Annotated in this window: 63 protein-coding genes and 1 pseudogene (2 of these 64 running past the window's edge); 39 read left to right on the forward strand and 25 right to left on the reverse strand. The window is 62.2% G+C overall.

Annotated elements, in window-relative coordinates; translation table 11 throughout:
• The 5 genes from L1277_RS01920 to L1277_RS01940 form a co-directional block, all read left to right on the forward strand.
• Positions 1–27 carry the 3' portion of an isoprenyl transferase gene (locus L1277_RS01920; protein ID WP_253375261.1) on the forward strand. Its footprint begins 756 nt before the window's first position, so only the last 27 of its 783 coding nucleotides appear in the window; its start codon lies off the left edge, out of view; the stop codon is at positions 25–27.
• Between the two features lie 9 nt (positions 28–36).
• Positions 37–1,158, forward strand: a complete 1,122-nt coding sequence (locus L1277_RS01925) for an aminotransferase class V-fold PLP-dependent enzyme (protein WP_253374661.1) — start codon at positions 37–39, stop codon at positions 1,156–1,158.
• Positions 1,159–1,353: 195 nt separating this feature from the next.
• Complete coding sequence (locus L1277_RS01930) at positions 1,354–2,727, forward strand: PhoH family protein (protein ID WP_253374662.1); 1,374 nt, start codon at positions 1,354–1,356, stop codon at positions 2,725–2,727.
• Between the two features lie 70 nt (positions 2,728–2,797).
• Positions 2,798–3,394 (forward strand): prepilin peptidase, encoded by a 597-nt coding sequence (locus L1277_RS01935; protein ID WP_253374663.1) that lies wholly within the window; start codon positions 2,798–2,800, stop codon positions 3,392–3,394.
• A gap of 9 nt (positions 3,395–3,403) precedes the next feature.
• The gene (locus L1277_RS01940) at positions 3,404–4,387 is read left to right on the forward strand and encodes an aldo/keto reductase (RefSeq protein ID WP_253374664.1); all 984 of its coding nucleotides are present in this window, start codon (positions 3,404–3,406) and stop codon (positions 4,385–4,387) included.
• Positions 4,388–4,473: 86 nt separating this feature from the next.
• Here L1277_RS01940 and L1277_RS01945 read toward each other — a convergent pair whose 3' ends face one another.
• From L1277_RS01945 to xseA, 5 genes are read right to left on the reverse strand one after another with little or no spacing between them, the layout of a single operon-like run.
• The gene (locus tag L1277_RS01945) at positions 4,474–5,871 is read right to left on the reverse strand and encodes a class II fumarate hydratase (RefSeq protein WP_308215069.1); all 1,398 of its coding nucleotides are present in this window, start codon (positions 5,869–5,871) and stop codon (positions 4,474–4,476) included.
• A gap of 31 nt (positions 5,872–5,902) precedes the next feature.
• Positions 5,903–6,568, reverse strand: coding sequence for a carbonic anhydrase (locus tag L1277_RS01950; protein WP_253374665.1), 666 nt, complete (start codon positions 6,566–6,568; stop codon positions 5,903–5,905).
• A complete protein-coding gene (locus L1277_RS01955) occupies positions 6,568–7,221 on the reverse strand; it encodes a DUF4245 domain-containing protein (RefSeq protein WP_253374666.1) in 654 nt (217 codons plus the stop codon). Before L1277_RS01955 ends, L1277_RS01950 begins: the two co-directional genes overlap by 1 nt.
• The gene (locus L1277_RS01960) at positions 7,218–7,448 is read right to left on the reverse strand and encodes an exodeoxyribonuclease VII small subunit (RefSeq protein WP_253374667.1); all 231 of its coding nucleotides are present in this window, start codon (positions 7,446–7,448) and stop codon (positions 7,218–7,220) included. Before L1277_RS01960 ends, L1277_RS01955 begins: the two co-directional genes overlap by 4 nt.
• Before the next feature lie 25 nt (positions 7,449–7,473).
• Positions 7,474–8,697: an exodeoxyribonuclease VII large subunit gene (xseA, locus tag L1277_RS01965; protein ID WP_253374668.1), complete on the reverse strand. Its 1,224-nt coding sequence runs from the start codon at positions 8,695–8,697 to the stop codon at positions 7,474–7,476.
• A gap of 87 nt (positions 8,698–8,784) precedes the next feature.
• On the opposite strand from xseA, the gene L1277_RS01970 reads away from it, so the two are divergent.
• Together L1277_RS01970 and L1277_RS01975 are read left to right on the forward strand one after the other, a co-directional pair.
• The gene (locus L1277_RS01970; protein WP_253375263.1) at positions 8,785–9,816 is read left to right on the forward strand and encodes a 4-hydroxy-3-methylbut-2-enyl diphosphate reductase; all 1,032 of its coding nucleotides are present in this window, start codon (positions 8,785–8,787) and stop codon (positions 9,814–9,816) included.
• Positions 9,816–10,355, forward strand: a complete 540-nt coding sequence (locus L1277_RS01975; RefSeq protein ID WP_253374669.1) for a DUF6264 family protein — start codon at positions 9,816–9,818, stop codon at positions 10,353–10,355. Before L1277_RS01970 ends, L1277_RS01975 begins: the two co-directional genes overlap by 1 nt.
• 97 nt (positions 10,356–10,452) lie before the next feature.
• Here L1277_RS01975 and L1277_RS01980 read toward each other — a convergent pair whose 3' ends face one another.
• Together L1277_RS01980 and L1277_RS01985 are read right to left on the reverse strand one after the other, a co-directional pair.
• Positions 10,453–10,830, reverse strand: a complete 378-nt coding sequence (locus tag L1277_RS01980; protein ID WP_253374670.1) for a hypothetical protein — start codon at positions 10,828–10,830, stop codon at positions 10,453–10,455.
• Positions 10,831–10,840: 10 nt separating this feature from the next.
• Positions 10,841–11,191 (reverse strand): hypothetical protein, encoded by a 351-nt coding sequence (locus tag L1277_RS01985; protein WP_253374671.1) that lies wholly within the window; start codon positions 11,189–11,191, stop codon positions 10,841–10,843.
• Positions 11,192–11,387: 196 nt separating this feature from the next.
• Here L1277_RS01985 and L1277_RS01990 point away from each other — a divergent pair, with 196 nt between their 5' ends.
• On the forward strand, positions 11,388–12,173 hold the full coding sequence (locus L1277_RS01990) for a hypothetical protein (RefSeq protein ID WP_253374672.1): 786 nt from the start codon (positions 11,388–11,390) through the stop codon (positions 12,171–12,173).
• A 115-nt stretch (positions 12,174–12,288) separates the two neighbouring features.
• Here L1277_RS01990 and fbaA read toward each other — a convergent pair whose 3' ends face one another.
• Positions 12,289–13,314, reverse strand: a complete 1,026-nt coding sequence (gene fbaA / locus L1277_RS01995) for a class II fructose-bisphosphate aldolase (RefSeq protein WP_253374673.1) — start codon at positions 13,312–13,314, stop codon at positions 12,289–12,291.
• Between the two features lie 84 nt (positions 13,315–13,398).
• Between fbaA and L1277_RS02000 the strand changes: the two genes are divergently transcribed.
• Positions 13,399–14,376 (forward strand): fructose-bisphosphatase class II family protein, encoded by a 978-nt coding sequence (locus L1277_RS02000; protein WP_253374674.1) that lies wholly within the window; start codon positions 13,399–13,401, stop codon positions 14,374–14,376.
• Positions 14,377–14,508: 132 nt separating this feature from the next.
• Positions 14,509–15,501, forward strand: coding sequence for a class II fructose-bisphosphatase (glpX, locus tag L1277_RS02005; RefSeq protein ID WP_253374675.1), 993 nt, complete (start codon positions 14,509–14,511; stop codon positions 15,499–15,501).
• Between the two features lie 80 nt (positions 15,502–15,581).
• Here the strand turns inward: glpX and rmuC are convergent, their stop codons facing one another.
• Entirely contained in the window at positions 15,582–16,946 is a 1,365-nt protein-coding gene (gene rmuC / locus L1277_RS02010; RefSeq protein WP_253374676.1) for a DNA recombination protein RmuC, read from the reverse strand.
• Positions 16,947–17,016: 70 nt separating this feature from the next.
• Here rmuC and L1277_RS02015 point away from each other — a divergent pair, with 70 nt between their 5' ends.
• From L1277_RS02015 to L1277_RS02035, 5 genes are all read left to right on the forward strand, one after another.
• Positions 17,017–17,907 (forward strand): DMT family transporter, encoded by an 891-nt coding sequence (locus L1277_RS02015; RefSeq protein ID WP_253374677.1) that lies wholly within the window; start codon positions 17,017–17,019, stop codon positions 17,905–17,907.
• Between the two features lie 121 nt (positions 17,908–18,028).
• The gene (locus L1277_RS02020; protein WP_253374678.1) at positions 18,029–18,790 is read left to right on the forward strand and encodes a class I SAM-dependent methyltransferase; all 762 of its coding nucleotides are present in this window, start codon (positions 18,029–18,031) and stop codon (positions 18,788–18,790) included.
• Between the two features lie 6 nt (positions 18,791–18,796).
• Positions 18,797–19,870, forward strand: coding sequence for a redox-regulated ATPase YchF (gene ychF, locus L1277_RS02025; RefSeq protein WP_253374679.1), 1,074 nt, complete (start codon positions 18,797–18,799; stop codon positions 19,868–19,870).
• A 295-nt stretch (positions 19,871–20,165) separates the two neighbouring features.
• Complete coding sequence (locus tag L1277_RS02030; protein ID WP_253374680.1) at positions 20,166–20,699, forward strand: hypothetical protein; 534 nt, start codon at positions 20,166–20,168, stop codon at positions 20,697–20,699.
• Positions 20,700–20,830: 131 nt separating this feature from the next.
• Positions 20,831–21,877, forward strand: a complete 1,047-nt coding sequence (locus L1277_RS02035) for a DUF4238 domain-containing protein (protein ID WP_253374681.1) — start codon at positions 20,831–20,833, stop codon at positions 21,875–21,877.
• Between the two features lie 121 nt (positions 21,878–21,998).
• Here L1277_RS02035 and L1277_RS02040 read toward each other — a convergent pair whose 3' ends face one another.
• Entirely contained in the window at positions 21,999–22,688 is a 690-nt protein-coding gene (locus L1277_RS02040) for a hypothetical protein (protein ID WP_253374682.1), read from the reverse strand.
• A gap of 187 nt (positions 22,689–22,875) precedes the next feature.
• Here L1277_RS02040 and L1277_RS02045 point away from each other — a divergent pair, with 187 nt between their 5' ends.
• The 5 genes from L1277_RS02045 to L1277_RS02065 all read left to right on the forward strand — a co-directional run bounded on the left by L1277_RS02045 (position 22,876) and on the right by L1277_RS02065 (position 27,399).
• Positions 22,876–23,622 carry a TIGR02391 family protein gene (locus L1277_RS02045; RefSeq protein ID WP_253374683.1) on the forward strand — a complete coding sequence of 249 codons (747 nt, stop codon included), beginning with the start codon at positions 22,876–22,878 and terminating at the stop codon, positions 23,620–23,622.
• 364 nt (positions 23,623–23,986) lie between these two features.
• On the forward strand, positions 23,987–24,721 hold the full coding sequence (locus L1277_RS02050; RefSeq protein WP_253374684.1) for a hypothetical protein: 735 nt from the start codon (positions 23,987–23,989) through the stop codon (positions 24,719–24,721).
• Positions 24,722–24,895: 174 nt separating this feature from the next.
• Entirely contained in the window at positions 24,896–25,300 is a 405-nt protein-coding gene (locus tag L1277_RS02055) for a hypothetical protein (protein WP_253374685.1), read from the forward strand.
• Positions 25,301–25,330: 30 nt separating this feature from the next.
• Positions 25,331–26,674 (forward strand): nucleoside 2-deoxyribosyltransferase, encoded by a 1,344-nt coding sequence (locus tag L1277_RS02060; RefSeq protein WP_253374686.1) that lies wholly within the window; start codon positions 25,331–25,333, stop codon positions 26,672–26,674.
• 146 nt (positions 26,675–26,820) lie between these two features.
• On the forward strand, positions 26,821–27,399 hold the full coding sequence (locus tag L1277_RS02065) for a hypothetical protein (protein WP_253374687.1): 579 nt from the start codon (positions 26,821–26,823) through the stop codon (positions 27,397–27,399).
• Positions 27,400–27,449: 50 nt separating this feature from the next.
• Here L1277_RS02065 and L1277_RS02070 read toward each other — a convergent pair whose 3' ends face one another.
• Positions 27,450–27,776: a hypothetical protein gene (locus tag L1277_RS02070; protein ID WP_253374688.1), complete on the reverse strand. Its 327-nt coding sequence runs from the start codon at positions 27,774–27,776 to the stop codon at positions 27,450–27,452.
• Between the two features lie 164 nt (positions 27,777–27,940).
• Here L1277_RS02070 and L1277_RS02075 point away from each other — a divergent pair, with 164 nt between their 5' ends.
• A complete protein-coding gene (locus L1277_RS02075) occupies positions 27,941–28,420 on the forward strand; it encodes a hypothetical protein (RefSeq protein WP_253374689.1) in 480 nt (159 codons plus the stop codon).
• Between the two features lie 148 nt (positions 28,421–28,568).
• On the opposite strand, the gene L1277_RS02080 is transcribed toward L1277_RS02075, so the two are convergent.
• The gene (locus L1277_RS02080; RefSeq protein ID WP_253374690.1) at positions 28,569–29,993 is read right to left on the reverse strand and encodes a PD-(D/E)XK nuclease family protein; all 1,425 of its coding nucleotides are present in this window, start codon (positions 29,991–29,993) and stop codon (positions 28,569–28,571) included.
• A gap of 173 nt (positions 29,994–30,166) precedes the next feature.
• Between L1277_RS02080 and L1277_RS02085 the strand changes: the two genes are divergently transcribed.
• Positions 30,167–30,628: a hypothetical protein gene (locus tag L1277_RS02085; protein WP_253374691.1), complete on the forward strand. Its 462-nt coding sequence runs from the start codon at positions 30,167–30,169 to the stop codon at positions 30,626–30,628.
• Between the two features lie 171 nt (positions 30,629–30,799).
• Complete coding sequence (locus tag L1277_RS02090) at positions 30,800–31,057, forward strand: hypothetical protein (protein WP_253374692.1); 258 nt, start codon at positions 30,800–30,802, stop codon at positions 31,055–31,057.
• 208 nt (positions 31,058–31,265) lie between these two features.
• Here L1277_RS02090 and L1277_RS02095 read toward each other — a convergent pair whose 3' ends face one another.
• Positions 31,266–31,718, reverse strand: a complete 453-nt coding sequence (locus tag L1277_RS02095; RefSeq protein ID WP_253374693.1) for a hypothetical protein — start codon at positions 31,716–31,718, stop codon at positions 31,266–31,268.
• 188 nt (positions 31,719–31,906) lie between these two features.
• On the opposite strand from L1277_RS02095, the gene L1277_RS02100 reads away from it, so the two are divergent.
• The 5 genes from L1277_RS02100 to L1277_RS02120 all read left to right on the forward strand — a co-directional run bounded on the left by L1277_RS02100 (position 31,907) and on the right by L1277_RS02120 (position 35,573).
• A complete protein-coding gene (locus L1277_RS02100; protein ID WP_253374694.1) occupies positions 31,907–32,470 on the forward strand; it encodes an RNA polymerase sigma factor in 564 nt (187 codons plus the stop codon).
• Positions 32,470–33,438 (forward strand): hypothetical protein, encoded by a 969-nt coding sequence (locus tag L1277_RS02105; protein WP_253374695.1) that lies wholly within the window; start codon positions 32,470–32,472, stop codon positions 33,436–33,438. The genes L1277_RS02100 and L1277_RS02105 overlap by 1 nt, the downstream gene beginning before the upstream one ends.
• Positions 33,439–33,598: 160 nt before the next feature.
• A complete protein-coding gene (locus tag L1277_RS02110) occupies positions 33,599–34,159 on the forward strand; it encodes a hypothetical protein (RefSeq protein WP_253374696.1) in 561 nt (186 codons plus the stop codon).
• Complete coding sequence (locus tag L1277_RS02115; RefSeq protein ID WP_253374697.1) at positions 34,156–34,707, forward strand: RNA polymerase sigma factor; 552 nt, start codon at positions 34,156–34,158, stop codon at positions 34,705–34,707. The genes L1277_RS02110 and L1277_RS02115 overlap by 4 nt, the downstream gene beginning before the upstream one ends.
• A 71-nt stretch (positions 34,708–34,778) precedes the next feature.
• Positions 34,779–35,573, forward strand: coding sequence for an alpha/beta fold hydrolase (locus tag L1277_RS02120; RefSeq protein ID WP_253374698.1), 795 nt, complete (start codon positions 34,779–34,781; stop codon positions 35,571–35,573).
• 63 nt (positions 35,574–35,636) lie between these two features.
• Here L1277_RS02120 and L1277_RS02125 read toward each other — a convergent pair whose 3' ends face one another.
• On the reverse strand, positions 35,637–36,221 hold the full coding sequence (locus tag L1277_RS02125; protein ID WP_253375264.1) for a recombinase family protein: 585 nt from the start codon (positions 36,219–36,221) through the stop codon (positions 35,637–35,639).
• A 126-nt stretch (positions 36,222–36,347) separates the two neighbouring features.
• Between L1277_RS02125 and L1277_RS02130 the strand changes: the two genes are divergently transcribed.
• The 4 genes and pseudogenes from L1277_RS02130 to L1277_RS02145 all read left to right on the forward strand — a co-directional run bounded on the left by L1277_RS02130 (position 36,348) and on the right by L1277_RS02145 (position 38,700).
• A complete protein-coding gene (locus L1277_RS02130) occupies positions 36,348–36,509 on the forward strand; it encodes a hypothetical protein (protein WP_253374699.1) in 162 nt (53 codons plus the stop codon).
• A 409-nt stretch (positions 36,510–36,918) separates the two neighbouring features.
• Positions 36,919–37,686 carry an SRPBCC family protein gene (locus tag L1277_RS02135; protein WP_253374700.1) on the forward strand — a complete coding sequence of 256 codons (768 nt, stop codon included), beginning with the start codon at positions 36,919–36,921 and terminating at the stop codon, positions 37,684–37,686.
• 88 nt (positions 37,687–37,774) lie between these two features.
• On the forward strand, positions 37,775–38,344 hold the full coding sequence (locus L1277_RS02140) for a DapH/DapD/GlmU-related protein (RefSeq protein ID WP_253375265.1): 570 nt from the start codon (positions 37,775–37,777) through the stop codon (positions 38,342–38,344).
• Between the two features lie 129 nt (positions 38,345–38,473).
• Positions 38,474–38,700: pseudogene (locus L1277_RS02145) on the forward strand (RNA-binding S4 domain-containing protein).
• A 1,204-nt stretch (positions 38,701–39,904) separates the two neighbouring features.
• Here the strand turns inward: L1277_RS02145 and L1277_RS02150 are convergent.
• The 4 genes from L1277_RS02150 to ligD all read right to left on the reverse strand — a co-directional run bounded on the left by L1277_RS02150 (position 39,905) and on the right by ligD (position 45,258).
• Complete coding sequence (locus L1277_RS02150) at positions 39,905–41,752, reverse strand: thiamine pyrophosphate-requiring protein (protein WP_253374701.1); 1,848 nt, start codon at positions 41,750–41,752, stop codon at positions 39,905–39,907.
• A gap of 249 nt (positions 41,753–42,001) precedes the next feature.
• Positions 42,002–43,441, reverse strand: coding sequence for an LssY C-terminal domain-containing protein (locus tag L1277_RS02155; protein WP_253374702.1), 1,440 nt, complete (start codon positions 43,439–43,441; stop codon positions 42,002–42,004).
• 74 nt (positions 43,442–43,515) lie between these two features.
• A complete protein-coding gene (locus L1277_RS02160) occupies positions 43,516–43,920 on the reverse strand; it encodes a VOC family protein (RefSeq protein WP_253374703.1) in 405 nt (134 codons plus the stop codon).
• Positions 43,921–44,034: 114 nt separating this feature from the next.
• A complete protein-coding gene (ligD, locus tag L1277_RS02165; protein WP_253374704.1) occupies positions 44,035–45,258 on the reverse strand; it encodes a non-homologous end-joining DNA ligase in 1,224 nt (407 codons plus the stop codon).
• A 136-nt stretch (positions 45,259–45,394) separates the two neighbouring features.
• Between ligD and L1277_RS02170 the strand changes: the two genes are divergently transcribed.
• The 4 genes from L1277_RS02170 (at position 45,395) to L1277_RS02185 (ending at position 48,245) form a co-directional block, all read left to right on the forward strand.
• Positions 45,395–45,874, forward strand: a complete 480-nt coding sequence (locus L1277_RS02170; RefSeq protein WP_253374705.1) for a DUF2975 domain-containing protein — start codon at positions 45,395–45,397, stop codon at positions 45,872–45,874.
• Positions 45,874–46,083, forward strand: a complete 210-nt coding sequence (locus L1277_RS02175; RefSeq protein WP_253374706.1) for a helix-turn-helix transcriptional regulator — start codon at positions 45,874–45,876, stop codon at positions 46,081–46,083. The genes L1277_RS02170 and L1277_RS02175 overlap by 1 nt, the downstream gene beginning before the upstream one ends.
• 58 nt (positions 46,084–46,141) lie before the next feature.
• A complete protein-coding gene (locus tag L1277_RS02180; protein WP_253374707.1) occupies positions 46,142–46,528 on the forward strand; it encodes a PLD nuclease N-terminal domain-containing protein in 387 nt (128 codons plus the stop codon).
• Between the two features lie 469 nt (positions 46,529–46,997).
• Positions 46,998–48,245, forward strand: coding sequence for an endo-1,4-beta-xylanase (locus L1277_RS02185; protein ID WP_253374708.1), 1,248 nt, complete (start codon positions 46,998–47,000; stop codon positions 48,243–48,245).
• A 56-nt stretch (positions 48,246–48,301) separates the two neighbouring features.
• Here the strand turns inward: L1277_RS02185 and L1277_RS02190 are convergent, their stop codons facing one another.
• Entirely contained in the window at positions 48,302–48,841 is a 540-nt protein-coding gene (locus tag L1277_RS02190; protein WP_253374709.1) for a CarD family transcriptional regulator, read from the reverse strand.
• Positions 48,842–49,105: 264 nt separating this feature from the next.
• Complete coding sequence (locus tag L1277_RS02195; RefSeq protein WP_253374710.1) at positions 49,106–49,684, reverse strand: GNAT family N-acetyltransferase; 579 nt, start codon at positions 49,682–49,684, stop codon at positions 49,106–49,108.
• 154 nt (positions 49,685–49,838) lie between these two features.
• Here L1277_RS02195 and L1277_RS02200 point away from each other — a divergent pair, with 154 nt between their 5' ends.
• The 3 genes from L1277_RS02200 to L1277_RS02210 are packed head-to-tail and all read left to right on the forward strand — an operon-like array spanning position 49,839 to position 52,688.
• Positions 49,839–51,428, forward strand: a complete 1,590-nt coding sequence (locus L1277_RS02200) for an ABC-F family ATP-binding cassette domain-containing protein (protein ID WP_253374711.1) — start codon at positions 49,839–49,841, stop codon at positions 51,426–51,428.
• Between the two features lie 51 nt (positions 51,429–51,479).
• Complete coding sequence (locus L1277_RS02205) at positions 51,480–52,052, forward strand: GIY-YIG nuclease family protein (protein WP_253374712.1); 573 nt, start codon at positions 51,480–51,482, stop codon at positions 52,050–52,052.
• Between the two features lie 60 nt (positions 52,053–52,112).
• Positions 52,113–52,688, forward strand: coding sequence for an HhH-GPD-type base excision DNA repair protein (locus tag L1277_RS02210; RefSeq protein ID WP_253374713.1), 576 nt, complete (start codon positions 52,113–52,115; stop codon positions 52,686–52,688).
• Positions 52,689–52,691: 3 nt separating this feature from the next.
• Here L1277_RS02210 and L1277_RS02215 read toward each other — a convergent pair whose 3' ends face one another.
• The 5 genes from L1277_RS02215 to L1277_RS02235 all read right to left on the reverse strand — a co-directional run.
• On the reverse strand, positions 52,692–53,351 hold the full coding sequence (locus L1277_RS02215) for an alpha/beta family hydrolase (protein WP_253374714.1): 660 nt from the start codon (positions 53,349–53,351) through the stop codon (positions 52,692–52,694).
• Between the two features lie 33 nt (positions 53,352–53,384).
• A complete protein-coding gene (locus L1277_RS02220; RefSeq protein WP_253374715.1) occupies positions 53,385–53,852 on the reverse strand; it encodes a hypothetical protein in 468 nt (155 codons plus the stop codon).
• Positions 53,852–54,199 (reverse strand): LysR family transcriptional regulator, encoded by a 348-nt coding sequence (locus L1277_RS02225; RefSeq protein WP_253374716.1) that lies wholly within the window; start codon positions 54,197–54,199, stop codon positions 53,852–53,854. Before L1277_RS02225 ends, L1277_RS02220 begins: the two co-directional genes overlap by 1 nt.
• Positions 54,200–54,280: 81 nt before the next feature.
• On the reverse strand, positions 54,281–54,463 hold the full coding sequence (locus L1277_RS02230; protein WP_253374717.1) for a hypothetical protein: 183 nt from the start codon (positions 54,461–54,463) through the stop codon (positions 54,281–54,283).
• A 71-nt stretch (positions 54,464–54,534) separates the two neighbouring features.
• Positions 54,535–54,905: the 3' portion of a GNAT family N-acetyltransferase gene (locus L1277_RS02235; protein ID WP_253374718.1), read on the reverse strand. It continues 157 nt past the right edge of the window; 371 of the gene's 528 nt are visible here — the last part of the coding sequence; its start codon lies off the right edge, out of view; the stop codon is at positions 54,535–54,537.

The following is a 54,905-nucleotide window of genomic DNA, read 5'->3' on the forward strand; positions in this document are numbered from 1 at the left end:
CGACGCCAACGCCGCTTCGGCGGATAGGAGTACCCCGTGGCTGAGCTCTCAGACTTTCTCGCCGACTTCGACAGCGACCCCGGTTACCTCGACTACGCGAGCATCGGGCCGTTGTCGGTGGCCGCCCAGGCAGAACAGCGGGTATCGCTCGAACTGCTGGGGCGCGCCCGCTTCGGCGGACTCGGCGCATTCGCGGCGCAGGACGAACGGATGCGCACCGCCGTTGCGGCGGTGACCGGATTTAGCCCGTCGCAGGTTGTCGCCCAGCCGAACACGAGCATGGGACTCATGCACGCCATGTTCGGCATGACCGGGAGTGTGCTCATCTCCGCGGCCGATTTCCCGAGCCTTCCGTTCGCTGCGGTGCGGGCCGCTGAATCGATGCACGTGCTGACTCCCGTGTGGCTCGATACGGATGGCGGCCGCGTGACTCCTCACGCCATCAAAGAGCAACTCACACCGAGCATCACGGCGGTGGCCGTGAGCCTCGTCGATTCGCGCACCGGTTACCTCGCGGACATTGAGGGTATCCGGCAGGTCATCGGCGATCGGCTGCTGATTGTCGATGCCATCCAGGGCTTCACGATTGTGGATGCTCCGTTCGAGGCCGCCGATGTGGTGGTCTCCGGCGGGCGGAAGTGGGCACGTGCCGGCTGGGGAACGGGCTTTATGGCGCTGAGCGATCGTGCGCTGGAACACCTGGTTCCCGTGGTCAGCGGCTATACCGGGACGGATGAGGACTGGCCGTGGGATTCCGTGCCCCCGCCCACCTCGGGCGCTGCGGCGTATTCGGTGTCGCGCCCGGACCCGACAGCCGAAGCGCGGTTCGCAGCTTCGCTGGAGCTTGTGGCATCCGTGGGAATATCGGTGATCTCTGAGGCCGTGACGTCTCGCGTCAGCGACGTGATTGAGCTGGCTGACGAATTCGGCGTCGCGGTCGCATCGTCTCGCGCGGAGAACGAACGTGCCGGCATTGTCGTGCTCGACCCGCCGGACGAGCAGGTCAGCCTGCTGGTCGCGTCGCTGCACAATCACGGGGTCACAGCGACGGCCAGGCAGAACAAGATCCGGCTGTCGGTGCACGCGGGGACGAGCGAGGAGACGCTCGGAATGCTGCGGGACGCGCTCGTGTCGTTCCAGACCGCCGTCGCATACTGACACTCGGTGTGGGGGCAGTGTTCACCGCGCCGCAACCTGGGCTTCAGCGTGTCGTTCGGTTCTCGCCCGCCCGGCGTCGTAGCGTTCCAGTTATCAGGTACGGCACCTGATCGAGACGGCCACATAAGTTCGACTCGAAACTGGTAGTGGCTGCTCGTGTGAGAGAACCGGACCCCGGTCCGGCTGGGAGTGGCTATGACCGCGACACGAACCTCAGCACCATCACAACGACAGGAAAGGACCGAGCACCGCACAGCTGCAGAGCAATCGTCAAAGCAAACCGAGCGTACCTATGTATTGGATACCTCGGTTTTGTTGTCTGACCCGAAGGCGTTCTTTCGGTTCGCCGAACACGCAATCGTCATTCCGGTGGTGGTGATCTCCGAGCTTGAGGGCAAGCGGAACGACCCGGAGATCGGTTACTTCGCCCGCCAGGCGCTGCGGATTCTCGACGAGCTGAGGATCGAGCACGAGCGACTGGACTTCCCGGTGCCGGTGGGGGAGGGCGGCTCACTGCGGGTCGAGCTCAATCACTCGAATATGGCGGTGCTGCCGAGCGGACTGCAGCTCGGCGATAACGACTCGCGGATCCTCGCTGTGGCGCTCAACCTCGCGAACGACGGCCTCGCGGTCACCGTGGTGTCAAAGGACCTGCCGCTTCGCGTGAAGGCAGCGTCGATCGGGCTCAGCGCCGAAGAGTATCTCGCCGAACAGGCCGTCGACTCGGGCTGGACCGGGATGACGGACATTCGGGTGTCGCCTGAGGAGATGAGTGACCTGTACGAGAGTGAGGTCGGGTTGTCGAAGGCCGTGGAGAGCCTCCCAGTCAACACCGGGCTCATCATTCACTCCGACCGCGGGTCTGCGCTCGGGCGAGTGACCGGGAAGCGCGAGTTCAAGCTCGTTCGCGGCGACCGTGACGTGTTCGGGCTGCACGGCCGAAGCGCTGAGCAGCGGCTCGCCATTGACCTGTTGCTCGACCCTGAGGTCGGCATTGTGTCGTTGGGAGGTCGAGCCGGGACGGGGAAGTCTGCACTCGCCCTCTGCGCGGGACTTGAAGCCGTTCTCGAGCGACAGCAGCACCGGAAAATCATGGTGTTCCGCCCGCTCTACGCTGTCGGCGGCCAGGAGCTCGGTTACCTGCCCGGTGACCAGGGCGACAAGATGAGTCCCTGGGGCCAGGCGGTGTTCGACACCCTGGGTTCGGTAGTCTCGCAGAACGTGCTCGATGAGGTGATCGAACGAGACCTGCTGGAGGTGCTGCCGCTCACGCACATTCGCGGTCGCTCGCTGCACGACGCCTACGTGATCGTTGACGAGGCACAGTCGCTCGAGCGCAATGTGCTCCTCACTGTGCTGTCGCGGATCGGACAGAACTCACGGGTCATCCTCACGCACGATGTCGCCCAACGCGACAACTTGCGGGTGGGGCGGCACGACGGTGTCGCATCCGTTATCGAAGCGCTCAAGGGACACGACCTGTTCGGACACATCACCCTTACCCGGTCGGAACGGAGCTCGATCGCAGCCCTCGTCACCGAACTGCTGGAGGGCAACGAACTGGCCTGACCCGCCGTCACGCGCAGCCGGGCTGTGGATAACCCGCACGCGGGTGTCGCAGCCCGGCTAGCGTGAGGCCATGATTCTCGCGGGAGATCGAGACACAGCGCGGAGCACTCGTGCCCGTGACCTGGTCGCGCTCCTCGCGATGGCGGGTGTCCTCGGTGCCATTGGTGTTCTGGCCGTCGGTGTGCGCCCGCTCGCGATCGCCGTGGTCGCGATTGCCGCCGTCACCGAGACACTCGTGCGCGGAGACATCGAGCGGCACCGGCTGCCGAATCGCCTCGTGCTTCCGCTCTACCCGATCGTTGCGCTGAGTGTCGGAGCAGACGCGGTCGTGCTCGGCCGTGAACCGCTCAGCGCGCTCACTGCCGGCGCCGGCTGGTTCGCCTTTCTCCTGGTGCTTTGCGTTGCCGGCGGCCTGGGCATGGGCGACGTGAAGCTCGGCGGCGTGCTCGGGCTCTGCCTCGGGAGCCTCGGGCTTGCCGCAGCCGGTGCTGGACTCGTGATCGCTTTTGGCACCGGAGCGATCGCCGGGCTGATCGTGCTCGTGCGACCGGGAGGTGGGGTGGCGGACGCGAGACGACGGCGCCGGATCCCGTTCGGTCCGTTCCTCCTGGCCGGCTTCTGGATCACGGTGGTGTGCTTCCCGGTGCTGACAGGGAGCACGGCTTAGTCTGGGGGAATGGAACAACGCACTCTCGGACGCACCGGTCGTCCTGTCTCAATTGTCGGCCTCGGTACCTGGCAGCTCGGAGCGGACTGGGGTGAGGTGTCGGAGAACGACGCGCTCGCCGTCCTCGACGCCTCGGTGGACGCCGGCGTCACCTTCTTCGACACCGCCGACGTCTATGGGGATGGCCGGAGCGAAACGGTCATTGGCCGGTACCTCGCGGCTCACCCGGATGTCAACGTTACGGTCGCCACCAAGATGGGGCGGCGCGAAGCGCAGGACCCCGCGAACTTCACACTCGCGAAGTTCCGGGAGTGGACCGACCGGTCACGCCGCAACCTCGGTGTTGACCGGCTCGACCTCGTGCAGTTGCACTGCCCGCCGACTCCGGTGTTCTCCTCGGATGAGGTCTACGACGCCCTGGACACGCTCGTCGCAGACGGAGCGATCGCGAACTACGGTGTGAGCGTCGAGACCACCGAGGAAGCGCTGGCTGCGATTGCACGGCCGGGAACGGCATCCGTTCAAATAATCTTCAATGCGTTCCGCCTCAAGCCCCTCGACGAGGTGTTGCCGGCGGCTCGCGAAGCCGGTGTGGGCATCATCGCGCGAGTGCCCCTGGCGTCGGGGCTGCTGAGCGGTCGGTACACGACAGACACTGAGTTCGCCGAGAACGACCACCGCACCTTCAACCGCGATGGCAGCGCTTTCGACGTGGGCGAAACCTTCTCGGGAGTGGACTTCGCGACCGGAGTTCGCGCGGCGACCGAGCTGTCGGCATTCGTTCCGGAAGGGCTCACGCCGGCCCAGGCCGCCATCGCCTGGGTGACCCAGCAGCTCGGCGTTTCGACGGTCATTCCGGGAGCCCGGTCCATCGCCCAGGCGACCTCGAACGCGACGGCCGGCACCACCGGCGCTTTGCCGCAGGAGTACCTCGACGCCGTGCGCTCGATTTACGACACCAACTTCCGGGCCGCGATCCACGACCGCTGGTAGTCAAAGACGGAAAAACCGGCTGTGCGGGTCAGACCCGCACAGCCGGTTTTTTCTTGTCGTGAAGCTTCGTGACGCTTGGTGAAGCCCTAGCCCGGGTGGGTCATCGAGAGCAGGTCGAGCGCTGAATCCAACTGCTCCTCGGTGATGTCGCCGCGCTCAACGAAGCCCAGCGCGACAACGGCCTCGCGAACCGTGATTCCTTCGGCAACGGAGTGCTTGGCGATCTTCGCGGCCTTCTCGTAGCCGATGATCTTGTTCAGCGGGGTCACAATCGACGGGCTCATGCCGGCGAGGGCAGCGGCACGCTCGGTGTTCGCCTCGAGACCGTCGATGGTTTTGTCGGCCAGCACCCGGCTCGCGTTGGAGAGCAGGCGGATCGACTCGAGCAGGGCCGTTCCCATGACGGGGATCTGCACGTTGAGTTCGAATGATCCCGATGCGCCGCTCCACGCAATGGTGGCGTCGTTTCCGATGACACGCGAGGCGACCATGAGAACGGCTTCGGGGATGACGGGGTTGACCTTGCCCGGCATGATCGAGGAACCCGGCTGCAGGTCCGGAATGTGTAGTTCACCGAGTCCGGTATTGGGGCCGGAGCCCATCCAGCGCAGGTCGTTGCAGATCTTAGTGATGCTCACCGCAATCGTGCGAAGAGCACCGGATGCCTCGACGAGACCATCGCGGTTCGCTTGCGCCTCGAAGTGGTCGGCTGCTTCGGTGATCGGAAGTTCGGTGTCTTCCTGGAGCAACTGGATGACGAGCTGCGGGAAGCCCTGCGGGGTGTTGATGCCGGTTCCGACGGCTGTTCCGCCGAGGGGAACTTCGGCAACGCGGGGGAGTGCGGTGCGAACACGCTCGATGCCGAGGCGGATCTGGCGCGCATAGCCGCCGAATTCCTGGCCCAGGGTGACGGGCGTTGCGTCCATCAGGTGGGTGCGGCCTGACTTGACCGCGTCCTTCCACAGTTCGGCCTTGGCCTCGAGCGAGACGGCGAGGTGGTCAAGGGCCGGGATGAGGTCGTCGATGAGTGCGCTGGTGACGGCGATGTGCACGGAGGTCGGAAAAACGTCGTTCGACGACTGTGAGCAGTTCACGTGGTCATTCGGGTGCACCGGGGAACCGAGTCGGGTGGAGGCGAGGCTCGCCAGCACCTCGTTCATGTTCATGTTGGAGGAGGTTCCTGAGCCGGTCTGGTAGACGTCGATCGGGAACTGGCTGTCGTGGCTGCCGGCAATAACCTCGTCTGCCGCGCTGCCGATGGCCTCGGCGATGGCTGAGTCAAGAACGCCGAGCCTGGCGTTGGCCGCAGCGGCGGCCTTCTTGATTCGGGCGAGCGCGGCGATCTGCGCCGACTCGAGTCCCGAGCCTGAGATCGGGAAGTTCTCGACGGCGCGCTGGGTCTGGGCGCTGTAGAGCGCCGAGCGGGGAACCCGCACTTCACCCATCGTGTCGTGCTCGATGCGGTAGTCGGTTGTGTCTGACACTGTCTGTGGTCTCCTCGTGGTTGGTCCGACGCTACTTTGCGGCGGAGTCGGTAGTGATGTCGGCGGGTGAAATGTTTCCGACGATGATGTCGGCAACGGCAGTGCCCTCGTGCAGCTTGTAGTTCGCTCCAACGATGCCAAGCACTCCGCGGGCGACCGCGTCGCTCACGAGCTCGGATCGCTCGAGCAGTTCGGCGACCGTGTCACGCAGGTGCTCGCGGCCGACCTCGCTGGCGTCGACGCTGGCGGGGTCGTGCCCGTTTCCGCCGGACACACGGCGGACTGCCGGAACGATCTGCTGGATGAGTCCATCGATGTACGGAGACACCGACTCGGCCTCAGGCGCGATGGAGTCGATCGCCGCACGAACCGCACCGCATTCGTCGTGCCCCAGGACGACGATGAGCGGAACCTCAAGAACCCCGACCGCGTACTCGATCGATCCGATCACCGAGTCGGAGATGACCTGACCGGCGTTTCGAACGACGAAAAGATCGCCAAGTCCCTTGTCGAAGATGATCTCGGCGGCCAGCCGAGAGTCTGAGCAGCCGAAGAGCACGACGTCAGGTTTCTGCACGTGGGCGAGTGACTCGCGGCGTTCAATATCCTGACGCGGATGCCGTGGCTCCCCGGCAACGAATCGCGCGTTGCCCCGCATCATGACTTCCCACGCCTTGGTTGGTCTGGTTGTTGGCATCAGCGGTTCCCCATTTCCAGATTGGCAGCGACGTCGTCGGAGATCGACTGGGCAACCGTGACAAACTCGGCATCCTTCGCGGTGCCATACACCAAAAAGGTGCTGTCCCCGGCGACGGTCGCGAGCGCGTAGTGCACGTTGCCGTATCGGTCCGCCTTGTCGCGGTTGTCGTAAACGGTCCACTCGAGCCCATCGATGGTGACCGTCGATGACGCGAGTGATTTCTTGAGCTGCTGCGCCATCCAGGTTTCGTTGGCATCGATGCCCTGGGTGATACCGATGAACTGGTCAGACGGAGTGATCAGGCCGATGTTCCAGGTCTGTACGCCGTCGGTCTTGTTCACATCCGCGCGGTTGGCCGACCAAGACCCGGGAAGGTCAGGATTGGCCAGCGGCTGCGGATAAGCCTCCTGCGCGGAGGCCTGGACTGCGGAGTAATCGACGCTTTCCAACATCGAGGAGTCTGTGCGCGGAACAGCGAGCACGATGATGACGACGAGTGCCACCGTGACGAGCAGCGAATAGACGAGGTTGTTGACCGTCTTCGCACCGCGATACTTGCGGGAGTTCTCTGCCTTACGTGCGGCGGTTTCCTCGGGAGTTTCGGGTCGGCCGAGCTCGGCGACAACCCGGGGTGGGCGCTGGCGGCTCATTCTGTGGGCTGTCCCGATGTCTGGGTGGCGGCGCGAGCCGCGTCGAGTCGTGCTTTCGCTCCAATGAGCCAGTCTTCGCAACGCTGAGCGAGGGCCTCTCCCCGCTCCCAGAGAGCGAGCGACTGTTCGAGAGTGGATGCACCCTGTTCCAGTTCAGCGACGACTCGCATCAATTCATCGCGCGCCTGCTCGTAGCTGAGGCTTGAAACCTCGGGGTTTTCTTGCATGAAGCCATCCTATCCGCGGCGGAACTTACTGTTTTCCGGCGAGGGCTCCCTCGCTCGATGCCGCGAGGACGCCTTCCGCGAGGGTGAGGTGGAACGTGGTGCCCTGCGGGGCGTCGGCGGCCGAGCGGAGCACGTGACCGTCGGGTCCCTGGGCGATGGAGTAGCCGCGATCAAGGGTGCGCTGGGGGGACAGCGCCCGAACATGGGCCCGCAGCTCAGCGGTGGTTCGCAGTTCGTGGTCGATCGCGCGTTCGACCAGTTCTGTGCCGCGCGCAACGTACCGGGTGAGTTCCTGCGACCGGGAGTCCACGATCCAGGTCGACGAAGCGAGAGCCGGGCGCGAGCGGATCGAGTCCAGCCGAGCTGTTTCGTTGCTGAGGAAACCGGTCAGTCGCATAGTGAGGCGAGTGCGTGCCTGCTGAACCCGAGACAGTTCTTCGGTGACGTCCGGAACGACGCGTTTGGCGGCATCCGTCGGTGTCGATGCGCGTAAATCGGCAACCTCATCGATGAGGGGGCGATCGGCCTCGTGGCCGATGGCGCTGACGAGCGGCGTGGAGCACTCCGCCGCAGCGCGAACGACGCGCTCATCGCTGAAGCCCAGAAGGTTTTGGAAGTCGCCGCCGCCGCGAGCGACGATGATGACGTCAACGCGCGGATCTGCATCGAGGGTGCGGATCGCGGAGATCACCTCGGGGACCGTGCGGTCGCCCTGGACAGCCGCGTGCAGGACGCGGAAATCGACGGCCGGCCATCGCAGCTGGGCGTTGCGGAGAACATCTTTCTCAGCGTCGGAGTCTTTGCCGGTGATCAGACCGATGCAGTGCGGAAGGAACGGGAGCCGCTTCTTCTTCATCGGATCGAAGAGCCCCTCACTCGCCAGCTGTCGCCGCAGTCGTTCCAACCGCTCAAGCATGTCGCCGAGACCGACATGCTTCATCTGGAACACCTGCATGGTGAGGCTGCCGCCCTTGACCCAGTAGTTGGGTTTGATCAGGGCGATGACACGGTCACCATGCTTGAGGTCGTCGGGAAGCTTGGCTTTGACCGATGACCAGATGGTGAAGCTCACCGTTGCGTCGCCGTCGACGTCTTTCAGCTTGCCGTAGACGTTGCCACCGGAGAGGCCCCACTGGGTAATTTCACCTTCGACCCAGACGGTTCCGAGCCGGTCGATGTACTCGCGGATCTTCGAACTGAGCAGCCCGACCGGCCACGGTTTTTCTGCCGTTGCCGGTTCCGTTGCCATTCGTTCGCTCCCTCAGCGTCATCCAGCCTCCGCACAGTGGGGGCCGCCTACAATTGAGTCGTGAGTAACGTTACTGTCAGCCTGCCCATGCCGAGGATCCCCGGCGTGCGTTCGAGGCTCAAGGATACCCCGGTCGTCGGACACAAGAGGGTGTTGCTCGCCGCCCCCCGCGGCTACTGCGCTGGCGTCGACCGCGCCGTGATTGCGGTGGAGAAGGCGCTCGAGCACTACGGAGCGCCGGTTTATGTGCGCAAACAGATTGTGCACAACGTTCACGTCGTGTCGACTCTGGAGGAACAGGGCGCGATCTTCGTGGAAGAAGTCGACGAAGTGCCCGAGGGCGCCCACATCGTCTTCAGCGCGCACGGTGTTTCACCCGCCGTGGTCAACGCTGCCGCTGACCGTGGACTCCGCGCGATCGATGCAACCTGCCCGCTGGTCACCAAGGTGCACCGCGAAGCTGTGCGGTTCGCGCGAGACGACTTCGAAATCCTGCTGATCGGCCACGAAGGACACGAAGAGGTCGAAGGCACCGCGGGCGAGGCTCCCGAACACACCACTCTCGTCGGCAGTCCTGACGAAGCAGACACCGTTGAGGTGCGCGACCCCGACAAGGTTGTCTGGCTGTCACAGACCACGTTGAGCGTCGACGAAACCATGGAAACGGTCCGCCGTCTCCGGGCTCGATTCCCAAACCTGCAAGACCCGCCCAGCGACGACATTTGCTACGCCACCCAGAACCGCCAGGTGGCCATCAAGAAGGTCGCTGAAAACGCTGACCTCGTGATCGTCGTCGGCTCGGCCAACTCGTCGAACTCGGTGCGTCTGGTCGAGGTCGCGCTCGAGTACGGTGCCAAGGCTGCGTACCGCGTCGATTACGCCAGCGAGATTCGCCAGGAATGGCTCGACGGTGTCGAAACCGTCGGAGTCACCAGCGGCGCATCGGTGCCTGAGGTTCTCGTCGACGAGGTTCTCGCCGACCTGTCTGGCGCGGGATACCGTGACGTTGAGGAAGTGAAGACCGCGGAGGAAGACCTCATGTTCTCTCTGCCCAAGGAGCTTCGCACGAACCTTAAAGGCGCACGCGAGGAGCGGGCCCTCGGCGGGCGCACGCGCTAATGGCCGACAACGAGCGGCCGCGGCCGCAGTTCGGTGAGTACGCCACTCCCGACCAGCAGCGCGACGCCATTAAGGTTCCGCTGACGGAACACGAGTCGATTCCGGTCGAGTCGCAGGTGTCGCCAACCAGCCACATCAGCGTGCAGGGCACACCCCACCGGGCTCCGTCGGCGGGCGATCGCTTCGCGACCGTCGTCTTGCTCGGCATCGGGCTCATCACCGTCCTGATGACGATCCCGGCGCTTACCGATCTTCCGACAGCCATTTCGTCGGCGTTCACCCAGCTGGACGTAGGTGCATTCACATCCGACCAGCTTGCGCGGTCTCTGGGCTGGGGTGCACTGATCGCGGAGAGCGTCCTCTGGCTGGTGGCTTTCTGGCTCTCCACCCGGGCGCTGCGCCGCGGCAAGAAGGCGTGGTGGATTCCGTTGGTGTTCGGTGTCATCGCGAACATCGTTGTCTTCGCGATCATCGCGGTCGCCATGACGTCTGACCCCGCGTTCACCGAATACGTGAATCGAATGAGCACAGCCGGATAACTACGGCGGAGCGGGTTGGTCTGGAGACCAGTCGTCGATTACCTGTACTGGATAGGCGTCGATGATTCAACGCTCGCCCGGCAAGATCTGCGCGAGCTCAGTCCATCGGCGGGATCGGTGGTGGTTGCGGCGTCGCATTCCCGTAGAGGGTAAGGGCGGTGTAGCCCACGACCAGGGTCACAATTGTGCCGAGTACTGCAAGACCGATATGACGCGCCGCAGGCTTGCCTGTGAGCAGCGACACGCCGATTCCGAGGAACCCGGTGACCAGCAGCCACAACATCGACAGCCCAACCGAAAAGGTGACGCCGATGCGCGCTTCACCGGGGTCAGATGACGAGTCACCAATGATGTAAAACGGCAGCGACAGGGCCCAAAATATTGCCGGAACAAGCGAGAACAGAGCGGAGCCTAAATAGTAAGCGGCGGGGACAATCCGCACGGTGACCCGGGATGTCAGCCCATTCGTGCTCACAGGATTATCCTCAAAGCAGGTCGAGCCGCTGCAGCAGCACATCGCTGGCGCCCGCGATGATCGACACAGCACCAACAATCACGGCTACAGCTATCGCCGCATAGGTGATGATCTCGGAAGGCCGACTTCGAGTCACGATGCGCGACACGAACAAACCGACAACTGTGACTATCGCGATCGTCTGACCCGCGACAGCCGCGAAGGCCATCCGCACGAACGCGGCATCATCTGGTGCGGAGAAACTATTGAACAGCAGTGCGAGCAGGGCGGGGATCGCAATGACGCCCATGATCATCAGGGTTGGCGCACTCCACTGTCCAAGCAGACCGGTCTTGGGGTGTTCGGTTTCCGTGCTCGTCATGCGCTCAACCTATCGGCTGGGTGACAGTTTGTCTCAGAATCCCTGTGGCTGGGCGGTCTTTTACCGGCGCGGGTTTCACGCGCATTCTGGCAAGTCTTCACTACATGTGGTTGAAGCCGTGATCGGAAGGGGGCGCGACTGCTCTAGACCGAAGCAGGTCTCCCTGCTAGCTTGACCATGCACCCAGAAAGGGTGCGTGACGGGGGGAAATGTGCGTCGATCGAAGGCTGCATGGGCAGCGGTAACGGTTTTGTCGACCGGCGTTCTGCTCGCCGTAGTGGGCTGCACTGCACAGAAAGGTTCGAGCAACGCGGAACCGCTGGCACCGGCCGCCGCGGCGGCTGTTGATAGCGCGACGGACCCAGCGTGGCCTGTCATCGGGTTCGGTGGTTCGGGCGTACTGAGTGAAAGCACGGCGGTGCCCAAGGGAGCGAACTCGCTCATAATCACCGTCGTCTGCACCGACGGAGGATTCCTCATCAGCACGGGCGGCGACATGTCCAAGGACCGCCGCGGAGGTTGTGGCGGGGCGCAAACTTATACCTTCTCAGTAACCAACTCCGCGGACCTCGTCGTCACAACAACGATGTTCAAGGAAGACGCTACTTTCGCACTGACCGGTGAGTTCAGCCGGGACAAGACAGAACCGGACGTCGACACGGCCTCTGACTGCGAAGTGATCTCGGCGATTCACAGCGCCGTGTACAACGCCAAAGAAGGCTTCAAGATAGGCGACATCGATGGCGGAGACTGGTTGACGGTGCTTGCGGAGACCCGTGCAGATCTCGAGAAGCTCGGCACGAACCCGAGTGGGCTGATCGGCCAGCAAGTCATGGTGCTGACGGAAGCCCTGGCGGCCGATCACGCCACCCCCGACTCACTCGCCGAGAGCAAGCAGTTCGTGACCACGTCAGACCTCATTGGCCAGGCGTGCGACGCCAACGGAACGCCACTCATCATCATGGCCGAGTACGGCGGTTAAGTGATTTCTTGGCGAATCGACTGTCTGGGAGCCCCGGATTCCGTTGAAACTGCCCCCTCCTTAACGAAAGATGCCCCGACCACGTGGTCGGGGCATCCGTTCGTTAAGAATCGATTTAGCGGATGGAGTTTCCGGCAGAACCGAGCTGACGGGTCGACTCGCCAACACGAGCGGCGAGGGCGCTCTCGGCAGCCTTGCCCCAGGCGCGCGGGTCGTACAGCTTCTTGTTGCCGACTTCGCCGTCGATCTTGAGCACGCCGTCGTAGTTCTTCAGCATGTAGTCGGCGATCGAGCGGGTGAAGGCGTACTGCGTGTCGGTGTCGATGTTCATCTTCACGACACCGTTGGCAACGGCTTCAGCGATCTCGGCATCGGTCGATCCGGATCCGCCGTGGAAGACGAGGTCGAGCGGCTTGGCTGCGGTGCCGTACTTGGCGGCGAGGCCGTCCTGGATCTCCTTGAGGAGCTCAGGCTTGAGCTTGACGTTGCCCGGCTTGTAGACGCCGTGCACGTTGCCAAAGGTCAGTGCGGCCATGTAGCGGCCCTGGTCGCCGAGGCCGAGAGCCTCAACGGTGGCGATCGCGTCGTCGAGCGTTGTGTAGAGGTGCTCGTTGATGTCGTGGCTGACACCGTCTTCCTCTCCGCCGACGACACCGATCTCGACCTCGAGAATGGCGTTGATCGCGCGGGTGCGCTTGATCATGTCCTGAGCGATCTCGAGGTTCTCGTCGAGGGGAACCGCGGAGCCGTCCCACATGTGCGACTGGAAGAGCGGGTTGCGTCCGGCCTTCACTTCTTCTTCTGACGCAGCAATGAGCGGCATCACGAAGCTGTCGAGAGCGTTCTTCGGGCAGTGGTCGGTGTGCAGCGCGACGGTGATCGGGTAGTTCTTGGCGACCTCGGTGGCGAACTTCGCGAAGGCGATGGCGCCAGCGGCACGGTTCTTCACCGTGTGACCAGCGAAATAGTCCGCTCCGCCGGTGGTGACCTGGATGATGCCGTCAGATCCGGCTTCGGTCAGGCCCTGCAGTACGGCGTTGATGGTCTGTGAGCTGGACACGTTGAATGCGGGGAAGGCGAAGCCTTTCGCCTTAGCGGTGTCGAGCATCTCGGCGTACTGCTCTGGGGTTGCGACGGGCATAACTGCTCCTTGAGAGAGGGGTTGTCTTCGTCGCTAGCTTACTGACGACCGGGCAGGACGACGCAGACAAGGCAGGATGGACGAATGAGCGAACGATTCACGCCCCCCGAGCGGGTGCTGTCAGAAGAGGTCGTGACGGGGTTTCACCTCGCCACGGTGAGGGCAGCGCAGGCAACCATTGATCTCCTCGGCTCCGGCAACAAGTACGAGGTCGACCGTGTCGCCGTCGTCGCATTGCGGGAGGCTCTCAACGGAGTGAACGTCGACGGACTGGTTCTCGTCGGGGAGGGGGAGAAGGACGAAGCCCCCATGCTCCATATCGGCGAAACCTTCGGGACCGGTTCCGGACCGAGCGTCGACATCGCGGTCGACCCGGTGGACGGCACGCGACTTGCCGGAGAAAACCTGCCCGGTTCTGTTGCGGTGCTCGCGGTCGCCGAACGAGGAGCGCTTTTCGACATCGGACCGGCGCACTACATGGAGAAGCTGGTCACCGGCAAGGCAGGCTCAGAGTTGTCACTGGACCTGTCGCTGACGGAAAACCTGAGCCGGCTGGCCTCCGCGCTCAGCAAGCCGATATCGGACATCGTGGTTGCCGTGCAGGACCGTCCACGAAACGCCCGGTACATCAGCGAAGCGCTCGCGGCAGGGGCGAGAGTCGACAGGTTCGCGGACGGCGACGTCGAGCGGTGTCTTCGGGCGGCGCGGCCCAATTCAGACATCGACCTGCTCGTTGGCATCGGCGGAGCTCCCGAAGGGATCCTGACGGCGGCCGCGGTTCGAGCTCTCGGCGGTGTGATGCAGGGACGGCTTGTTCCTCAGAGCCGGCGAGAGGCGGGGCGCGTGCGTGACGCGGGCCTCGACACCGGTCGGGCGTTGGCGCTCGAGGAACTCTGCTCTCGGGACTCCTGGTTGTTCCTCACCGCCATCACTGACTGCCGGGTCGGTGGCGAAGGGATTCTGCGCGGTGTCCACCGCGACGGCGATGTGATCGTGACAACGTCATGGATAGTCGGCGCCGGCATCCACCCGCTCATTCTGGTGAAGCGGAACACCCCGTAGCTCCCGGTCTGGCCTGCACATTTGGCCGCAATGGGTTCGGGGAGCGTGCTCTGGCGAGTCGTCGCGGATAGGGTGGAAGGGTCAACGCGAGCCCGCCATCGCAACCACCGTCGTTTTCGATAAAGGACCATCGTGACCAGTACAGATACCGCTTCGCTCTTTCTTCACCCCGACCGCAACCTTGCTCTTGAGCTGGTTCGCGCAACAGAGGCAGCGGCCATTCGCGCTGTCCCGTACATCGGACGCGGAGACAAGCTGGCCGCAGACGGTGCCGCCGTGGATGCGATGCGGGCGTTCCTCGGCACAGTCAACTTCGACGGCGTCGTCGTCATCGGTGAGGGCGAGAAGGACGAAGCTCCGATGCTCTTCAACGGCGAGCACGTGGGCAACGGCCGTGGTCCCGCCTGCGATATCGCCGTAGACCCCATCGATGGAACAAGCCTGACCGCCGCTGGTCGCCAGAACGCTCTCTCCGTGATCGCGGTGTCAGACCGCGGCACGATGCTGGATGCCTCAAGCGTGTTCTACATGGACAAGATCGTGACCGGACCGGAGGGTATCGGTGTCGTGGACATCCGTAAGCCCATCGGAGAAAACATTCGGGCACTCGCGAAAGCGAAGGGCAAGGACGTTGGTGACATCACGGTCGCCGTGCTTGACCGTCCCCGCCACGCTCAACTCATCGAGGAAATTCGGGCGGCGGGCGCCGGCACCCGACTCATGCTCGACGGTGACGTCGCTGGCGGCATCAACGCCGCACGCTACGAAACCCGGATCGACATGTGCGCGGGTATCGGCGGTAGTCCCGAAGGCATCGTCACGGCATGCGCGGTCAAGGCCATCGGCGGACTGATCCAGGGAGTCATGGCTCCCAAGGATGACCTCGAGCGCCAGAAGGGCATCGACGCCGGGCTCAAAATGGATTATGTCTACGAGGCCAACGAACTCGTGAACAGTGACAACACGTTCTTCGTGGCGACCGGTGTGACGGATGGTGGACTCGTGGACGGCGTGCGACGGATGGGCCCGATCATCCGCACTCACAGCGTGGTCCTGCGGTCGAAATCCGGAACGATCCGCCGGATCAGTGCTGATCACCTCGCCGCAAAGTGGCTGGAGGAGTAGGTCGCACACGCGTACCTCCCGTTGTAACGAAACCGGTCAGACCGAATGTCTGACCGGTTTCGTGCGCTTCGACTGAACCGCTAGTGTTCGTCCGGAGCAGCTGGCAGGGGTTCAGCGGCAGCGCGATCGCGGATCTCTCGTGAGATCTCCGCTTTGTCGAGCTCGGCGAGCAGTTCGAACGCGGTGAGGTCTCGAGGCGCATCCTCGACCTCGGTCAGCGGAGCAATTGCTTTGGAATCGTCGAGAACAGTGAGCTTGCGTGCCGAGGGGAGAACCTGGCGTTCGAGTGAGCCGACGAAGCGGTTGTAGTCGTTCACCGTTGCCCGCACCGACCGGCCGAGCTTGTCGATGTGGCCGGCCATGGTGGCCAGTCGGCTGTACAGTTCGCGGCTTGAGTCGAAGAGCGTCTTGGCTTCCTGGGTGACGACGTCTTGCTGCCAGCTGAACGCAACGGTTTTGAGCACCGACCACAGCGTGACCGGTGACGACAGTGCGACCCGCTTGCTGAAAGCAAACTCCATGATTGTGGGGTCGGCCTCCAGCGCGGAGGACACCAGCGACTCACTTGGGATGAACGCAATGACCATCTCGGGGCTCGCATCGAGACCCTCCCAGTAGGTCTTGCTGCCGAGCGTCGTGATGTGGGCTCGCACTGCCTTGACGTGTTCCTTCATGAGCTGGGCGCGCCGGGCCAGCTCAGGTTCAGGCGCGGTGAGCGGGATGGCACTCGCTTCGAGGTAGGCGTTGAACGGAACTTTGGCGTCGACCGCAATGCTCTTGCCCCCGGGCAGGTAAACGACCATGTCGGGCCGACCGGCGCCGCTGTCGGAGGTGATGCTCGACTGCACATCGAAGTTCACTCGCTCGATCAGGCCCGCCGCCTCGACCACGCTGCGCAGCTGGGTCTCGCCCCACACGCCGCGCGTTGAGTTGTTGGTGAGGGCCGCAGCGAGCGACTCCGCAGTCGACCGCAGTCGCTCTTCGGACTCGGTCGCGCTCCGCAACTGCTGGGCGAGCTCTCCGTGTTGCAGACTGCGCTGCGACTCGAGTTCGGCGACCTTCTGGTGCATGTCGTGCAGGCTCTCTCGAACGGGCGCGAGCGCCTGCAGCACCCGGCTTTCGGTGCGGGCTCGGTCAGCCTCGGCGTCGCGCTCACGACGGTGGCGTTCGACCAGGTCCTGGTACTGCTCACGTTGCGCGTCGATGCGTTCCTGCAGCGCGTCGGCCCGCGTCTCGGCGCGCCCGAGCAGCTCGGCCAGCTGTGCGCGGCGCTCGGCCTCGTGCGACTGGACCCGGGTGAGTTCGGCTTCGTGACGTGCCGCGACGAGTGCCGGGTCGTCGGTGCCGGAGGCCCACGCCGAGTGCGAACGCACCAGCCACCCCATCGCCACGCCGACGACCACACCGAGAAACAGTCCGAGCAGGAGGGAAACGAGAGGGTCCATAGCGACAGTGTGACAGCGGCCGCCGACACCGCATTCCGGACGCGCGCTGCGAAGTCGATACGATCGAGTAATGGCTTCGTGGCGCGTCTACCTGTTCCTGGTGCTGGCGAACCTGTTCTGGTCGGGCAATTACGTCGTCGGCCACCTCCTCGCCGACGGCATCAGCCCGCTCCAGCTCACCGCCATCCGCTGGGCGATCGCCGCACCGCTCCTCATCACGCTTGCGATCCTCATCGAGAAACCGTACTGGCGCAACGCGCTTCGCGAATGGCCGATGCACCTCGTTCAAGCCGGCCTCGGACTCATCGCGTTCTGCCTGTTCAGCTACGAAGCGCTGGCCCACACCACGGCCCTCAACGCGGCGCTCGTCGGTGCCACAAACCCGGTGCTCATCGCCGTTGTCGCGGCCCTGATCGTTCGGGAACGGTTGCGCGGCTCGAGCATCCTCGGCCTCGCGACGTCACTGCTCGGCGTCCTGCTCATCCTCACCCAGGGCCGGTTACTCGAGGTCTTCACCACCGAATACAACGTCGGCGGCCTCTACATGCTGGGTGCCGTCGCCGTGTGGACCGCGTACACGATCCTCGGCCGCACCCTGAAAACGGCCCCTGTCACCTCCGCGGCCATCCAGTCGGTCTTCGCGGCGGTGATCCTGGCCCCGATCGCCCTCGGCAGCGGCGCGCCCATCACCCTCGATACCGCCGGCTGGTGGGGAGTGCTGTACATCGGCATCTTCCCGTCGGTGCTGAGCCTCATGCTGTGGAACATCTCGGTCAAGAAGATCGGCGCCGCCCGCGCCGGAATCTACCTCAACCTCATGCCCGTCTTCACTGCGCTCATGGCGCTCGCCCTCGGCACCCCCATCACCCTCATCCAACTGGTCGGTGGGGCCCTCGTGATCACCGGCGTGTGGCTGACCAGTCGACCGGCGCGGAAAGCGGTGCCGCTGCAGGCGGCGTGACCAGCGGCATCCGTTTCTGAAAATTGTGAACGGATGCGTGCGCGAACGATTCGCGCGTATGCTGCGGGTGCGACGGCGCGAACGGTGCGACGTGGCAGCCGAACGTGAACGGGGGAGAGCGGTGAGGGATCGAAGCAGGCTCACGGCGCACGCGCAGTCGTTTGGCCAGGCGGCAGAGACGTACGCGAAGGCACGCCCGAGCTATCCCGCTCAGGCGGTGGACTGGCTTGTCCCCGAGGGGGCGAGCCGGGTGCTCGACCTCGGAGCGGGCACCGGCAAACTCACCGAAGTGCTGGTGGCGCGCGGTCTTGATGTGGTCGCGATCGACCCGTCCGGGCAGATGCTCGACGAACTGTCGAAGCGGCTGCCCGCCGTGGAGGCGATCGTCGGCACGGCCGAACTACTGCCGCTGCCGGATGCGAGCGTCGACGCGGTGACGGTGGCTCAGGCGTGGCACTGGATCGACGCTCAAGCGGCCGTTCCCGAGATCGCGCGTGTGCTGCGGCCGGGTGGAGCCCTCGGCCTCGTCTGGAACACCCGCGATGAGTCCGTCGATTGGGTGGCCGAGCTCGGCGAGATCATGGGCGGCACCGCGCACTACGACCTTGAGGACGGCGAGCCCACGATCGGGCCGCCGTTTGGCGCGACGGAGCGGTGGCAGACGACGTGGACGCAGACCCTCAACCGCGACGAGTTGCTGGATCTCGTGCGCTCGCGCAGCTACGTTCTTGTCACGTCCGACGCCGAGCAGCGCGCCACGCTCGCCGCGGTGACCGAGCTGATTGAGCGGCACCCGGCGCTTCGGGGCAGCGAGAACGTTGAGCTGCCTTACCTGACCGAGTGTTATCGCGCACGGCTTCCGGAGGATGGCCGGGTACGATAGACCCTCGTGGCTCTAACTATCGGTATCGTCGGTCTCCCTAACGTCGGCAAGTCGACGCTTTTCAACGCGCTCACGAAGAACTCGGTTCTCGCGGCAAACTATCCGTTTGCCACGATCGAACCGAACGTCGGCGTGGTGAACCTGCCGGACGCACGCCTGAACGTGCTTGCCGAGATCTTCGGCAGCGAGCGCATCCTGCCCGCGGCCGTGTCGTTCGTCGACATCGCCGGCATTGTGCGCGGCGCAAGCGAAGGGGAGGGGCTCGGCAATAAATTCCTCGCCAACATTCGTGAAGCGGATGCCATCGCGCAAGTCATTCGCGGATTCTCCGATGAAGACGTGGTGCACGTTGATGGCGCGGTGAACCCGGCCGGTGACATGGAAACCATCAACACCGAACTCATTCTCGCTGACCTCGAGACCCTCGAAAAGGCGCAGTCGCGCTTTGAGAAAGAGGTCAAGGGCAAGAAGCTCGACCCCAGCGTGCTGACCGCGGCGAAGGCCGCCAAGGAGTACCTCGACTCCGGGAAACCGCTGTCGAGCTCGGGTCTCGATCTCGAGCCGATCAAAGAACTGGGTTTGCTCACGTCGAAGCCGTTCATCTACGTGTTCAACGTCGACGAAGCCGTGCTGCAGGATGACGCAAAGCTCGCGGAACTCGCGGCTCTCGTCGCCCCGGCAAAGGCGATCTTCCTCGACGCGAAGCTCGAATCCGAACTCGTTGACCTCGACCCCGAAGACGCCGCCGAGCTCCTCGCGTCAACCGGCCAGACCGAGTCAGGTCTCGACCAGCTGGCGCGCGTCGGGTTCGACACCCTCGGGCTCCAGACCTACCTCACGGCCGGCCCGAAGGAATCGCGTGCGTGGACGATTCCGAAGGGCGCGAAGGCTCCCCAGGCTGCCGGTGTCATCCACACCGATTTCGAACGGGGCTTCATCAAGGCCGAGGTCATCTCGTTCGAGGACCTCGTGGCGACCGGCTCGGTGGCCGAGGCCCGTGCCAAGGGCAAGGCCCGCATGGAAGGCAAGGACTACGTCATGTCCGATGGCGACGTGGTGGAGTTCCGCTTCAACGTTTAGTCGTTTCTCGTCAGCTCAATTGCTGCCATCACGTTCGCAACCATGACACGTCGTTACCGTCGTGCGGGCGTGTGTCGAACCACGGAGTAGAAGTCCAGCGGCACCAAATCCCGTGCGTTGCGGTGTCCGGATACGGCACCTCTGCGGGAAGACACCGCGGGCGGGTCAAACGGACATCGGGGAACGCGTCGTTCGCCACGGAAGCCGGGTTTACGCGGTGCGCCCCGCTCAGGGTCCGGCTAACGGCTGACTCCGGGCGACCTACCAGAAGTGAGTTCACCCATAGGCTCCGTATGTGGATAACGAAACTCAGGCTGCTCTTATCGGTTTATGGGGAGTGGCGATAGGCGCCATTGTGTCGTTGATCGCTTCCGTGATCGTCCCTTGGATTCGTGACTCGATCGGGAGCCGGCGCCGGTTGCGCGATCAGATCGCATCGGAGCGACGCTCGTGGCTGATGGCGTGCCTCGCGGCCTTGCTTGAGCACCGGCAGGAGCGCGGCAACAGGCAAGTAGCCAACTCGGGATCCAGCCAAGCTCGCTTCGGTGCTGCGCTCAACGAGTTAACAGTGCGACTCACGTCAGAGGAACAGCCTGTGCTCGACGTCCTTCTCGCCATGTTCTCGATGGTTCAGGAACCGCGTCGCGGTGTGGAGAACATGATCGGTGAGGCGATGGCCGTTCTCACATTATGGGCGCGCGGGGATTTGAAGACAGATCAGATCATCTCTGAAACCGAGCGTCGCGCCGGAGTTGCTTTCTCGGCCGATAGGAGACTGGTATCGGTTGCGCCACCAGGACCATCGACCAACGAACCGTCAGCCCGGTGATTCTCACCACGAAGGAAGCAGTCCTAGATCATCACAGGCCGAGGGATGGTAGAGGCGAAACCTCAATGTCTTGGCGGTATGCGCGATGCTGCTACCTACAGCGACACCATCAGGATGAGAGGGCTCTATGTATGGCCGCCGAGAAGCAAACTACTAAAAAACTTCACCACTTCGTGCCTCAAGCGTATTTGCGAGGCTTCGCGAACGAGAAGGAACGTTTGACGGCCGTCCGCTTGCCTGGTGATCATTCCTTCACCACAATCGTCAGGAACGTGGCTGCGCAGATGCACTTCCACCGAGTGGAGGGGCTCGATAAGCCAGACGAGTTCGAAGATGTATTGGCGAGCATCGAGGGTGAGGCCCAAGCCATTATTCGAAAGCTCGAACGGCGGGGTGGGCCACGGTTGACCGACGTTGAGCGTCACACTTTCGCGTTCTACATCGCACTCCAAGCCGTTCGTGGGCCCGAAACCCGCCGCACTTCAGAAACGATGCGGGCAAATATCGTGCGCATCGAGGTGGGGGCGGGCGGACGCCGAAACGTTGGAGCTTGGGCGAAGGAAAACCTTGGTTTCGAGCCCAACGAAGAGCAGGAAGAGCGGATCTGGCAAGAAGCGACGCAGGAGGGAGGCCCGCCTATCGCCCTGCCGAACGTCGCCCACATCAAGCACATGATGCATATGGCCGAGCACCTCACCAAGTATGTGTTGGCCCGCCCATGGGTAATGGTGCATTTCACGAAGCGATCACTTATCACCTCCGACGCCCCCGTGAGTCTCGTACGCAAGCCCGACGACGACGCATGGATGGGTGTTGGCTTTGCGACAGCCGCATTCATCACATTTCCGCTCACCCGCAGGCTCGGTTTGCTTATGGGCGACCCAATGAAGTTCGTCGCAGAGCTTGGTGCCGACGATCCGAAGTTGCAGGTCATAGGCAACTCGGTTCGGAGTGGAAAGTTCGATCTGGTTCAAGAGGAAACTGCTGCGTTGGCGAAGTTCTTCAATGAGCACACCACCGATAGCGCAAGTCAGTACCTCTTCCATCACCCCGACGATCAACGCTACGTCCCCGAGGAGCTTCCTGAACCGCACTTGGTGACCATGTCGATGAATGGCGGTCTGACTGACGTCGAGTGGGACGGAACGCCCATGTTCGGCCCGGCGTCCGAGGAGTAAGGCAGCTCCGAAAAGCGCTCGCGCCTTGCGGCGCAGATGGCTACATTCTTTGGAGACGGGCCGTCGCACTCAGCGTTGGCTTTGGAGGGGTTCAGCTTTGTCTGAACTTTGATGCCCATGTTCAAGACGCGGACGGCATTGCACGGGTCCTGAAAGCGAGGGAGATGTGAGGAAGGTGTTCACGCGCCACGACCGCCGTGAGTATCAGATCATCCAGTGCCGCTCCGACAGCATAGACATGCGGGTCAGTGTCGATGCGCATGCCGCGCACGTCGACTCCATCGATGGGGACATTGACAGCCTCGATGTGCCGCTCTGCGACCGGGGAATCCAGCTCGCCTGGGATGCCGCCGACCACTCGCAGTTCGCGGAAGCTGTTCGTCAGGATGTGATTGACATGCCCGACGAGTGTCGACTCTGGCGTCTGCCAGCCCTCCTCTGACGTGCGTGTCGTCATGACGGCCTCCCATAACATCGGATACCGCATCAGCTCGCGCTGCTTCATCACCCATCTGGTTAAAGGCCTTACAGGGTCGGCGTCGAGTGCGTCGCGCACCGAATCGGCGAGGTCGGCGAGGTTCGTGGGGTCTTTGCGATCAGAGGGATTTCGCCAGAACGTGTAGGAGATCGCCACGCTATCCAAGGTCATCACACCGCCGTTTGAGGATGACCCGGTGGTTGAGGGGATCGGCTGCTCCTCCACCGGGGGCTGAGGGATGAGAGACATCAATGGAAGGCGGAAGATCCTGGCCACGTCGTCGATCGTCTGGGGCGGAGGAAAGTCGTCCGGGTCACGATCGGAAATGTACATGCCCACAACTTACAGAGATGGGAGCCAAGGGGGCCGACTAATTCTTGATTCCGCTGATCAATCGTCGACTTCACATTGAGGGTTCCCGCTGAGTGGTCCCGCTGTGGGCCGATCGATCGCCGAGCAACGCCAAGCCTCGGTAGGCCAGAATCGACACGACCTCGCTGCTCCTCGATATCCTGCAGGAGTGGATGAAAACTGGATAATCGAGCGTCTGGAATGGTGGATTGACACCGCCCGCGCTGCCCGTCGGACTGGGATGAGTTCCGGCCAGCTGACTGTTTACGGCTTCATGTACGACACCAACGGTTCGTACACAGAGATGCGCGAGAGATCTGCGCAGACTCAATCGATAATCATGAAGGTGCTCGGACGCAGTGACGTACCCAGCCTGATGAGTCGACGTGACAAAGCCTATTGGGTCGATGAGGGCATCGAGTTTGCTGAACACGCGCTGGCGGTAGTGAGAACTCGCGCAGAAACTCGAGCGAAACTCGGAACCAGTGCGCCAACCATGAAGGCTGATGCGCTCCACTCACTCATCTGGGATGCTGCATCTAAGCGGTGGGAATCAGGGCACTATTCCGACGCGGTTCAGCGAGCGGCGACATCCCTGAGCGGCCATGTCAAGAACCTGACCGGTCGCCACGAACTGGGAGACAACGAGCTAATGACCCAGGCTTTCTCTCCTTCAGCCCCGCAGGCGGGAAAACCAAGGCTGCGCTGGCCCGGGAACGACGACGATCTCACCGTCAAGGCGATGCGAGTGGGCATCCTAAACACCGCGCAGGGCGTATTTTCCGCCATTCGGAATCCCGCGACACACTCGACAGACGAACTCCCAAAACAAGAAGCCCTGGAGCAACTGGCCACACTCAGTGTGCTCGCACGATGGATCGATGGGTGCGAACTGATCCATATTGCGAGCGCGTGACCTCGAGCTCCGCTGACTGGCTGAATGCGGGGCTGCGGCAACGCCGGTACTGTGTTCCCGTTCAGAGTGCGGTTTTAGGCGTCCGGTCTCTGGCACACGAGCCCTCGTCCCACAGCGACGAGCGAGCCTCGGCACCCACGCTGCGCGAAGGACGACACGCTCCGCGCGCTTGTCGGAACCGGGGAGCAACAAATCGGGCGCCGAAAGCTCGGAGCACGCGCTGCCATATGATCCGAAGATGATCGGAAACCACGACCGACAGGAGTCGGACGAGCAAATGCAGCTCGGAATCCGCGCCATTCAAACCGCGCGCGTCCGATATCGCGACCTCCCTGATCAGCTTCCGGCCCCACTTTCAGGATCGATGCTTGATCTGGAGCGTGCCTACACGGCGAGGGAGCCTTTGGACACGCTCGTAATGGCGCATCGTGCTCGGGCGAGCGAGAATCTCGATCGAGTGTTCGAGATGATGATGATCAAGGAAGACGAGGGGAAGCTGCTCGCGTATCCATTCTCACTCTATTCACTCATCCGGACGGCGGTTGAGGCGGCAGCGACGGCAGTGTGGCTTCTCAAATCCTCAAAGAAGGCAGATCGAGTGCTTCGCGCACTTCAGCTTGCCTACCGAAACTCGCAAGAGGCAATGAGGTTTGCCGAGTTGATCAAAGGCAAAGCCGGTGCTGGTCCCGCACGGCAGGGCGCCGCGAAGACCATCGACCGACTCAACCAGTTGAAAGACACAGTCGGGCCACTTCGACAAGTGGAACTTGGCCCACCACCGAAGTACACCGCAATACTCACGGCCGTCTCGCCCAAAAGCCGCGACAGCAGCCGCGCCGGCTATGAGATCTCGTCGCCACTCGTAGTTTGGAAGGTGAGCAGCGCCTTCCTCCATGGCAGCGAGCAAGTCGTGCGGGCGCTGAGCGACGTTCGACAGATGGGCAGGTTTACCGACGGTGTCGCATCATTCGAGATCACCCCTAGCATTCAGATGCTGGCGGTTTCCCTCGGAACATGCGTAGATCTCATTGCCCAGTTAGACGAGCGCTATACGTATCTCGCCACACACGACTACGCAGGGCGTTCAGTGTCGAGCTGATGCCGGCGGCTAGTGACGACCCTTGTCGCGTACTAGCGTCTGAGAATGTGTAGCTCTCATCTAGTTCTGGCCAAGGTCCGCCATGCGACGGGGCCTCGGGCCTGTCGCCCGCCCATGAGTAATGTCGGTGGGTGGACGCATCATGTAGACGTGTCGAAACTTCGCTCTCCGCTCATGTCCTCTTCCGTGCCGTACGTCACCGATCGTGTGCCAGGTGAGGCAGCGCACTATCTCCCGCACGACCCCTACGAACCGCTTGATGTGGATCGGGTAAAGGCGTTCGTCGACGGCACGAGCGACGAGCCGGACGTGCGTCTTGCCGTCCTCGGCGTACTTCGCGCGCACAGCATGAACGGGGCTGAGACGCCAGCCGCTGTCTTCGCGATCATGGTCGCCGCGTTGACAATGCTTGCGAGCTCGATGGGTGCATTATCCGCGTTCGGCGGTGCGGTGGGCTGGGCGCTCGGAATTTCGATGATCATTGGCTGCGTACGGTTCACGACGTTCGCATTCGCCGCTCACATTCGAAGAATGACGTGCGGTGTATGGCTCGCCGCGTACGAGGACTCTCTGCGCTGATGCATTGAAAGTCCGGCATACGGATCGTCGTTGACTGTAGACTTCGTGCACTTCGTGCACTTCGTGCACTTCGTGCACTTCGTGCACTTCGTGCACTTTGTGCCGATCCGAACTGTTGGAGGCTCTGTGTTCGACGCCAATGTCTTGCGGGTCATGATCGCTTCGCCGTCGGACGTGCGTAGTGCTAGAGATATGGTTGAGCTTGCCATCGCCGCGTGGAATGTGAAACATGCCGAGTCGCGAGGGGTGGTGTTGTTGCCTTGGCGTTGGGAAACCTCGGCTGTGCCAGACCTGGCGGCGCCCGCACAGGCACTTTTGAACACCCAAGGTGTTGATCAGGCCGACATTGTCGTGGCTCTCTTAGGGAGCAAACTCGGATCGCCGACTCAAAATGCCGCCTCCGGTACAGTCGAGGAAATCGAACGCGCGCGAGCACGAGGCATTCCGGTTCACCTGTACTTTTCGACCGAGTCAGTGCCAATAGCTCAGATTGACGTTGATCAGGTGCTGGGCCTTCAGCAATTCAAGAAAGCCGTGAGCGACCTCGGACTCTACGCAGAATTTCAAGACCTGGGCCAGCTCGCAAGCGATATAGACCGAGCTTTGACTCATGACGTGGAGCAGGCAGAAAAGCGCAAGGTTGACTCGTACTTCCACGTGGATTCCGACCGTGTATACGACTTGTACGAATCTCGCTGGACTCTTTCGAAGTCAGGCACCTCGCCCCATGCGATAAGTGGACACCAGGAATGCCACCGACGATTTACTAGCAGAAGTGGCGAAGGGATCGAACGTTTCGAGATAACGCTCGCCCGAGATTCTGACAAACAAATCGGGTTTAGCCGCGAAAACGCTCCGATGTTTCGGCTTCTTGACGACTCGTCGCGTTCAGATGCGGGAATTTTGCGTCTGAAGCCGCCATATAAAACGCAAGGCGGAACCTTCGCTCAAGTCATTTCCTTCGAACCGCCGTTGGACGACGGAGCTTCCGTCCATCTGCACTATTCCGGAGAAGTTCCCCATTTCAAGTTCGCTACGCTGGAGCAACTTGAGCCAGCAACGCGGAACTCTCAACTCGGTCTCCGCGACTGGGATTCCGTGGCGGTGAAGGTCAGCTTTCCGATTTCCCGCTTCGTCTATTCGGTATTTTTTCCTGACGACCTCGGCGTCGACGTGCTGGGTGTCCGCGCAGGAAGAGGGTCCATTGACGTCGCTGAGAGCGCCCGTATCCGGCGCGCCGGATACGTTTCACAGCACCAAACAACGCGCGACGGCGTGTCCGGCATCGAACTCACTTTGGACATGCCGCGGCCTCAGCTCAAATGGACCTATCGGATCTGCTGGCGACCGCCGTCCGAAACTGTGGCCGACTGAGCACAGGGACCCGGACCCCTGAGCGTCTGTTCGATTGAGTCCGAGCGTTGGGAACGAAGCGCTTCGCGAATCGTGATGCTCAGGTCAGCGATTTGGCAAGCGAGAGCCGATAGCGTCGACGCGCCAGTATCGAGTAGGGATTCAAAATGACTGAGATCGGCGACGCCAAAGTTCAAGTTGAGGAGGCCCGCGCTGCGCTCGACGCTAAGCTGCCGGGCATGATCGAGTTTCTCCAGCAAGGTGTTGGCGCTGCACTGGCAAGGATGGTGGAGTTGGCGGTGATTGAGCAGCACAAACACACCGCAACTCTCGACCCAGCCCAACTGGGTGTCTTGAAGTTCAATGTCGCCGAGGCGAGGAAGTCCGCTCTGTCTGCCGTCGACGGAATCGTCGACGGACTCGATTTCGACTCGCTGACGTCGAAGGCCCGAAGCAACATGAGCGGAGAGACCTTCGTCGACGCGTCGGGTCTGCTTTCGGGGCTACTGAAGCCGACAGGTGATCTGCTGGAATCCGCGGGTTACAACGTTAGCGTTCTCAAGGGGTCGTCCTTCGACGACGGCTATCGGCTGTCGGCAATTCGCGGCACGGGCTTCAACGCAGAGGTAGCCGCGCGGGGTTTGGACGACGCGATCGAGAAGTACGGCAAGGCGAAACTCGCTCTGGCAAAGACCCAGACTGCCGCTGCCCAGGCTGATGCGCGCTCGGCCTGGGACAACGCCTAGGTCCGCCCAGCCATACTTGGGCGCAGTTCAGGCGTCGCCGCTGAGTGTCGCTAACGCCCAGCGAGTTGGTGCAGCACTCTTGCCTGCTCGCTGGTGAACGACCACGCCCGCGCCTTCTCGTCAGCGACTCGCCAGCCTTCTGCCCGAGCCCACCGGCGGAGTGATTTCGCCGGTACCCCTAGTTCGACGGCGAGCTTCTCTGGCCTCCACAGTCCATCGAACTGCCCCTCGACCGAGATCGAAGCGTCAGGGTCGCGGAGCTGTCGACGGTTCCAGAGGCCGTTGTTACGGAGAGTGCTCTCTACTCGCGCGAATACCCAGCGACGATTGGACAAGTGCGGCTTGGCACATTCGTCGTTTGCAGCAATGTTTGCCATGAGCCGACTCTAGAGGAGGACGGAGGCCTACTACGGCCCACCGTCGCGCGAGGCGTTTCCCGTAGCTATGTCTCACAATCCCACGCTAGGCCCGTGAGGGTTCCGCCAGCGCGGCCCGGTGGGTGCCGCTACGGGACTGCGAAGGACATAAGCTATGCCCCACGATGACGGACAGCGATGAGTGGGCTCGATACGTACCGATTCGACCAGAGTCGGCCGGTACCGTGCCCGCTCATCGTCTGCCGTTCGACCTTTCGAACCTGTCAGTGACCGGTCTGGTGATCATTTGCGAACTCGATGACCCGTCCCCAGAAAACCTCAGGCCTTCCATGAGCATGAAGATGACTCAGTACTTGCGGCTGTCGGACGAATCGATGATTCGTCTCGATATGGATCGCGGAGTGTCAGCGTCCAAGCTGGGGCGGCTCGTCGAGCCCGTTTCTTGGAAGCGACCCGCGGCCGATGTGATCTCAGAAGTTCTCTACCTGGTGCAAGCAGATGCACCTGAACCCAATTCATTTGCGTGGGAACAGTACGCGGAGGCCGCACGGTTGCGGGGAATTTCGGTTGACGCCGAGGCGCTGCGCGACCTCCCACACACGGTGCTGCTGTCGGATGAGATTGCCGCGACCTACGAATTCTGATCGACACGTCTCACGGGGTGCCAGCTCGGCTGACCCTTCGATCGGCCAGACATGAACGCCAGCACATAGTTGCCGTTGAGGGTTCCGCTTACCGTCCGGTTTGCGGGCATAACCGGCGGGAATATCGTCTGGTGACAGCCTCCACGCCCTATGCCTGTACGCGCCACCCCTCAAGCGTGGCATTGATCGCGTGGGTCGCCGCGACCAGTTGCGCGACGGTCTGGTCCGGCGCCTTCACGTAGCGGTACACGAACGACGGAGCGAAGTGCCCGAAGCGGTCGCGCGGCATGACCTGCCCGTCTGGCGATGCTAGGACTTCGTAGAGCGGCGCGAAGTCGAACAGCTCCGGGTGCGCTGTGGCGAATTCCTCGCGGGCGCCTCTGTCCTCTCCCGAGCGACCCTCGAGGTGTGGCAGCACGACACACAACCGGAACTGTCCTTCCTGGTACTGCCACCCCGCTTGGATTTCGACGCCACCAACCCGAACGTGACGTCGCCAACCGACTAGCGGCTGGCCGTGGCTAATAGCCGCCTCCGTCCATCCCACAGCCGGGCCCTCCGCCGCGAGCACGGCCTGCACCCGCCGCGCGCGGAGCTTTTGTAGCGCGGTGCGGGTTTGGGTCGAGTCAATCTCAGCGAGTTGTGAACTGTCCAGCCACGCAGACTCCTCCATGGAGTGCACGACAGTGGTGTCGAGTAGCGCGCTCAGGAGCCTCACGACTCGCGAGTAGCGTCTGACAGTCTCGAGCTCGTAGCTACTGCCGTCATTGTCAGGGAGGGCGAGGTCGATGCGCTCAGCGAGTTCCTGATAGCTCAGGTACGTCCAGCCGTCGACAGGCTCGTTCGGTGGTGACATGCTCAGCAGGATGTGCTGCGCGGGCTCACCCTTCCACCGCCCTGTCTTGCCGCGATATTCCTCGAGCTGGGCTCGCTCGGGGAGCGAGAACACCTTGTTCTCGATAACCAACGGCGCCGCGTCCGGCCAATGGAGCACGAGATCGAGGTTCTCTCTTTCTCGTTCGACGCGCCGCACTGTGGAGAAGCTTGTGACGTCGTCGGTCGTGAGATCGCGGAACACGGCATCGGCGAGCTTCGGCAACGCGTCGAAAAACCAAGCGAGGAAGTTGCTGTGGAACAACTCGCGTTGCCCGTACATGATCCGCGCGAGCGGCTCGACGTTCAGTTCGCGGGCAATCGCCTGCACCGGCTTCTCATCGCTCGTTGGGATGCCGTCGAGGTAACGACGCACCGGATTCGCCGCGCCCCTGGGAGGTGCAAGCCGTTCGACGCTCGTCCCTACGGCGCCGAGCTCTGGCGCAGGTACTCCGTCAAAGCCCCACCGCCCCTCTTCATCACCGGAATGCCAGGTTTGGATTCGATACGCGCCTCGGACAACACCGCCTGCGACGCCGAGCGCGTAGACCGCACGTTCCCGAGTGTTCGCGCCCACGCGCCAGTACATGCGGGTGGCATCGTACGTCGCTTTCGCGTCTGCCTCGGGGGACCATTCCCTGTTGATCACGAAGATCACTGTGGGCTCGGCAATTGCGGGGATCGAGTTAGGTGCTTGCACAAACGCAATCTAGCCGTGGCGCGACGTTTCCCGCTATCCGCGAACGGGCGGCGTGGGTACTTCGTCGGAAGGCGTTCGTCACTGGTAATCACTCGGCTCGACTAACCATACGAAGTGAGCAGTGCTTCAGGGTCCAGCAACAGACGGTGTCGGATGCACGCTATGTTTCACGCATGGACGACTACCAACCTCTTTGGCATGGCGGCGCTCCAGGGTTGGTCGCCGGCGATCTGCTGCTCCCACCCTCGGAAACGATGGTTCCGTTCACACGTAAGAACGATGCTGAACTACTGGGACCCGAGGCAAAGATTACGCAACGGGCCGACCGGGTATATGTCACAACGAACCGCCAACTTGCCCAGGTGTTCGCGAGTAACTGGTCATTAGACGGCGCGAGGTTCGGCTTCGGAACGCTCTACAGGGTGACAGTTCCGGTCGAAGATTTAGAGCAGGACGAGGATCTTCCTTTCCTGCCGGGCCACTTCCAATGCGCGTTCGCCACAGTCGAAAAGGTATGGCAGTTGAGGGTGAAGCGCGCGCCCGCGTTCGCTACGCAAGTGCTCAATGCCACGCTCAAGGCTCATGAGGAAGCGGTGAGGGATACCGGGGACTCGACCGAATCCAAGCCGTCGTAGCTCCTCACACGGAGGGATAAGGCGGCAGGGCTTGGCCGAATGCGCAATGTGAGCCCGGCCTTCCCGCAGAGGGTTCGCGCTTCGGCACGTTCTTCGGGAACACGGGTCAAGACGACCGGACTGTGGTTAGCTTCTGCAATCGTGATCAACGAGTATCTGGAGGACAGAATCGTGAAGAGATGGATCGTTGGTGTTGCGAGCGTCCTTGGGTTGAGCATTTTCGCGCTATTGGCGGTCTACGTCTACGCCGGCATTGGTAGATCCCTGGGCTGGCAATTCGGCAGTCTCGAGGGTGCTGAAGCTGTATCTCCAGTGGCGGTGGGATTCGGCGCCATGTACCTCATCCCCATGAGCGCAGCTGTCCTGGTCGTACTCATCATCATCGCTATCGTGCGGGCTTACATCCCCCGGGGGAACCCACACGAATAGCGACTTGCCCAATTTGGCAAATGGTGGTTCCAGGAGTAACTGCGCATAGCGGCTACAACCCCGTGAATCCGTCGACGGAGTGCATGGCGCCTGCGCTGCCCACTTGGATGTCGCGAGAGGGGTTCCCAATGAGGATTCCAGTTCCACGTGTCTGGTTTCGGGGGCCGGTCTCCCCGTCGTCTCGATCCACGAGCTGGCTAGGCGCCCGTTAGAGGAGCTGCAAAAGGATGAAGATCATGGCTGTGCAAATCCAAGCGCAGAGTGACAAGACGCCGAGCGATTGAGCCATTTGAGGTCGCACTGACCGGAGGAGGTGGGCCAAGGCGATGGAGACGGCCATGGGAAGTGCCAGCCAGTGGAGCCAAATCCAGCCTCCAATGAACGGGATGGCGAGCACACCTAAGAGAACGAGGGTGGCAGCGGTTGCGGCGATACTTTTTTCGACATATCGAGTTGGGCGCGCGAACAGCCTTCCAATGGCAATCGTGCCGAAGACGAGTAACCCGATGCTGATGAAGTTCCCGCTAGCCACGCCGACGTAGTTGTAGGTGTGATTTAGCGCAAGGATGAGTGCCGAGATAAGTGCCGCAGCTCCGCCAGGAGCACAAAGCATCAACGCGCTAAGCGGTGACTTATTTCGCGTCATTTCCGTCAGTGCCATGCTCGCACCTTACTAACTGATGAGCACCGCCCTCGCCTTATTGCTCGGCGAACATTCCCACTGGGGTCCCGTTGAGGATTCCCATAGGGGTTCAGCACCTGGTCTGAGCTACTCCGTGCCTTCGAGGACTGACAAAAGAATTTTCGGTGCAAGTGGAACCAATTCAGGTGTGCCGGACAATACAGAGTATGAGCACCCATGCGGACGACGCTGACGACTGGGCTAAGTCGATTGCCGGTGACGGCGAGGCCTTCGGCCGGATCTTCGATCGACACCGCGACCGGATCGCACGGCACAGCTACCGCCTGGTCGCCAGCCCACATGAGGTGGACGATGTTGTTGCAGTGACTTTCGCAGAAGCGTGGCGAAGCCGAGACCGGGTACGAATTGTGGACGGCTCCGTCTTACCGTGGCTTCTCGTGACCGCCACCATGTCCGCACAGAACCTTCGCCGCTCAACCCGTCGCCACAAAGCACTTCTTGACCGGTTGCCACCATCATCGGCCACCACCGATAACACCGACCACATCGACGGTGGCCCCGCATCAGATGCTCTCCGGCAACTCGCTCTCCCCGACCGGCAGGTGATTGTGCTGTGTGTGCTGGAAGGGTTGTCGACCAGCGAAGCCGCTGTCGCGCTGGGAATCCCGGTCGGCACGACGAAGTCGCGTCTGTCCCGCGCCAAACAGCGCCTCGCACATCACATCACCCAACAAGCTCACCTGTCACTGAGCCGGCCGGAAGAAGCATAATGAACACGAACCCAGGCTCCGAACACGACCGGAACGCGGCATTGCGCAGCGAATTGGTCGCGGCCGTGAACGCCACACCCTATCTCAAACCACGGATCCAACGACGCTCGCTTGGGGCAGCGATCGCTGCTTTCGCTCTCGCCGGCGCCATCACCGGTGGCGCGATCTCCGCAACGGCGTTGTCCGCCTCGACTACGGCATCCGTAGTTGATGATTCGTCAGTGACAATCGATATTTCGACGATGGCGTCCAGCTTCGTCGGAACGCACACGAAGTTGTTCGGGACTCCTTTCATCCTGTCCGGGCACGACGAGACAGTTATCGAAATGGGGGTCCGGCCCGAGGGGGCAACATCGATCGCCGTCACCTTCCACTGCATCGACGCCGGTGAATTCACCACAGCGTTCAACGGCAAGATCGACACTCATATGTCCTGCACCCATGAAGACGCCTCCGCGAGCAAGAGATCCTCAGCAGGCATGAGCGGCCACCACGGCGTCGACACTGACGAACCACAAACCCTCACCATCAGAGCTCACGGATCGAGCCGATACATGGTCTGGGCATCCTGGGCGAGAAAGACTCCCGCCCCTGAATCGTCCGCCACGCAACTCGCGGAACTCTCCGACGGACAAGTAACTCGAGAAGAATACGACGCCGCGTTCGACCGATTCGCTAGCTGCATGACCGCAGCCGGTTACCCGATCGCGTCCACGAACCGGACAGGCACCGTCATCCAGTACAGCCTCACCGGAGAGTCCGTCGCCGCAGGCGCGGATGCCCAGTGCTACACCGCCGAATTTGAACAGGTGGACATCAGCTGGCAAATCGCGCACGAAAACACATCGGAATCCACCGAACACTTGCGGCGATGCCTCGTAGCAGCGGGAATCGAGCCCTCGGCGACGAGCAAAGAAATCGTTCAGCAGCTCAAGGACGCTGGCATCTACGACCTCTGTACCTCGTGACGTCTTCGGCGGCCTTCTTCCTTGGTCCAGCATTTCTGCGCTGCTGTGTGTAAAAGCTGGCGTTCCCGGACATGACATAGATAGGAGCTAGATTTCGAGTGAGAGGTGCGACATGTCAGATCGGTTCGATCGACTGCTTAATGCCAGCAAACCCGCGGATGTGACCGACCTCCCCGGAGTCACCGAAAGAGCACGTCAGGTCGCCGAGCGCACTGCGAACGATCGTGACACTGTGACTTCGCGGCCCGAGCGTCGACGGTTGTGGGGCGTTCTTGCGTTTTCTGCAGTCGTGGTGGCGGTCTCTGCCGCCGCCATTCCAACGATTATTTCGTGGGCGCCATGGGAGCCCGACGCTGTGATCAGTCGCGAGTTTCCGATCACAGATGGAGGCAAATCTACTGACTGTGTTGTCATCATCCGTGCAGTCCAAGCCGAAAACGCCACCGGTGCAGAGGCAGAAGCAGACCTAGAGAACGCAAGACGATTCCTGCAAGAGGAAGACTGGTCCGCGATTAGCGTCGATCTTGACGATCTCGACGCGTACCTCGACAGTATGCCGCCGGAGCAACGCGCGCTTCGGGAGGAAACCGGCATCAACCCGCCAGCGCTTCTTTCCATGCTGACATCAAACGAAGTGTCGGCCGTGTTTGAACAAGCCGGCTATCTCACCTCCTCGGTGTTCCTGGAGTCCACAGGCCGCTGCGGCGAGGTGACCAAATGACCACCACAAGTTCTAACAAGGAGCGAATCACTGCTCTGTACGTCAGCGTTTCCGGTCCGCTGTTGAACTATCTCGCCCGCCGAGTCAGCCCGGTCGAAGACGCTGCGGACCTGCTCAGTGAAACATTCATCGTTGCACATCGACGGGCCACGAATCTTCCTGCCGATGATGAGGAAGCACGGATGTGGCTGTTCGGCGTCGCACGTCGAGTGCTCGCCAACCATCACCGCGGCTCAAACCGTCGCATCGCACTCGCCGACGTCCTCCGCGCGACAATCCGGCTCTCCTACGTGGACGATCACGAGCAACATTCCGATATTCGAGAAGCGATCACGTCCTTGCCCGCCAACCAACGAGAACTCATACAGCTCATCCATTGGGACGGATTCTCAATCCGCGAAGCAGCCACACTCGTCAAAACAACGGAATCCACCGCGAGAGGACGATACGAACGAGCAAAGAAACGCCTACGCGAGCGCATGACGATGTCCGACGCAACAACAACCGATCGAATCATCTCCGCTGTCAACGCATCAGGCGTTCAGTGAGGGCTTCGTGTCCCGTTGAGGGTCCGTCTTGCGGACGCATTCCCTGCGTTTGACGCGTTTAGAATCGCTAGATGATCCCGAAACTCCACGAAGCACTCATGGGTGACGGGACGAAAATCTCGTACTCCGTCTTTGACGGTGCGGAGCCGGCGGTCGTTATCTTGCACGGACTCGGTGGCTCCCATCGAGAATTCATCGAGACAGCGCGGGCACTGCCGGGGCGCAAGGTCATCCCGATCGACCAGCGCGGCCACGGACGCAGTACGACGGTTCCGGCGGATACCTCTCGCGACGCTTTCGTGCGCGATGTGGTGAGCGTGATTGAGGCCGAGGCCCCCGGCCCTGTGGACATTGCCGGGCAATCGATGGGGGCACACACGGCAATGCTCGTCGCCGCTGACCGACCCGACCTGGTGCGACGGCTGGTGATGCTTGAAGGAAACCAAGGCGGCGGGACAGCTGAGGAACACGCCGCGTTGGGCGACTACTTTCGGTCGTGGGAGGTGCCTTTCGCCGACCGCGCGGCTGCGCTGGCAGCACTGGGTGACGGGCCGCTCGCCCACGCCCTGGTCAACGATCTCGAAGAACGCCCGGACGGTCTCTATCCGCGATTCGATGCCGAGGTGATGCAGCTCATTATCACGGGCGTGGCGCTACAACGCTGGGCCGAGTGGGAGGGCACCCACGTTCCCGCGCTCGTTATCTACGCAGACGGGGGAATTTTCTCGGAAGAACAGAAGGCCGAGTTCATCCAACGGGGCCAGAACGTTCGGCGCTTCGACCTGGCGAACGCATCGCATGACGCCCACCTTGACGCCTTCGAGCAATGGATCGACGCGCTGACTCGCTTTATCGACGTCCCTTGAGGGTTCCCAGCTGACGCGGTCGATGCGTTAGCCATGGGCCGCGTCAGCCAACGGCAGTGGTTGTCAGTGGTCCGCTCGGAGTTGCCGTTCAATCGTTCGGTAGACGGTGGATCGGGCAACGTTGAAGAGCTCGGCTATCTCCGCCGTTGAGTGGGTGCCGGCATTGTGGACCTCCATGAGGTGCTTCTGCTGCGCATTCGAAAGCTTGGGCTGCTTCCCTCGAAGTCGCCCTTTTGCCTTGGCGACTTGCATCCCTTCGCGGGTTCGCGCTCGAATCAGGTCAGATTCGAACTCGGCAACCATCGCGAGAACGTTGAACAGTAAGCGCCCGACAGGGTCATTCGGGTCGTGCACGGAACCACCGATGCTGAGCTTGACATCTTTGGCAGTTAGCTCATCGATGATGTCTTTAGCATCTCGGAGGGAGCGGGCCAGTCGATCGAGCTTGGCGACGACCAGCGTGTCGCCGCTGCGGCAAGCCGCCAACGCCTCACGCAAGCCGGGTCCGGCGCGGTTGGTGCCGGTCAATCCGTGGTCGGTGTAGATCAGTGCCGCTCTCACGCCGAGGCGTTCCAGAGCGTTTGTTTGAGCAGTCAGATCCTGTTCGTTTGTGGATACGCGTGCGTAGCCAATCAGTAATTCAGTCATGACGGGCAGACTGGCTCTTCGGCCAATCACGGTCAAGACTCGACGCGTCGAGCTTTGGTGCAGCGGTGATGGTTCCCGCTGAGCGTCATCACTCGTAGTTCATTAGTGGGCGACTAGATTGACGACATGGACATCACTTGGCTTTCCGTCGTGCTCGTGCTGGTCGTCATCTTCGCAAGCATCAGCGTCGCGGGTGCCTTGCGACGGATGGCGGATGCTGCGGAGAAGTCGGCGTCCGATCTAGCGAAGCTGGTGGCGGTACTCGACAAGTCCGATTCGCAACCCTAGAAGGTTCCCGATGAGGACATTCAATGAACAGCCACAATAGTTCGCCCCGCTCAAGGCTCCTCCGAGTGTCACTACGATCCCCTCAGGCCGAGTCTCCTTGTTCCCAAGGTCTCGGCCAGTGACGGGCAGCGACCCTAACCGCTATATGGTGGACGCCCCACCCGCTACTAGGTAGCCAACGTTCTCCGCTACCTCGAGCCGCCCTCATAAACGAGATCCCGTCACCGGATTCTCGCAAGCATACGTTGCCGAGCTGCAGGCCCACGCTCCGCGAACCGTCGACAGGGCAGGGTCATTTTCTATCTCTCTGTGTCAAAAGCAAGGGGCTATCTGGTCTGGCCGCAGCCTACTTACAGTGAGACTTACGTGCGCGCTCGCGTGCGGCCCCCACTCAAGATAAGGAGATGCCATGAGCACGAAGGTTGAAAAAAGCATCCTCGTAAACGTCCCGCTGAGCATCGCGTACAACCAGTGGACCCAGTTTGAAGAGTTCCCGCACTTCATGGGCGGAATCAAGTCGGTTACTCAACTCGATGATGAGAACCTGAAGTGGGTCGCAGAGATTGGCGGAGTTAAGCGCCAGTGGAACGCGAAAATTCTGGAGCAGGTTCCGGACAGGAAGGTTTCGTGGGCTGCAACCGAGGGCGCGACTAATGCAGGGTCGGTGATGTTTGAGGACGTCGGGGGAGGGCAGACGCAAGTTCACCTCGTACTCGAGTACGAGGCCGAGGGCTTGGTCGAGAAAGTTGGAGACAAACTCAACGTCGTGGAGAACCAAGCCGAGCGCGATCTCGACCGTTTCAAGGCCTTCATCGAGGACGAAGGATATGCGACTGGAGCTTGGCGTGGCTCGGTGGCTGGTGCCACTGCGGAGCCCGGAGTAGATGCCGCTTCAGGCTCTCGTGGCGACAGCGGAAAAGCGGGGATCTCAGGCAAGGTCGCCGCTGGTGTTGGAATCGCTGCGGCTGCCGCGGCAGCCGGCGTGGCAGCTAGCAAGAAGGGCGACAAGGACACAGCACGTGTCGATACTGACGTCACGCTGGAGTCGCCAATCGTTGAAGCTCCGGTGCGCGATCTTGATCCGACGGTCGCCGAGACGACGACGGTGCAGTCGGAGATCGTTGCGGAGGAAGACCCACTTCTGAACGGGGAACGACGCGACGGTGGGGTTCTGTAGTCCCTCTGACTCCTATTCGACTACTCGCACCGCCGGCGGCTCACCATTCGGATGGGCCGCTGGCGTTGCCGTTGCGGAGATGTGGATGATGGATCTCGACGACCTCCTGCGTTCGCTGAATGCCGGCCACACAATTACCGGGGACTCGCCACTGCACGAGGTCATGCATCGATGGAGCCAGGAAGCGCTTCGCATCACCGCGGAACTCAACAACGGGTACCGTGAACCCGCGATCGTTCGCAGATTGCTGGCTCAACTTACCGGGGCTCCAGTTGACGAATCCGTAACGGTGTTCCCGCCTTTTTATTCGGACTTCGGCAAGAACATCACTCTCGGAAAGCGGATCTTCATCAACTCGGGATGCAAATTCCAAGACCAGGGCGGCATAGTCATAGGAGACGATTGTTTAATCGGGCACAACACGGTGATGGCCACACTCAATCATGACCTCTCACCAGACCGGCGCGCGGACATGCACCCGGGCCGAATCACCGTCGGCAGAAATGTGTGGATCGGATCGAACGCGATCATTCTGCCTGGCGTGACGATTGGTGACAACGCGGTCGTTGGTGCTGCAGCCGTGGTGACGAAGGATGTACCGGAGAATGCAGTTGTCGTGGGCTCTCCCGCTCGAGTGGTGCGATACGTTACACGCTGAACCGCACGCCGATCCTGTGAGGCTTGCTTTGCAAGGTGGCGTGCTCCGGTTCAAGGGCGCCTTCACAGGTGCGATATGTATCTGTTAAGCGATCCCTTCAGGTTGCAGCCCGTCCACTAATCTGTGGGAATGACAGGTTCTCCTCCGATCGACGACATCGCGATTGGCGGGGAGACCATCCGCCTCGGGCAGTTCCTGAAATTCGCTAATCTTTCGATTCCGATGGAGACGTGAAAGAGGCGATCGTCGACGGCCTTGTGGCCGTGAATGGTGCAGTCGAACTGCGACGGGGAAGGCAGCTACAGCTGGGCGACGTCGTTAACTTCAACGGGCGCAGGGTCCGCGTCTGCCCGTGACCTCGAGCTAACAGCCCGAGCTGGGAGAGCCTGAGCGCCGGAAACCGGTGCATGTCCGTCGGCGCGCTTTCCGTAGGAAGGCCGATTTGGGGTCGAAATACTCGCGGGCAAGAAGTCGTACACGGGGTATGGGGATGACCGTCAAACTCCAATCTGTGACGTTCCGCCCCCTGAGCTCGCAGTTCGACTCAGAGTCGTTTGGGGGCGCGTTCTGCACCTGCCCAGGAACACGACGGCCGCAACAAATTGCTCGCCAGGGAACACAGCCGGATACGCCGGGAGATTGAGGCGACGAGAGTCAACAGCGAGCTTTGTGGGCTCATGGTGGAGGGGGCTCGTGAGGTGAGGTGGAAATAGCCACCAGCATTCCTTCCGACGACGCACGACTAGCCGAAATGTAGGCCTCACGTCCTTCCGGAGATGTAACGCTCTCGCACCGGGAGATGGCTCGATCCCAAGCCGTTTGTGTTGTGAGGAGTGCCGCTCTTGGCCGCAAAGCACGGGGAGGGAATCGGGCAAGCTGGCGAGTGAACCGCACAGAAGTGCTGCGCCGCAGGCGTACTGGAGTCAACCCCCAACGCGAAGTTTTTCCCACTTCTAGGTTATAGATGCCCTGTCCCCAGACGGGTTGCCTGGCCAGCAAGACGCTGTCGCCGGGAGCGATCACATCGAGACTTCAGCGATGGCCCTCCACATCCGGCCGTCAGGGTTGCAGAGAAGTCGCGCGATTGGGATGTTGACGGAAGGCCTCACCTCTGCAGGGAGGCCTTGATTGAGTTGAGGAGAACGACCTTGGGATTTTTGGTCCACGGAGCTGGTACACGATTCGAGTTCGACGATCGATTACTGGCGCACCTCAAAATAGTGATTGGTTCGAAACTTCGCCGTCAAGAGTGCTTCTACCTCAGCTGGACTCAAACTGCAGAGCAAGGGTCCGGGCGTACGTCTTTGTGGATTTCTCCGTGGACCCCTTTGCAGTTTCAATTCCGTGGCAACCGACCACCCTCCTTGAACAAGGCCTGGTTGGAGTCGCTGGCGAGCGCGTCTTTCGGACCGAACGGGCTCGTCATTACGGATGAGATGGAGCTGCCACAAGCCCCAACTCCTGTGATGGCGGAACCATAGGTGGCCCTCGACGGTACCGTCGGTATCCTCGAGCCAGAAGATGCGCAGCCAGCATGAATGCCCGCGCGGCAGGAGGGCGTCACGGCAAAGTAGGTTCAGACCCAGAAGAGATCGTCGTGTTGCCACGCGCGCGCTCTTCAATGTCGACATATGTCTGGAGGAGACGGCGCGCGCGATCGGCCTGCTCACCACCCTCCGCGGATTCCTTGATCAATGCCGAACGCATCTGATCGACCTTCTCTGATGCTGCGGCCAGCGGCGGCAGCATCGGAGTGGCGGGGTCGGTTCGGATGGACAATACACAGGGACGGTCTGACGACCATGCGCGTTGCCAGCCCGCGTTGAGCTCTTCTGTTCTCGACACACGTACTCCCTCAAGTCCGAGCAGACGCGCATATTCCTCATAAGGCACGGAAGGAAGAGTCTGACTGGCCTCGAATCGCGGGGCGCCCTCCATCTCACGCTGCTCCCAGCTCACCTCAGCGAGATCGCGATTATCGAAGACGGCGACGACATACCGGGGGTCCGACCACTCCTGCCAGTGCGCTGCAACGGTAACCAGCTCTGCTAAGCCGGTCATCTGCATTCCCCCGTCGCCGGACAGAACAGCCACGGGTCGATCGGGTGCGGTGAACTTCGCCGCCAAGCCATACGGGATGCCACATCCCATACTTGCGAGAGTTCCTGAGACATGCGCCTGTATCCCCGGCGGGAGAATGAGCTGCCTTGCGTACCAGTAGACGACGCTGCCAACGTCCAGAGCCACCCGGGCGTTGGCGGGCAAGTGATCGTTGAGGGCCCGCATCGCTGCCTCAGGATTGACGTGGTCAGTGGCCACAGCAGCGCGTTCGCCGCTTATCTTGCGCCATCTCTCCACGACATCGCGGACGTACTCGGCCCAGACCTGGTTGGATGGCGCCGAAGTGGCATCACGAAGCGCACGCAGGGTTGCAGCCGCATCTCCGACGAGTCCGACGTCGACGCGGCTGCGGTTTCCTATGGCCCTCGGATCAATGTCGATCTGCACGGTCTTCGCCTGTCCGGGAGCCGGGTAGAACTCGGTCCATGGATCGTTGGAACCGATGATGAGTAACGCGTCGCAGTCGGCGAACACTTGTGCGCTCGCGGTCGTGCCGAGGTGCCCCATGGTGCCAGCGGCATAGGGTAACCGCTCGTCAACGTAGGGTTTGCCGAGCAAGCTCGTCACTACGCCAGCACCCAAGTGCTCCGCGAAATCCTTCACTTCGTCCACCGCTTGGGCGGCACCCTTTCCGACCAGGAGTGCCGGTCGTTTCGCTGCGGCCAAAAGCGTCGCGGCTGCGGCGACGCGCTCGTCCGTCGCCCGAACAACTGGGTGGTCAAACACGGCCGTGCTCGGCACAATGCCGTGTTCATGCGGATGCTCCGGCGCAGGCTCAGTCTGTACGTCATGCGGAAGGATCACGACCGCCGGCGACCCGGAGCTGAGCGCAGCACGAAATGCACGGTCGATAACCATAGGCACTTGCTCTGCGCTCGTGACCTCTGCGATGTACTGCGCCGCAACATCAGAGAACAGAGTACGCAGATCGATTTCCTGCATATAGCCAGCACCGAGCACGCTGCGGTGCTGCTGTCCGACGAGAGCCACAACCGGAACACGGTCCAGTTTGGCGTCGTAGAGTCCGTTGAGCAGGTGCACCGCTCCAGGGCCCTGCGTAGAAATAACAACACCAACGCCGCCGGCGTATTTGGCTTCGCCAACGGCCATGAAGGCCGCGTTCTCCTCATGCCGTGCTTGCACGAACACGATATCGCTGGTGGAGCGTCGCATCGCTTCTAAGACCCCGTTAATGCCGTCTCCGCTGTACCCGTACACGCGAGTGACGCCCCACTGACCGAGACTGTCGACGACGGCATCCGAAACGGTTCGCTGCTGTTCGGCCACGACCCTTCCTTTCACATGTCCGGGGCGTTCCATCGTGATGCGGGGTGCCCCAGACGCCAGCGTGCGCCGAACATTACGCATGCGACAAGCCGTTGACGATCGAACTGGTTCCAGATAGTAGGGATCGGCGCGGCGCTGACCCGTCAATCCGGGGCAATCGACCATATGCGGACGGGGTGTGGAGAGCACCATGATTGAAGGGGCTGGCAAGGAACTGTGGACCGTCAGGGGTGGAGCAAATGGAAGCCTTCAACGCGAGGACGGCGGCTCCGTGAATTGATCAGCCCTTTGTCGTATTCGAGGCCGCCTGGCCCACGCTCGGGAGGATCGACTGGAAAGCGCGAGCAGGACCAAGATGTCGCACGCCAGCGTAAGCAGGGTAGTGCGAATCGTGATCTCTTGGCCGTCGAGGAAGTAGTCGAGGGCGGCGGTGGTGATGCTTCCCATCGCCACCACCATGACCGCGATTCTCGCCCAATTGCTGCCCTGAGAGACGAGCCACGCGAACACGAGTTCCGCTGCGAGCAGGAGGCTGCCAAGGACAAGCACCACCGTCAATACCGTTCCGGAAACCGCCGACCAGTCGCTATCGCTCGGCGCGATGCCTAGATCGTTTTCGAGCACCGTATTCCAGTCCAATCCCAGAGCCAGCAACCAGACAGCACCGAGTAGAACCCTGACGACAATGAGTCCCGCTCCGAGCGTTGTCGGTACTGGCCTGGCTGCCGTTCGTGCAGCGCGTTCGTCCTCGGCCAGTACAACTGCGGACTCGAAAGCGGGCCGCTTCGCCACGGGCATTCGGGAACTGTCGGGGTGTGGCTTGGCATGCGTTGCCTCGGTTCGAGGAACCTCGACCATTTGTCTCGCATCAATGACCGGCAGATCTCCATCGGTCCGGATCGTGTCACCACCGCCATTGCGCGAGTGATAGCCGGTGGAGAAATCCTCAATAACATCAATGCGAACATCAGCGTTACTATCCATCACCGTTCGTACGATGTGATCACGCTCAACATCGATGTCGGCGTCGATCTTATGGGTGATTTGAAGCGTGAAAAGTGAAAATCCCACCGCCCGGTCGAAGGTGCCCGCCGCAAGCCAGTCGACCCGCCTTCCCCCCGGGAGCAACCAGCCATCGGGAGTCCGCCAGAACCGGACATGGTGTCGCTTGGCCGGGTTTCCTGCCACCTCCTGCTGATAGGCGAAGTCTTGTTTTCGTCCGAAGAGGAAGAGTGGACTCACCGGCGCTTCGTCGTAGCTCCGACGGTTGAGTGTCGACATCACGATGCGCCATCCGCTGGCCAGTGTCAGACCGTCGGCTCGCGTCCATCCCGCTGCGACCAGTGCTGCGTGCAGGTCGGCTTCATCACCGAGACATGCCAGGTTGACCGGGTCTCCGAGCAAACCGTCACTCGTGCGGGCTCGGCCGATGAAGTAATTAGGGACGTAGATCGTGGTAAGTATGCGGTGAAGGCGGGGCAACACGAGATACGCAACAACCAGCCAAAACGCCAGAAAGAACAGGATGCCGAACCAGCCGAATTCGAATGACTCGCTGAGCACTAGCCAAGCCAGCCACACCACCGCGAGTCCCGCGTAAACGAAAACAAATCCGTCGAGGAGCGCATTGCCGGACAATCGCGCCGCTCTCGGAGGCGCGCCAACAGTCGGTCGCTCGACGGCGCTCATGCGGGCAGACTACCGGCCGAGCGGCAGAGGAGTGAAGGCGCCGCTGCTTGTTCGAGTGTTGAGGACCCGACGCGCTATTCAGCGTTTCCTTCGTAGCCGATGAGCCAGCAGAGACCGTATCGATCCACCACCTGGCCATCAGTCGCGCCCCACGGCCGTCGAGTCAGCGGGTCGACAACCGACCCGCCGTCAGCAAGCTTCTCGAACCATTGATGGAGGATCTGGGGCCCCGCCGTCCCGAGCAGGGCCAGTTTGATGCCTTCAACCGATACAGCCCTGTCGCCCTCGGTGATATCTGATCCCGCCAGCGAGACGGGTCCGTCGAGAACACCGTGAGCGATCGCATCCGGGGGACCATCGGTCCGACCAAAGTCCTCGAACGTGTGGAGGTTCAGCTCTCCGCCGAAAACCTGAGCGTAGAAGGTCAACGCGTCATGAGCTGTATGGGGGAAACTCACGTAGATCAGAGGGGACGACACCTCGCAAGCCTAACCTCGGGCGAAGGCCTTGGGTAGAGTCAGCGTCCCCTGAAGGCCCGTGCCCCTTGCGAGTTGTGCGATGACAACACGTCGGCGAAGCTTCGGTCCCGTGACTCAGGACCTTCCCGCCCACGGGTCGTAGTCGATCTCGAGCTCCGCCTGCTCCGGCCGCTTCTCAATGGGAACATGCTGCAGATTGACTCGAATCCGATACCAGAGTGAGCTTGAGCCGCGCATCCCGTCGACGAGGACATCTGCGGGATCCAGGAAGTCGACCACGCTAGCGTGCTGTGACTTCCATCGTTCCAGTCCCTCCAGCGCCTCGGGCTTTGTCTTCGCTCGAGCGATCTCGATGAGCGGCATTGTGGACTGGCGTCGGCCGGACCCATCCGAGGCCTTCGGAGGCTTCTCCGCAGGTCCCAGCTCCGTCGCCAAGGCGAGGAGAGAATCGAGCTGGCCTGCCGCCTGGTCGATTCCAGCGAAGGGGTCGCCACGCTCAGCGAATCGTTGGATAACGGACCGGACTGTGAAGGTTTCTGGCCGAGATATGGCGACCTCGTCCCAGTCGAGCGGTGTGGACACTCGGGCATCGGGCAACGCGCGCACCGAGTATGCCGATGCGACCGTGCGGTCCTTGGCGTTTTGATTGAAGTCGACGAATACGCTTTCGCCGCGTTCCTCTTTCCACCACCGTGCCGTTGCGAGTCCCGGAGCCCGTCGCTCCACCTCGCGTGCCAACGTCTCAGCGGCGAGACGAACGTCTCGGAATCCCCATCGCGGTTCGATGCGCGCGTAAACGTGGATGCCGCGCGACCCCGACGTCTTGGGCCAACCGACCAATCCGTGGTCTGTCAGGACGTCCCTCGCGATCATGGCCACGTCGACAATCTGGCGCCACTCCACTCCGGGCATCGGATCGAGGTCGACACGGAGCTCGTCGGGATGCTCCAGATCCTCTGCGCGCACCGGGTGAGGGTTCAGATCGATACAGCCGAGGTTCACAACCCAAGCCAGGGCGGCGGCATCTCGCACCACCACCTCCTCCGCGGAATTACCGGACGCATAGTGCAGCGTTGCGGTGTCGATCCACTCGGGTCGTTTGTCGGGCGCGCGCTTCTGAAAGAACGCCTCCTGATCGATGCCCTTCACGAAACGCTTGAGGACCATGGGCCGCCCGGCAACACCGCGCAGGGCGCCCTCCGCGACGGCCAAATAATACTCGACCAACTCAATCTTCGTGATTCCGACCTCGGGGAAGATCACCTTCTCCGGATTCGAGATTCTCACCTCGCGCCCGTCGATCTCCAACACCTGTGCGGGACTCGTCGTGGGGCTCACGTGTTCACCATAACTGTGCCGCCTCGTCGCAGGTAGCCCCTTCCATTACCGACGCCGTCCGGGTCAAAAGCGATGCGGTCGCATTAATGGTATTGGTTTTCGATATGTTCGTATTGATTAACGATAAGAGGCTGTCATGACCCGCACCGCGATCGTTTTGTCGAAGATCTTCATTCTGCTGATGGTGGTCGCCGGACTCTTCGTGCAATTCGTGATGATTCCCATTCAAACGTCGGAGTCGGCGGCGGATAGCCCCGACCTGGCATTCCTGCGCCTGCCGCTCCTCATCGCTGGCATTCTCTTCGTGCTCTGCGGACAAGTTGTCCTCGCGTGCGTGTGGATGTTGCTGTCCCTCGTTCGCCGAGAGGCTATCTTCACCACACGCGCATTCAGATTCGTCGACACCATGATCGGTGCGCTCCTCTTGGCGGCGGCGGTCATCGTCGCGGCACTTCTCACCATGGAACTCACGGCAGACGCGGGGGAGCCGGGATTCTTCGTTCTCGCGCTCGGCGTCGCCTTCGGCTGCGCGGCTCTCGCCCTCGTCGTCTTCGTCATGCGGGGTTTGCTTGTCAAAGCGTCCGAGCAGGCACGCTACCTCGACGAGGTGGTCTGATGGCCATCGTGGTCAATCTCGACGTTGCGCTGGCACAACGCAAAATGAGCGTGACTGAATTAGCGGATGCTGTTGGCATCACTGTCGCAAACATCTCCATTTTGAAAAACTCCCGAGCGAAGGCCGTCCGGTTCAGCACCCTCGACGCAATCTGTCGGGTGCTCGACTGCCAACCGGGTGACATCCTCGAGTGGGCTCCCGACCGCTAAGGCCTCATTTGGTGAAAAACATGGCGCCCGGAGATGGTTCCTCAATATGCTCTCGTCCATGCCCCTCGTGATCTCGGCCATCTCCCTCATCCTGGTGATCGGCGCCCTCGTCGACATCATCACGCGCCAAGACACGCAGGTGAAGCACATGCCGAAGATCGTCTGGGTGCTGCTTGTCGTCTTCCTGCCGCTGATTGGAAGCGTGCTCTGGTTCAGTCTCGGTCGGGAGTACGAGCGGTCGAATGGCGACCGCCCGCGAATTCCCGTCCAGGTGTCGCGCCGGCCGCGCGACACTCCAGGTCGCCCTGTGGCGACGCCGACCGCTCGGGTTCGAAGCACCGAGGAACAACTTGCCGACCTTGAACGAGAGATCGAGTTTCATGAGAAGCAGGCGCGGATCGAGCGACTGCAGCGTGACGTCGAGGAGCGCCGCAAGCCGGACTGAGGCCCTTCGCGAAAGCGTGCGCACTCCTGCGCAGAAATCTGAGGGTTCACCCCGGAGGCGGCGACGTGCAGGGGCCACTACGGTGCGAGAGAACCGGGGCCGAAGGCGCACCGTGGTTTGCGCGTGCGTGGCACCCGTTCCTTGCGATGGGAGTCCGAAATGGACCGTCGACTCAGGTGCCGTCTGAGATTTCACAAGTGGGTCATGAAACAAGATTCACCGGACGTGCACCGCTACTGGGGATGTCGGTACTGCAACGCCACCCGCGACCTTGAGAATCGCCCCACCCACATCACGTTCATGGGTTGAGGGCTCGGATCGAATTTGTTGCATAGAACAACTTGTGCCGATCGGCTGTCATCCGTACGCTCGAATCATTCCCACCTCCTTCGGCACCAGCGCCGAAGCTTGTCGAGAGGCGTTCGAAGATGAACAGTTCCCGTACCGCAGTCAGGCCTGCCCAGTGAGCATGGACCACCGACGCGGATCAGCCGAGGTCACGGTCGTTGGGCCAGATGGAGCACCCCTCGCCAACGCCGACGTGACCGTCGAGCAGACCCGCCATGCATTCACCTTCGGCAACATCGGATTCGACTTCATTCCGCTGGCCAACGCCGAGGCCGCAGCGAGCGCTCCTCCGTCAGCATTCGGCGCGGCGGCCGTCGAGGGACTGGCCGAACTCTCCGATCTCTGGCTTGACCTCTTCAACACGGCGACTCTCCCGTTCTACTGGCGTGGTTTCGAGCCGGAAGAGGGGGCACCCGACACCGAGCGTCTGCTTCGCACGGCACGGTGGTTCGCTGACCGCGGTGTCTCTGTGAAGGGACACCCGTTGACCTGGCACACACTGGCGCCCGAATGGCTCGTCGATCGTCCGATCGACGAGATTGAGCAGCTGCAACGGGGTCGAATCCAGCGTGAGGTGTCGAACTTTGCGGGCGTTATCGATACCTGGGATGCCATCAACGAAGTGGTGATCATGCCGGTGTTCACGGCGGAGAAGAATGGCATCACCCGGTTGGCGCACAGCATCGGACGCATTCCGATGGTGCGGTTGGCGTTCGAGGAAGCCCGCAACGCCAATCCCTCTGCGACCCTGATCCTCAACGATTTTGACCTGTCGAGCGCATACGAGTGCCTCATCGAAGGGGTGCTCGAGGCAGGCATCCAGATAGACGCAATCGGGCTGCAGACCCACATGCACCAAGGGTACTGGGGCGAAGAGAAGATGCTCGCCATGGTGGATCGCTTCGCTCGCTACGGTCTGCCGTTACACCTGACCGAGACGACACTGTTGTCTGGCCACCTTATGCCGCCCGAAATCGTCGACCTCAACGACTATCAAATACCGGCCTGGCCATCGACTCCTGACGGCGAGGCACGGCAGGCCGACGAGATCGAGCGGCACTACCGGTCGCTCGTCGGGCACCCGGCCGTGCAGGCGATTACCTACTGGGGCCTCACCGATGACGGTGCCTGGCTGGGCGCACCCGGCGGACTAGTGCGCGCTGATGGCTCTCCCAAACCGTCCTATGACGCGCTCAAGGCGCTGATCAAAGGGGAGTGGTGGCTGCCGCGCACCGCTTTGCGCACTGACGCGGACGGGAAGCTCGAGCTCTCAGGATTCTTCGGTGAGTACGCCGTGAGTGCACACGGGCACACCGCGAACGTGACGCTGACGGCTGCGTCCACGAACACGGAAGCCCGGCTGGTATGACCAGCCGGGCGACCGTGCTTGCTTCGAGTTGTGCTCGACCGTTGCGCGCTGAGCGGTTAAGCTGCGGCGGTTGTGCCGGATGTGTTCTCCGTCACAGCGGCACCCTCCGGCGAGGCCGGGTTGAGCGCGTTCTGCAGCGCCGCTTCGGCTTCGTCGTTGTCGATGCCGAGGGAGAGAGCGATCTCGGTGACGAGCGGTCCCTGCGCGTGGCGAAGGAGATCACGCTCGGCGAGTGACAGGCCCTTGTATTCGCTGCGTCGGGTGAGGTCGCGAACGACACCGGCGACCGTGAAGATATCACCGACCTTGAGCTTCTCCTGGTTGTCCTTCATGCGACGAGACCATTTGTCTTCCTCGTCGATGGTCGGGGCACGGAGAACCTCAAACAGGGCCTTCATGTCTTCAGCGCCCAGGACGGCGCGAATGCCGACCTTCTCAGCGCTGGCGAGAGGAACGCTCACCTCGAGCTTGGAGTCGTGTACCTCGAGCTTGAGGTATTCAATCTCGTTTCCCTTGACGGTGCGCGAGAAGATCGACGTAATAGTGGCGGGACCGTGTACTGGGTAGACGACGGTTTGGCCTTCGGAAAACTGCATGGAATGTACCTCCGGGTGCGCGTGAGCGCCACACTCAACCTCAGCGATCGACGAAACGAAAGTCTCTCCGACAGCTGACAGTCGTCCCAACTCCCGGCGGACAGGACAGCGGGTCCGACGGGGTGCATGGGCGCGCGGGCAGTTGAATTCACGTGGGTGAAAGCGACTGGAGTCGCGAGCTTGGCTGGTTCAATTCTCTCACATCAGGCCGACAGCTTCCTGAGCAGACTGCTGGTGCAGGCGGTGTGACCGAAACGAAAACCGTCAGGACAGCATCCGTCGCATGATCACGCGTGGGAACCCGCCTGACACCGATTGGGTGTCGGCGACCTTGCGGAAACCGGCCCGCTCAAACATCACTCGGGTTCCGACAAACGCCATGGTGAGGTCGACGCGCTCGCCGTCGTTGTCGACCGGGTAGCTCTCGACGCCGGGCGCACCCATGCTTTTCGCGTAGTCGACGGCGCCAGTGATGAGTGCGTCGGAGACGCCCTGCTTGCGAAAGCCCGGCCGGACCCGAATGCACCACAGCGACCAGACCGGGAGGTCGTCAAGGTGCGGAATGCGGCGCGAATGTTCGATGGGGTGAAGCTCTGTGCGTGGGGCGATTCCCGCCCAGCCGACCACCTCGCTGTCGCGGTAGGCGAGGACGCCAGGGGCGTGGTCGCGGGCCACCAGCTCGCGGACCTTGTCAGCGCGATCGGTGCCGGCGAGCGAGCGATTCTCGGCGGAGCTAAGTCGCCAGGAGAGGCACCAGCAGACCGAGGACTGAGGGTTCCTGGGCCCGAGCATCGTGGCCACGTCGGTGAAGGAATCCGCAGGGCGGATCGTGAGCTGCTGCATCGCGCACCTCCAGGCGAACCAGTGTCGGTATATCGTGTCACGGGCGCCGGGGGAGTGGAAGAGAACCTGCAGGGTGCTCGGCTACCCTTGGGGAACACATGCGTTCAAAGCCGGGTGGGCCTTGTGCGATATCCCACCTGAGAGGACGACTGGCATGAGCCTGATCCGACTGAATGACGTCACTGTTCGATTCGACTCGATGCAGGTGCTGCGCGAGGCCTCGTTTCGCCTGGAAACCGGGGACCGCGTTGGATTGATCGGCCGAAACGGCTCGGGTAAGTCGACTCTTCTGAAATTGATCCTCGGTCAGGTCTCTCCGGATGCGGGGACGCTCACGCTGGATAACGGCATCCGCTTGGGATATTTTTCTCAATTCTCTGAGCTGGACGGAACGGCGACGATCACCGAGGTTTTGAACGACGTGTTCGCATCCATTCGAGAGGTGGAAGCTGAGCTCGCGTCGATCGACGCCCACATCGCTGCTGATCCTTCGGCGGACCTGACGTCGCTGATCACCCGCCAGGGTGAGCTGTTCGAGGAGATGGACCGGCTGGACGGCTGGGACTACACCCGCCGAATCGACGAGGCGCTGACCCGGCTGGGCTTCAACGACGCACATCGTGTGTGCCCGATCGACCAGTTGTCAGGCGGATGGCGGAACCGGGCCGCGCTGGCCAAGCTGGTTCTCGAGCGACCGGATGTGCTGCTGCTCGACGAGCCCACCAACTTTCTCGACGTCGCCGGAGTCGAGTGGCTTGAAGCGTGGTTCCGTGACTTCCGTGGTGCCGCGATCATCGTGTCGCACGACCGGAAGTTTCTTGACACGGTGGTCACCCGCATCGTCGAACTCGAAAACTTCCACCTCCACGAGTATCCGGGCAACTTTGGCGAGTACGTCGTGCAGAAGCAATTCAGGCTCAAGACGCTCGAGGCACAGTTTGTGCACGAGTCGGAGCTCCTCGCCTTCGAGGCCGAGGGCATCGCCGATCGACGGGAAGCGGCCAAGGCGGCAAGCCGTGGGCTCGACAAGAAGTTGTCTGGCATCAAGAAGTCACGCGCGCCACGACCGGTCGACCAGATCATCACCGAAATCTACGGCGGGCTGCACGTGAAGGATGTGCTGTGTCGGGTGACCGGACTAACGAAATCGTATGGCGAAAAGGTGCTGTTTAGAGACCTCACCTTTGAACTGCGCCGGGGGAACCGCATCGTTGTGCACGGTTCGAACGGAAGCGGAAAGTCAACGCTCCTGCGGGTGCTCACAGGTGAAGAATCGGCGGATTCCGGAGAGGCCGTGTGGGCCAAGGGGAGCGGCGTTGTCTCCTACAACCAGATGCTCGCCGATCTTGATCTGGATGACACGATCACCCACGCCGTCAACGCGGCGCCGGGGAGCCTCGCCTTCGCGGCCACTCGCAAGTCGGTGGCACGGTTCCTTGCGATGTTCCAGTTCTCGGAAGACGATCTCAAGCAGCGCATCGGCAACCTGTCGGGTGGGCAGCGCGCTCGAGTGGCTATGGCGCAGTGCCTGTTGTCTGGTGCGTCCGTGCTCGTGCTCGATGAGCCCACGAACCACCTCGACCTGGCGAGCACCCAGGTGATGGAGCGGGCCCTCGTCCATTTCCCCGGCGCTGTCGTTGTGGTCAGTCACGATCGTTTCTTCAGTGACAAGGTCGCCAATCGCAAGATCGAGTTCGGCGTTGACGGTGCTGACGCCGGTGAACTGGTCGTCCGAGCCGCGTAGCGCTGGTGCGACCTCGACGCGACAGTCGGTGGTCGACGGTAGCGTGGCCGCATGAGTTCGCCCGCTAAGACCTGTTCGATTGAGGACACCCGCGGCGGTCGTTGCGGGCTGCCGGCCGAGGCGCAGGCTCCGCTCAGTGTGTGCAGCCACCACCTTGCGCTCGCCTCCCAGTGGGCAGACCGAGAATACGGCGTAACCGACGCCCTCGAGTCGCCCTGCATTGCGTGCGGATCCCGGCTGGGCGTTCGATACCCCTCGGGATGGTTGTGCGCCGTGTGCGAATGGAAAGTCGGCGACTTCCCCGACGCCGAAGTGATCTCGGCACGGGTTGACGTGGTCTACTACCTCCGGTTCGACGACCGGATCAAGATCGGAACGTCGTCGAACCCCCGAAGCCGACTGGGCAACATCGTTCACGACGAGCTGCTCGGCTTCGAGCTGGGCGGCCGCCAACTCGAGCGCCGGCGTCATACCCAGTTCGCGAGCCATCGCCTGCACTCCAGCGAATGGTTCGCGGTACACGACGCGCTGCTCCGGCACATCGGAGTCGTGACCGCTGGCGTCGACGATCCGTGGCTGCTCTACAAACGCTGGGTCAGCGAGAAGATCGCGCTGCAGGGATAGCGAAGCTCTGGACAACCGCTCTGCTGGCCGGTAAGCACACCTGACTGCGAAGATGGAACCATGACCGGCACCCTGAACATCACCGGCGACGCGAATGCCGACGCCCTCCTCTCCACTGACCCACTCGCGCTTCTCGTCGGGATGCTCCTCGATCAGCAGGTACCGATGGAATCGGCATTCGGGGGTCCGCTGAAGATCAGCGACCGGCTCGGATCGTTTGACGCTCAGTCAATCGCTGGCGCAGACCCCGATGCGTTTGCCGACCTGTTCAAGACCCCTCCGGCGGTTCACCGCTATCCCGCCAGCATGGCAGGCCGTGTGCAGGCGCTCTGCCAGGCCATCGTTGACGAGTGGGACGGCGACGCTGAATCTCTCTGGACGAAAGACCTCCCGGACGGCGCGGAGGTCTTCCGTCGGCTGAAATCGCTTCCGGGCTTCGGCGATCAAAAGGCGAAGATTTTCGTGGCGCTCCTCGGCAAGCAGTACGGCTTCACGGGCGACAGCTGGCGTGAGGCTGCGGGGGCATACGGCGAACCGGGAAGCCACCGCTCTGTCGCCGACATCGTCGACCCTGATTCGCTCGCGAAAGTACGGGAGACGAAGAAGATCGCGAAGGCCGCCGCTAAACGCAAATAGGGCCTACCGGCGTGTTCTGAGAACGTGATTCAGGAAATCGGTGACGGATGCTGTCACGTGCGCAGCAACATCCGTCGCCTTAAGAGGCGATGACGCCAGGACCTTCATGCCGTGGTCAGCGCCCGCGACGGGAACCACGCGCACGGTCGATGTATCGGCGATCTCACGCTCCAGATCGATGGCCGTGCCAAACGTGTCGCGGTCGCCCTGCAGCACGAGGGTGGGAACGGTGGGGAGGAGCAGCTCGTCTCGCCGGGTCTTCTCCGGCTTGCCCGGAGGATGCAAGGGGAAGGCCAGACAGATCACTGCAGCGGCTTCGAGGTCATCAGCGGTACGGCAGGCGACTCGGGCACCGGCGCTCCGGCCGCCCACAACCAGCGGCACGCCAGACGCAAGCTCGAACACAGCACCGGCTGTCTCACGCCACGCGATGTCGAGAGCGGCCGGCCGCGGTGCGATCTTCTTGCCGGCGACTCGCCAGGGTTGCTCATACCGGGCGACGGTGAATCCCTCGGCGGGCAGCTGCTCTGCGAGGGCGACCAAATCAAGAGCACCGATTCCGCCGCCGGCGCCGTGGCCGAGCCACACCACAGCGCGGGGAAGGGCCGCCTCGCTGACGGTGAGCCGCCCGGGGCCGAGCGAGGTCGGCACGTCGATGATCATGGACTCGAGGGTACCGAACGGGTTGCGTCGACGTCAGTGGGTATCGGCGTTGTGCCTGGTCGCGGCGCGGTGAGTGCGCCAGGCTCGCCACGCACCGGTTGACCAGAGCGCCCAGAGAACGAGCAGCGGTTGGAACAGGAGCCGGATTCCTCGGCTCAGATCGTCGTTGAGGCCGAATGAGTCGGTACCGGTGGTGAACTGTGAGATGTTGCCAGGGAACACCGCCACGAAGAAGGCCACGACGATCCAGCCGACCGGAACTCGCCAGCGCCACAACACCAGAAGAGCGAGGCCAAGCAGGATTTCGACAATGCCGGAGGCGACGACCACAAAATCGGCCTCGAGCGGAAGCCACGTCGGCACTTGTGCCTGAAACGCATCTCGAGCGACGGTCAAGTGGCTGACACCGGCGGTGAGGAGAAAGCCACCGAGGATGATCTGCCCGAGAGTCGCGGCTGGAGAATTGCGACGCACCGGCGGTGGAGTGGCAGCCGCTGTCATCAGCGGGACTGACGTCGTTTGCCGGGCCGCGGCTGGCCCTTCACCGCCGGAGCCCTGCCCTTGCCTTTGTTCGCCTTCGCTTTGCCGCCGGCGGGCTGGGGCTTGTTCTGAACCGACGCTGCGGTCTCGGCGCGTTTACGCTGCTGGTCGGCCAGCAACGCTTCTCCGGCAGGCGTGAGCGTCGTGGTTGGTGCATCCATATCGAACAGGGGTGTACCGAGTTCGCTCTCAAGCTCGCGCACCGAGGCAATCAGCGTCGACCGCGGAATGTTGAGGTGTTTCGCCGCATGCGCGAAGTGAAGTTCCTCGGCAGCAGCGACAAAACGCCGGAGCGCGATCGTGTCCATGGTCTCGTTTCTGTGTGCCGAGAGAAACGCGGCACAGCCCAGCGTACGGGTACGCCTGCGATCGCGCCCGCAGCCCTGCCGTTACGGTGCCGGCGCGGTGCCGTCGGTCGGCTCCGGAGTGGGGAGGATTCCTTCGTCACCGGTCTCCGCGCTGCGCGACTCTTCGCCGGTCAGCGTCTCCGGAGTCTCGGGGTCGTGGGTGGTCTGCCCGGTCTCGGTGAGCGGGCTGGTGACGTCGTCGGTGAAGTTTTCGCTATCAGTCATGACGTCACGCTACGGCCCTGGGTGAGAAGCGCTCAAGGGCTTGCGAGCGCGATCGTTTTCAGGCACTCACTCTAGATCGACCGGCGTGAAGGTACGAGAAACTTGAAGCCGCGGTGCGATCCCACGAAGCCGAGTCGCTCGTAAAAACGGTGAGCATCGGCCCGTGCTTCGTCTGAGGTGAGCTGCACAAGGCCCGCGCCGAGCGTCGGTGCCGCGATTCCGGTCACCCACCGCATGATTGCGCTGCCGATACCGCTCGAACGCTGAGCGCTGGACACCCGCACCGCTTCCACGAGCAGGCGGGTGGCGCCCTGCCGAGCCAGTCCCGGGATTCCGGTCAGTTGTACGGTGGCGACGACCGTGCCGTGCTCATCCTCCGCAACAAGCAACTCGTTCGCCGGATCGGCCAGCACATCCGAGAGCGCGGTCGCGTATGCCGGCG

It is taken from the genome of Okibacterium sp. HSC-33S16 (assembly GCF_024171565.1).
GTDB lineage: Bacteria > Actinomycetota > Actinomycetes > Actinomycetales > Microbacteriaceae > Mycetocola_A.

Bases quoted from the DNA above. Each gene is read 5' to 3' on its own strand.
- xseA (WP_253374668.1), bottom strand. From the start codon at position 8,697: ATGGCAACGGAACCGGCAACGGCAGAAAAACCGTGGCCGGTCGGGCTG.
- L1277_RS02195 (WP_253374710.1), bottom strand. From the start codon at position 49,684: ATGCAGCAGCTCACGATCCGCCCTGCGGATTCCTTCACCGACGTGGCC.
- L1277_RS02185 (WP_253374708.1), top strand. From the start codon at position 46,998: ATGGACCACCGACGCGGATCAGCCGAGGTCACGGTCGTTGGGCCAGAT.
- L1277_RS02220 (WP_253374715.1), bottom strand. From the start codon at position 53,852: ATGACAGCGGCTGCCACTCCACCGCCGGTGCGTCGCAATTCTCCAGCC.
- L1277_RS02155 (WP_253374702.1), bottom strand. From the start codon at position 43,441: ATGAGCGCCGTCGAGCGACCGACTGTTGGCGCGCCTCCGAGAGCGGCG.
- L1277_RS02040 (WP_253374682.1), bottom strand. From the start codon at position 22,688: ATGTACATTTCCGATCGTGACCCGGACGACTTTCCTCCGCCCCAGACG.
- L1277_RS02105 (WP_253374695.1), top strand. From the start codon at position 32,470: ATGAACACGAACCCAGGCTCCGAACACGACCGGAACGCGGCATTGCGC.
- L1277_RS02120 (WP_253374698.1), top strand. From the start codon at position 34,779: ATGATCCCGAAACTCCACGAAGCACTCATGGGTGACGGGACGAAAATC.
- L1277_RS02130 (WP_253374699.1), top strand. From the start codon at position 36,348: ATGGACATCACTTGGCTTTCCGTCGTGCTCGTGCTGGTCGTCATCTTC.
- L1277_RS02230 (WP_253374717.1), bottom strand. From the start codon at position 54,463: ATGACTGATAGCGAAAACTTCACCGACGACGTCACCAGCCCGCTCACC.
- L1277_RS02175 (WP_253374706.1), top strand. From the start codon at position 45,874: ATGGCCATCGTGGTCAATCTCGACGTTGCGCTGGCACAACGCAAAATG.
- L1277_RS01955 (WP_253374666.1), bottom strand. From the start codon at position 7,221: ATGAGCCGCCAGCGCCCACCCCGGGTTGTCGCCGAGCTCGGCCGACCC.
- L1277_RS02125 (WP_253375264.1), bottom strand. From the start codon at position 36,221: ATGACTGAATTACTGATTGGCTACGCACGCGTATCCACAAACGAACAG.
- L1277_RS01970 (WP_253375263.1), top strand. From the start codon at position 8,785: ATGCCGAGGATCCCCGGCGTGCGTTCGAGGCTCAAGGATACCCCGGTC.
- L1277_RS02055 (WP_253374685.1), top strand. From the start codon at position 24,896: ATGTCCTCTTCCGTGCCGTACGTCACCGATCGTGTGCCAGGTGAGGCA.
- L1277_RS02115 (WP_253374697.1), top strand. From the start codon at position 34,156: ATGACCACCACAAGTTCTAACAAGGAGCGAATCACTGCTCTGTACGTC.
- L1277_RS01935 (WP_253374663.1), top strand. From the start codon at position 2,798: ATGATTCTCGCGGGAGATCGAGACACAGCGCGGAGCACTCGTGCCCGT.
- L1277_RS02180 (WP_253374707.1), top strand. From the start codon at position 46,142: ATGCCCCTCGTGATCTCGGCCATCTCCCTCATCCTGGTGATCGGCGCC.
- L1277_RS02085 (WP_253374691.1), top strand. From the start codon at position 30,167: ATGGACGACTACCAACCTCTTTGGCATGGCGGCGCTCCAGGGTTGGTC.
- L1277_RS02170 (WP_253374705.1), top strand. From the start codon at position 45,395: ATGACCCGCACCGCGATCGTTTTGTCGAAGATCTTCATTCTGCTGATG.
- L1277_RS02035 (WP_253374681.1), top strand. From the start codon at position 20,831: ATGGCCGCCGAGAAGCAAACTACTAAAAAACTTCACCACTTCGTGCCT.
- L1277_RS02050 (WP_253374684.1), top strand. From the start codon at position 23,987: ATGCTTGATCTGGAGCGTGCCTACACGGCGAGGGAGCCTTTGGACACG.
- L1277_RS01960 (WP_253374667.1), bottom strand. From the start codon at position 7,448: ATGCAAGAAAACCCCGAGGTTTCAAGCCTCAGCTACGAGCAGGCGCGC.
- L1277_RS01930 (WP_253374662.1), top strand. From the start codon at position 1,354: ATGACCGCGACACGAACCTCAGCACCATCACAACGACAGGAAAGGACC.
- L1277_RS02225 (WP_253374716.1), bottom strand. From the start codon at position 54,199: ATGGACACGATCGCGCTCCGGCGTTTTGTCGCTGCTGCCGAGGAACTT.
- L1277_RS02140 (WP_253375265.1), top strand. From the start codon at position 37,775: ATGGATCTCGACGACCTCCTGCGTTCGCTGAATGCCGGCCACACAATT.
- L1277_RS02000 (WP_253374674.1), top strand. From the start codon at position 13,399: ATGAGCGAACGATTCACGCCCCCCGAGCGGGTGCTGTCAGAAGAGGTC.
- L1277_RS02070 (WP_253374688.1), bottom strand. From the start codon at position 27,776: ATGGCAAACATTGCTGCAAACGACGAATGTGCCAAGCCGCACTTGTCC.
- L1277_RS02095 (WP_253374693.1), bottom strand. From the start codon at position 31,718: ATGGCACTGACGGAAATGACGCGAAATAAGTCACCGCTTAGCGCGTTG.
- L1277_RS02135 (WP_253374700.1), top strand. From the start codon at position 36,919: ATGAGCACGAAGGTTGAAAAAAGCATCCTCGTAAACGTCCCGCTGAGC.
- L1277_RS02100 (WP_253374694.1), top strand. From the start codon at position 31,907: ATGAGCACCCATGCGGACGACGCTGACGACTGGGCTAAGTCGATTGCC.
- rmuC (WP_253374676.1), bottom strand. From the start codon at position 16,946: ATGGACCCTCTCGTTTCCCTCCTGCTCGGACTGTTTCTCGGTGTGGTC.
- L1277_RS02065 (WP_253374687.1), top strand. From the start codon at position 26,821: ATGACTGAGATCGGCGACGCCAAAGTTCAAGTTGAGGAGGCCCGCGCT.
- L1277_RS01950 (WP_253374665.1), bottom strand. From the start codon at position 6,568: ATGCCAACAACCAGACCAACCAAGGCGTGGGAAGTCATGATGCGGGGC.
- L1277_RS02210 (WP_253374713.1), top strand. From the start codon at position 52,113: ATGACCGGCACCCTGAACATCACCGGCGACGCGAATGCCGACGCCCTC.
- L1277_RS02205 (WP_253374712.1), top strand. From the start codon at position 51,480: ATGAGTTCGCCCGCTAAGACCTGTTCGATTGAGGACACCCGCGGCGGT.
- L1277_RS02215 (WP_253374714.1), bottom strand. From the start codon at position 53,351: ATGATCATCGACGTGCCGACCTCGCTCGGCCCCGGGCGGCTCACCGTC.
- L1277_RS02190 (WP_253374709.1), bottom strand. From the start codon at position 48,841: ATGCAGTTTTCCGAAGGCCAAACCGTCGTCTACCCAGTACACGGTCCC.
- L1277_RS01940 (WP_253374664.1), top strand. From the start codon at position 3,404: ATGGAACAACGCACTCTCGGACGCACCGGTCGTCCTGTCTCAATTGTC.
- L1277_RS02200 (WP_253374711.1), top strand. From the start codon at position 49,839: ATGAGCCTGATCCGACTGAATGACGTCACTGTTCGATTCGACTCGATG.
- L1277_RS01985 (WP_253374671.1), bottom strand. From the start codon at position 11,191: ATGACGAGCACGGAAACCGAACACCCCAAGACCGGTCTGCTTGGACAG.
- L1277_RS01975 (WP_253374669.1), top strand. From the start codon at position 9,816: ATGGCCGACAACGAGCGGCCGCGGCCGCAGTTCGGTGAGTACGCCACT.
- L1277_RS02015 (WP_253374677.1), top strand. From the start codon at position 17,017: ATGGCTTCGTGGCGCGTCTACCTGTTCCTGGTGCTGGCGAACCTGTTC.
- fbaA (WP_253374673.1), bottom strand. From the start codon at position 13,314: ATGCCCGTCGCAACCCCAGAGCAGTACGCCGAGATGCTCGACACCGCT.
- L1277_RS02075 (WP_253374689.1), top strand. From the start codon at position 27,941: ATGACGGACAGCGATGAGTGGGCTCGATACGTACCGATTCGACCAGAG.